55 protein-coding genes, 2 tRNA genes and 1 pseudogene (2 of these 58 only partly in view) are annotated in these 54,974 nt (G+C 64.9%); 37 read left to right on the top strand and 21 right to left on the bottom strand.

What is annotated here, in order from left to right; genetic code table 11:
* Positions 1–83: the end of a phasin family protein gene (locus DES44_RS02705; RefSeq protein WP_058936328.1), read on the top strand. Its footprint begins 475 nt before the window's first position; the window shows 83 of its 558 coding nt (coding positions 476–558); its start codon lies beyond the left edge, outside the window; the stop codon is at positions 81–83.
* Between the two features lie 130 nt (positions 84–213).
* On the opposite strand, the gene DES44_RS02700 is transcribed toward DES44_RS02705, so the two are convergent.
* Positions 214–834 (bottom strand): TetR/AcrR family transcriptional regulator, encoded by a 621-nt coding sequence (locus tag DES44_RS02700; RefSeq protein WP_058936329.1) that lies wholly within the window; start codon positions 832–834, stop codon positions 214–216.
* Positions 835–1,172: 338 nt separating this feature from the next.
* On the opposite strand from DES44_RS02700, the gene DES44_RS02695 reads away from it, so the two are divergent.
* Entirely contained in the window at positions 1,173–1,736 is a 564-nt protein-coding gene (locus DES44_RS02695) for a YdeI/OmpD-associated family protein (protein WP_058936330.1), read from the top strand.
* A 43-nt stretch (positions 1,737–1,779) separates the two neighbouring features.
* On the opposite strand, the gene DES44_RS02690 is transcribed toward DES44_RS02695, so the two are convergent.
* Positions 1,780–2,748, bottom strand: coding sequence for a patatin-like phospholipase family protein (locus DES44_RS02690; protein ID WP_058936331.1), 969 nt, complete (start codon positions 2,746–2,748; stop codon positions 1,780–1,782).
* A gap of 101 nt (positions 2,749–2,849) precedes the next feature.
* On the opposite strand from DES44_RS02690, the gene DES44_RS02685 reads away from it, so the two are divergent.
* Complete coding sequence (locus DES44_RS02685; protein ID WP_058936332.1) at positions 2,850–5,396, top strand: penicillin acylase family protein; 2,547 nt, start codon at positions 2,850–2,852, stop codon at positions 5,394–5,396.
* A 111-nt stretch (positions 5,397–5,507) separates the two neighbouring features.
* Here the strand turns inward: DES44_RS02685 and pncB are convergent, their stop codons facing one another.
* The gene (pncB, locus tag DES44_RS02680; protein ID WP_058936333.1) at positions 5,508–6,704 is read right to left on the bottom strand and encodes a nicotinate phosphoribosyltransferase; all 1,197 of its coding nucleotides are present in this window, start codon (positions 6,702–6,704) and stop codon (positions 5,508–5,510) included.
* Between the two features lie 201 nt (positions 6,705–6,905).
* On the opposite strand from pncB, the gene DES44_RS02675 reads away from it, so the two are divergent.
* A complete protein-coding gene (locus tag DES44_RS02675) occupies positions 6,906–7,805 on the top strand; it encodes a hypothetical protein (RefSeq protein WP_147306922.1) in 900 nt (299 codons plus the stop codon).
* 15 nt (positions 7,806–7,820) lie between these two features.
* Here DES44_RS02675 and DES44_RS02670 read toward each other — a convergent pair whose 3' ends face one another.
* Positions 7,821–8,246 carry an Lrp/AsnC family transcriptional regulator gene (locus tag DES44_RS02670; RefSeq protein WP_058936335.1) on the bottom strand — a complete coding sequence of 142 codons (426 nt, stop codon included), beginning with the start codon at positions 8,244–8,246 and terminating at the stop codon, positions 7,821–7,823.
* A 186-nt stretch (positions 8,247–8,432) separates the two neighbouring features.
* Here DES44_RS02670 and ocd point away from each other — a divergent pair, with 186 nt between their 5' ends.
* The 11 genes from ocd to DES44_RS02615 all read left to right on the top strand — a co-directional run bounded on the left by ocd (position 8,433) and on the right by DES44_RS02615 (position 20,511).
* Complete coding sequence (gene ocd, locus DES44_RS02665; RefSeq protein ID WP_083525802.1) at positions 8,433–9,548, top strand: ornithine cyclodeaminase; 1,116 nt, start codon at positions 8,433–8,435, stop codon at positions 9,546–9,548.
* Positions 9,549–9,758: 210 nt separating this feature from the next.
* The gene (locus tag DES44_RS02660; protein ID WP_083525803.1) at positions 9,759–11,606 is read left to right on the top strand and encodes a putative bifunctional diguanylate cyclase/phosphodiesterase; all 1,848 of its coding nucleotides are present in this window, start codon (positions 9,759–9,761) and stop codon (positions 11,604–11,606) included.
* 10 nt (positions 11,607–11,616) lie between these two features.
* Positions 11,617–12,537, top strand: a complete 921-nt coding sequence (gene ybiB, locus DES44_RS02655; RefSeq protein ID WP_058936337.1) for a DNA-binding protein YbiB — start codon at positions 11,617–11,619, stop codon at positions 12,535–12,537.
* 174 nt (positions 12,538–12,711) lie between these two features.
* Positions 12,712–14,400, top strand: a complete 1,689-nt coding sequence (locus tag DES44_RS02650) for a nitrite/sulfite reductase (protein WP_058936338.1) — start codon at positions 12,712–12,714, stop codon at positions 14,398–14,400.
* Between the two features lie 14 nt (positions 14,401–14,414).
* Entirely contained in the window at positions 14,415–14,903 is a 489-nt protein-coding gene (locus tag DES44_RS02645) for a DUF934 domain-containing protein (RefSeq protein WP_058936339.1), read from the top strand.
* Between the two features lie 14 nt (positions 14,904–14,917).
* A complete protein-coding gene (locus DES44_RS02640; protein WP_083526103.1) occupies positions 14,918–15,811 on the top strand; it encodes a phosphoadenylyl-sulfate reductase in 894 nt (297 codons plus the stop codon).
* Positions 15,808–16,794 (top strand): sulfate adenylyltransferase subunit CysD, encoded by a 987-nt coding sequence (cysD, locus tag DES44_RS02635; protein WP_058936340.1) that lies wholly within the window; start codon positions 15,808–15,810, stop codon positions 16,792–16,794. Before DES44_RS02640 ends, cysD begins: the two co-directional genes overlap by 4 nt.
* A gap of 38 nt (positions 16,795–16,832) precedes the next feature.
* Positions 16,833–18,131: a sulfate adenylyltransferase subunit 1 gene (locus DES44_RS02630; protein ID WP_058936341.1), complete on the top strand. Its 1,299-nt coding sequence runs from the start codon at positions 16,833–16,835 to the stop codon at positions 18,129–18,131.
* A 32-nt stretch (positions 18,132–18,163) separates the two neighbouring features.
* Positions 18,164–18,964: a uroporphyrinogen-III C-methyltransferase gene (cobA, locus tag DES44_RS02625; RefSeq protein WP_083525804.1), complete on the top strand. Its 801-nt coding sequence runs from the start codon at positions 18,164–18,166 to the stop codon at positions 18,962–18,964.
* Positions 18,965–19,029: 65 nt separating this feature from the next.
* Positions 19,030–19,353 carry a ferredoxin FdxA gene (gene fdxA / locus DES44_RS02620; protein WP_058936342.1) on the top strand — a complete coding sequence of 108 codons (324 nt, stop codon included), beginning with the start codon at positions 19,030–19,032 and terminating at the stop codon, positions 19,351–19,353.
* A gap of 66 nt (positions 19,354–19,419) precedes the next feature.
* Positions 19,420–20,511 (top strand): NAD(P)/FAD-dependent oxidoreductase, encoded by a 1,092-nt coding sequence (locus DES44_RS02615; RefSeq protein WP_375137499.1) that lies wholly within the window; start codon positions 19,420–19,422, stop codon positions 20,509–20,511.
* Positions 20,512–20,598: 87 nt separating this feature from the next.
* On the opposite strand, the gene DES44_RS02610 is transcribed toward DES44_RS02615, so the two are convergent.
* Together DES44_RS02610 and DES44_RS02605 are read right to left on the bottom strand one after the other, a co-directional pair.
* Positions 20,599–21,963 (bottom strand): TAXI family TRAP transporter solute-binding subunit, encoded by a 1,365-nt coding sequence (locus DES44_RS02610; protein WP_058936344.1) that lies wholly within the window; start codon positions 21,961–21,963, stop codon positions 20,599–20,601.
* Between the two features lie 109 nt (positions 21,964–22,072).
* Positions 22,073–22,357, bottom strand: coding sequence for a helix-hairpin-helix domain-containing protein (locus DES44_RS02605; protein WP_058936345.1), 285 nt, complete (start codon positions 22,355–22,357; stop codon positions 22,073–22,075).
* A gap of 256 nt (positions 22,358–22,613) precedes the next feature.
* On the opposite strand from DES44_RS02605, the gene DES44_RS02600 reads away from it, so the two are divergent.
* Entirely contained in the window at positions 22,614–25,973 is a 3,360-nt protein-coding gene (locus DES44_RS02600; protein ID WP_083525805.1) for a S41 family peptidase, read from the top strand.
* A gap of 166 nt (positions 25,974–26,139) precedes the next feature.
* Here DES44_RS02600 and DES44_RS24925 read toward each other — a convergent pair whose 3' ends face one another.
* Entirely contained in the window at positions 26,140–26,292 is a 153-nt protein-coding gene (locus DES44_RS24925; RefSeq protein ID WP_170156580.1) for a hypothetical protein, read from the bottom strand.
* Between the two features lie 370 nt (positions 26,293–26,662).
* On the opposite strand from DES44_RS24925, the gene DES44_RS02595 reads away from it, so the two are divergent.
* The 6 genes from DES44_RS02595 to DES44_RS02570 all read left to right on the top strand — a co-directional run bounded on the left by DES44_RS02595 (position 26,663) and on the right by DES44_RS02570 (position 31,556).
* A complete protein-coding gene (locus DES44_RS02595) occupies positions 26,663–28,939 on the top strand; it encodes a TonB-dependent siderophore receptor (protein WP_232309829.1) in 2,277 nt (758 codons plus the stop codon).
* Between the two features lie 36 nt (positions 28,940–28,975).
* Positions 28,976–29,051, top strand: a tRNA-Asn gene (locus DES44_RS02590).
* A gap of 77 nt (positions 29,052–29,128) precedes the next feature.
* Positions 29,129–29,204 (top strand) — tRNA-Asn (locus DES44_RS02585).
* Between the two features lie 156 nt (positions 29,205–29,360).
* Positions 29,361–30,122 (top strand): NYN domain-containing protein, encoded by a 762-nt coding sequence (locus tag DES44_RS02580; protein WP_058936347.1) that lies wholly within the window; start codon positions 29,361–29,363, stop codon positions 30,120–30,122.
* 271 nt (positions 30,123–30,393) lie between these two features.
* Complete coding sequence (locus DES44_RS02575; RefSeq protein ID WP_058936348.1) at positions 30,394–31,134, top strand: LysM peptidoglycan-binding domain-containing protein; 741 nt, start codon at positions 30,394–30,396, stop codon at positions 31,132–31,134.
* Positions 31,122–31,556 carry a lysozyme inhibitor LprI family protein gene (locus DES44_RS02570; RefSeq protein ID WP_083525806.1) on the top strand — a complete coding sequence of 145 codons (435 nt, stop codon included), beginning with the start codon at positions 31,122–31,124 and terminating at the stop codon, positions 31,554–31,556. The genes DES44_RS02575 and DES44_RS02570 overlap by 13 nt, the downstream gene beginning before the upstream one ends.
* A gap of 49 nt (positions 31,557–31,605) precedes the next feature.
* Here DES44_RS02570 and DES44_RS02565 read toward each other — a convergent pair whose 3' ends face one another.
* Both DES44_RS02565 and DES44_RS02560 read right to left on the bottom strand, forming a co-directional pair.
* On the bottom strand, positions 31,606–31,827 hold the full coding sequence (locus DES44_RS02565; protein ID WP_257720745.1) for an integrase core domain-containing protein: 222 nt from the start codon (positions 31,825–31,827) through the stop codon (positions 31,606–31,608).
* A gap of 198 nt (positions 31,828–32,025) precedes the next feature.
* Positions 32,026–32,580, bottom strand: a complete 555-nt coding sequence (locus tag DES44_RS02560) for an STY0301 family protein (protein WP_147306921.1) — start codon at positions 32,578–32,580, stop codon at positions 32,026–32,028.
* A 255-nt stretch (positions 32,581–32,835) separates the two neighbouring features.
* On the opposite strand from DES44_RS02560, the gene DES44_RS02555 reads away from it, so the two are divergent.
* Entirely contained in the window at positions 32,836–33,411 is a 576-nt protein-coding gene (locus DES44_RS02555) for a hypothetical protein (protein WP_058936351.1), read from the top strand.
* Between the two features lie 156 nt (positions 33,412–33,567).
* Here DES44_RS02555 and DES44_RS02550 read toward each other — a convergent pair whose 3' ends face one another.
* Positions 33,568–33,819, bottom strand: coding sequence for a hypothetical protein (locus DES44_RS02550; protein WP_058936352.1), 252 nt, complete (start codon positions 33,817–33,819; stop codon positions 33,568–33,570).
* Positions 33,820–34,000: 181 nt separating this feature from the next.
* Between DES44_RS02550 and DES44_RS02545 the strand changes: the two are divergent.
* The 3 genes and pseudogenes from DES44_RS02545 to DES44_RS02530 form a co-directional block, all read left to right on the top strand.
* Positions 34,001–34,233, top strand: a pseudogene (locus DES44_RS02545) (NYN domain-containing protein); the annotation flags it as partial.
* A gap of 82 nt (positions 34,234–34,315) precedes the next feature.
* Complete coding sequence (locus DES44_RS26135) at positions 34,316–34,459, top strand: T6SS effector amidase Tae4 family protein (RefSeq protein WP_116001274.1); 144 nt, start codon at positions 34,316–34,318, stop codon at positions 34,457–34,459.
* A 616-nt stretch (positions 34,460–35,075) separates the two neighbouring features.
* Positions 35,076–35,390: a hypothetical protein gene (locus DES44_RS02530; protein ID WP_058936354.1), complete on the top strand. Its 315-nt coding sequence runs from the start codon at positions 35,076–35,078 to the stop codon at positions 35,388–35,390.
* A 174-nt stretch (positions 35,391–35,564) separates the two neighbouring features.
* On the opposite strand, the gene DES44_RS02525 is transcribed toward DES44_RS02530, so the two are convergent.
* On the bottom strand, positions 35,565–36,002 hold the full coding sequence (locus DES44_RS02525) for a hypothetical protein (protein WP_147306920.1): 438 nt from the start codon (positions 36,000–36,002) through the stop codon (positions 35,565–35,567).
* 137 nt (positions 36,003–36,139) lie between these two features.
* On the opposite strand from DES44_RS02525, the gene DES44_RS02520 reads away from it, so the two are divergent.
* The 6 genes from DES44_RS02520 (at position 36,140) to DES44_RS02495 (ending at position 41,936) form a co-directional block, all read left to right on the top strand.
* Positions 36,140–36,688: a hypothetical protein gene (locus DES44_RS02520; protein WP_058936356.1), complete on the top strand. Its 549-nt coding sequence runs from the start codon at positions 36,140–36,142 to the stop codon at positions 36,686–36,688.
* A 95-nt stretch (positions 36,689–36,783) separates the two neighbouring features.
* Positions 36,784–37,203 (top strand): FlxA-like family protein, encoded by a 420-nt coding sequence (locus DES44_RS02515; RefSeq protein ID WP_058936357.1) that lies wholly within the window; start codon positions 36,784–36,786, stop codon positions 37,201–37,203.
* Positions 37,204–37,455: 252 nt separating this feature from the next.
* Positions 37,456–38,466 carry an ABC transporter substrate-binding protein gene (locus DES44_RS02510; protein ID WP_058936358.1) on the top strand — a complete coding sequence of 337 codons (1,011 nt, stop codon included), beginning with the start codon at positions 37,456–37,458 and terminating at the stop codon, positions 38,464–38,466.
* Complete coding sequence (locus tag DES44_RS02505; protein ID WP_058936359.1) at positions 38,463–39,917, top strand: sensor histidine kinase; 1,455 nt, start codon at positions 38,463–38,465, stop codon at positions 39,915–39,917. The genes DES44_RS02510 and DES44_RS02505 overlap by 4 nt, the downstream gene beginning before the upstream one ends.
* Positions 39,901–40,356: a response regulator gene (locus DES44_RS02500; protein ID WP_058936360.1), complete on the top strand. Its 456-nt coding sequence runs from the start codon at positions 39,901–39,903 to the stop codon at positions 40,354–40,356. The genes DES44_RS02505 and DES44_RS02500 overlap by 17 nt, the downstream gene beginning before the upstream one ends.
* Positions 40,353–41,936 carry a hybrid sensor histidine kinase/response regulator gene (locus DES44_RS02495; protein ID WP_058936361.1) on the top strand — a complete coding sequence of 528 codons (1,584 nt, stop codon included), beginning with the start codon at positions 40,353–40,355 and terminating at the stop codon, positions 41,934–41,936. Before DES44_RS02500 ends, DES44_RS02495 begins: the two co-directional genes overlap by 4 nt.
* Before the next feature lie 81 nt (positions 41,937–42,017).
* Here the strand turns inward: DES44_RS02495 and DES44_RS02490 are convergent, their stop codons facing one another.
* Entirely contained in the window at positions 42,018–42,563 is a 546-nt protein-coding gene (locus tag DES44_RS02490) for a nuclear transport factor 2 family protein (RefSeq protein ID WP_083525807.1), read from the bottom strand.
* A complete protein-coding gene (locus DES44_RS02485) occupies positions 42,560–43,021 on the bottom strand; it encodes a hypothetical protein (RefSeq protein WP_058936363.1) in 462 nt (153 codons plus the stop codon). The genes DES44_RS02490 and DES44_RS02485 overlap by 4 nt, the downstream gene beginning before the upstream one ends.
* Before the next feature lie 129 nt (positions 43,022–43,150).
* Here DES44_RS02485 and DES44_RS02480 point away from each other — a divergent pair, with 129 nt between their 5' ends.
* Positions 43,151–44,455, top strand: a complete 1,305-nt coding sequence (locus DES44_RS02480; RefSeq protein WP_058936364.1) for a leucine-rich repeat-containing protein kinase family protein — start codon at positions 43,151–43,153, stop codon at positions 44,453–44,455.
* A 100-nt stretch (positions 44,456–44,555) separates the two neighbouring features.
* Here the strand turns inward: DES44_RS02480 and DES44_RS25420 are convergent, their stop codons facing one another.
* Positions 44,556–45,746: a nucleotide pyrophosphohydrolase gene (locus DES44_RS25420; protein WP_058936365.1), complete on the bottom strand. Its 1,191-nt coding sequence runs from the start codon at positions 45,744–45,746 to the stop codon at positions 44,556–44,558.
* 128 nt (positions 45,747–45,874) lie between these two features.
* On the opposite strand from DES44_RS25420, the gene DES44_RS02470 reads away from it, so the two are divergent.
* Positions 45,875–46,222: a zinc ribbon domain-containing protein YjdM gene (locus DES44_RS02470; RefSeq protein ID WP_058936366.1), complete on the top strand. Its 348-nt coding sequence runs from the start codon at positions 45,875–45,877 to the stop codon at positions 46,220–46,222.
* Between the two features lie 35 nt (positions 46,223–46,257).
* Here DES44_RS02470 and DES44_RS02465 read toward each other — a convergent pair whose 3' ends face one another.
* Positions 46,258–46,605, bottom strand: a complete 348-nt coding sequence (locus tag DES44_RS02465) for a nuclear transport factor 2 family protein (protein ID WP_058936367.1) — start codon at positions 46,603–46,605, stop codon at positions 46,258–46,260.
* Positions 46,606–46,977: 372 nt separating this feature from the next.
* Between DES44_RS02465 and DES44_RS24435 the strand changes: the two genes are divergently transcribed.
* Both DES44_RS24435 and DES44_RS02455 read left to right on the top strand, forming a co-directional pair.
* Entirely contained in the window at positions 46,978–47,592 is a 615-nt protein-coding gene (locus DES44_RS24435) for a UCP032817 domain-containing protein (protein ID WP_147306918.1), read from the top strand.
* Positions 47,593–47,614: 22 nt separating this feature from the next.
* Complete coding sequence (locus DES44_RS02455; protein WP_147306917.1) at positions 47,615–48,073, top strand: hypothetical protein; 459 nt, start codon at positions 47,615–47,617, stop codon at positions 48,071–48,073.
* A gap of 2 nt (positions 48,074–48,075) precedes the next feature.
* Here DES44_RS02455 and DES44_RS02450 read toward each other — a convergent pair whose 3' ends face one another.
* The gene (locus tag DES44_RS02450) at positions 48,076–48,516 is read right to left on the bottom strand and encodes a hypothetical protein (protein ID WP_058936370.1); all 441 of its coding nucleotides are present in this window, start codon (positions 48,514–48,516) and stop codon (positions 48,076–48,078) included.
* Positions 48,513–48,977: a hypothetical protein gene (locus tag DES44_RS02445; RefSeq protein ID WP_147306916.1), complete on the bottom strand. Its 465-nt coding sequence runs from the start codon at positions 48,975–48,977 to the stop codon at positions 48,513–48,515. The genes DES44_RS02450 and DES44_RS02445 overlap by 4 nt, the downstream gene beginning before the upstream one ends.
* A 236-nt stretch (positions 48,978–49,213) precedes the next feature.
* On the opposite strand from DES44_RS02445, the gene DES44_RS02440 reads away from it, so the two are divergent.
* The gene (locus DES44_RS02440; RefSeq protein WP_116001272.1) at positions 49,214–49,813 is read left to right on the top strand and encodes a hypothetical protein; all 600 of its coding nucleotides are present in this window, start codon (positions 49,214–49,216) and stop codon (positions 49,811–49,813) included.
* Between the two features lie 24 nt (positions 49,814–49,837).
* Here the strand turns inward: DES44_RS02440 and DES44_RS02435 are convergent, their stop codons facing one another.
* The 4 genes from DES44_RS02435 to DES44_RS02420 all read right to left on the bottom strand — a co-directional run.
* A complete protein-coding gene (locus tag DES44_RS02435; RefSeq protein ID WP_083525808.1) occupies positions 49,838–51,874 on the bottom strand; it encodes an oleate hydratase in 2,037 nt (678 codons plus the stop codon).
* A 144-nt stretch (positions 51,875–52,018) separates the two neighbouring features.
* Positions 52,019–54,013, bottom strand: a complete 1,995-nt coding sequence (locus tag DES44_RS02430; protein WP_058936373.1) for a methyl-accepting chemotaxis protein — start codon at positions 54,011–54,013, stop codon at positions 52,019–52,021.
* 139 nt (positions 54,014–54,152) lie between these two features.
* Positions 54,153–54,479, bottom strand: a complete 327-nt coding sequence (locus tag DES44_RS02425; RefSeq protein WP_058936374.1) for a hypothetical protein — start codon at positions 54,477–54,479, stop codon at positions 54,153–54,155.
* A 96-nt stretch (positions 54,480–54,575) separates the two neighbouring features.
* Positions 54,576–54,974, bottom strand: the 3' portion of a protein-coding gene (locus DES44_RS02420; RefSeq protein WP_058936375.1) for a hypothetical protein. It continues 219 nt past the right edge of the window; only the last 399 of its 618 coding nucleotides appear in the window; the start codon falls outside the window, past its right edge; its stop codon occupies positions 54,576–54,578.

The raw sequence follows: 54,974 nt of genomic DNA, 5'->3' as shown, positions 1-54,974 counted from the left end.
AGAACAACGTCAACACCGTGACCAACACGGCGTTGAAGACCGGTCAGGTCGCGGCCCGCGCTCCGAAGCGCGCCACCGCCTGAGGTCCGTACCCTTTGTCTCCTCGGTACCCAAGGAAGCTAGGCTTCCCAAGTGCCCTTCAAGCCCAGCGTCGCCGCTGGGCTTTTTTTTCTCTGCCCAGCGTCGCCGCTGGGCTTTTCTTTTGGGCCCGGGTCAGTTCGTCGGGCTCAGTTGGGCCTCGGTCCGGCTGGATGACGCGGCGCCTGCGCTCAGCCCCTCCACCGCATCCCGCACCACCTCCTGCACGATCTGCTCGCGCAACGCCTCACGATCGTGCAGCGGATAGCGCTGCAATCCAATGGTGAGCACCAGGTAGCCCATCAGCTTGGTGGTCAGCAAGTCGCATTGGCGGCGAATAAGGGTTTCATCCGCTTCCACGCCGTCCGGCGCGCACGCAGCCACCCGCTCACGCACCAGCCCCAGCAACCGGTTGTAGACCGGCTTCTGCGCCTCGCCAATCTCCGACAGGGAGGCGCTGCTCTGGGACAGATAGATCATCCGGAACTGCTCCGGATGCCGCTCCCAGAAATCCATCGACCGCCTGACGTGGGCTTCCAGCACCTTGCGCGGACCGCGCTGGTCGCTGGAGGCATCGAGCAGCTCCGCCGTGAGGGCCTCGAAAATCTCGATCCACAAGCCGTCCAGCAGGGCCTGCTTGTTGGCGAAGTAGCTGTAGATGGCCATGGTGGAAATGCCCAGCTCATGCGCCAGACGGCGCATGCTTAAGGCCTCCACGCCTTCTTCGCGATAGATCTTGCGCGCACGCTCCATCATTTCGCGCTTGAGGGCCGCCATCTCGGCCGGGCCGCGGCGCAGACGCGTGGTCGTGCGCTCTTCGTGTTGTTTCGTGTCCAGAATCTTCTCCCTTGACTCGTACCAATGTCCTGCCAACAGGATGACAACGTTGGTGTCGCTGTACGTTAAACCGGTTTACCGTGAGGTTTGAATCCTCTTGAACCCTCAGTTGTGCGGGTGTCGGCGTCCGGTCGTTGGTGTTCGTACGTGTACGACATTGCAGGCAAGCGGCATGCCTGAGTCACGCATGCGCCACTTCAGCGGGGCAATCGGTGATCCAGGCCCGACGGTTCCGAAGCAGCGCATACTTGCGGCCCATGGCGACCCGCACCCCCGTATTTTTTCCGACTGCAGAGGACTTCCGTCAATGGCTGGACCTGCATGCGTCGACCGCCACCGATGTGGTGGTGGGTTTCTACAAGCGCGGCACCGGCCTGCCCAGCATGGACTGGCCGGAATCGGTGGACGAAGCCTTGTGCCATGGCTGGATTGATGGCGTGCGGACCCGGATCGACGACAAGTCCTACAAGATCCGCTTCACGCCCCGCAAGGCCGGCTCGATCTGGAGCGCGGTGAATGTGGCGAAGATAGAAGCGCTGATGGCGGAGGGCCGGGTGAAACCGGCCGGCCTGGCGGCCTTCGAGCGGCGCACCGATGCGCGCACCAAGGTCTATGCGCATGAGCAGGAAGAGATCGAACTGACGCCCACGCAGGAGGTGACGTTCCGCCATCATCCGGCGGCATGGGCCTTCTTCCGGGCGCAGGCGCCGAGTTATCAGCGCAGCAGCATCTGGCATGTGCTGAGCGCGAAGAAGGCCGAGACGCAGGCCGCGCGGCTGCAGCGGCTGATCGAGGCGTCGGAGCGGGGCGAGCGGCTCTGAGCGGCTTTACGCCGCCGTCATTGAGCCAGCGGCCTTCGCCGCTTCAGCGCGTCTTGGCCGCAATCGTCCGGCGGATCTGCGGCAACATCGCGGTGGCGGCCTCGCGGCCCACCTGGATGGCACGGCGCCGAACGGTGAAGTCCGAGCCACTGAAACCATCCAGACGCGGACGCAGCACCACGTCCGCCTCCTTGAGCTCATACTGGCTGATCGACCGGCCCATGATGGAGAAGGTCTGCAGCAGCATGCGCATCGCATCCCCTGGCACCTTGGGGTCGGGCGGCTCGCTGATGTCCACCGCAATCACAACGTCCGCGCCCATCTGCCGGGCGTAGCGCACGGGCACCGGGGCGACGAGGCCGCCGTCGACATACTCACGGGTGCCGATCTTGACCGGCTGGAAGACCGCCGGCACGGCGCTGGACGCGCGCACGGCCGTGCCCACATCGCCCTGGCGGAACATGATGGGCGTGCCGTCGCCCAGGTCGGTGGCGACGATGCCCAGCGGGACGGGCAGTTGCTCGATGGAGCGGTTGCCGGTCTTGTCGCGGATGAATCGGGCGAGCGCTTCACCCCGGATCAGGCCGCGCATGGGGAAGGTCCAGTCGGTGATGGCACCTTCGTCCATGGTCTCGGCCAGGGTGGCCAGCTCGCGGCCATTGCGGCCGGAGGCGTAAAGCGCGCCGACGAGGCTGCCGGCCGAGGTGCCGGCCACGAGGTCGACCTTGATGCCCTGCTCTTCCAGCACCTGGATGACCCCCACATGCGCGAACCCGCGGGCGGCACCGCCGCCAAGCGCCAGCCCGACGCGGGGGGGCTTGGGCGCGGGTTTGGGCGTGATGGGGGCGGGCAGTTCGGTTTCGACCGGGGTCTGCACGACCGGGGGGACGGTGGGGGGCGGCGTCGTCGTCGTCGGCAGGACGGCGCAGGCGGAGAGGACCAGCACGCAGAGCGCAGCCACCGCGCGCTGGAGCCACGGGCGCGGACCGGGAGAGACAGGGGCACAGGACATGGCGGGCGATTCTATGGGAGCGGTGTGAAGGCGCTGTGAGGCAGCCGGACGCTGAGGTCGAGCAACAATGCGGCATCCATTCGATTCAGGAAAACAAGTCCATGAATGAACCGTCTAAGCGCCCGTGGGGACGTTGGGCGCTGCGTAGTTTGGCCGGGGTGCTGGCGCTGGTGTTGCTGGCCGGGGTGGCGGTGTGGCTGCTGATCCGGGGCAGCTTGCCGCAGTTGGATGGCACGCTTGAGCTGCCAGGGGTACGGCAGTCGCTGGAGATCTCTCGGGATGAGCGGGGGACAGTGACCCTGGCCGGGGACAATCGGCTGGACCTGGCCCGCGGGCTGGGATGGGTGCATGCGCAGGAACGCTTCTTCGAGATGGACCTCACGCGGCGGTCCGCCGCTGGGGAACTGTCCGCGCTGTTCGGAGAGAAGGCGCTGGAGCGGGATCGTCAGCGGCGGGTCCATCGGCTGCGGGCGCGGTTGACGGAGCGCTTTCAGTCCCTGCCTCCGCACGAGCAAGCCCTCCTTCAAGCCTACACCGACGGGGTCAACGCCGGGCTCCACGCCCTGCCCGTGCGGGGGTGGCAATACCTGTTGCTCCGAGCCACGCCGCAAGACTGGACGCCCGTGGATTCGCTGCTGGTCATCTCCGAGATGTACTTCATGCTGCAGTCCAATAGCTTCGAAGCGGGGTTGGAGCGGGTGCTGGTGCGGGAGAAAGCCGGAGATGTGATGTACCAATGGCTCTATCCGCGCGGGGGGCGGTGGGATGCTCCGCTGGATGGAAGCCAAGTGGCGGCGCCCGTCTTGCCAAGTGCGTCTGATCTGGATCTGAGGGTGGGGAGGAAGAAGTCTCCTGCCACTGATCTGGCGACCGGGGGACAGGTGGTGCGGGGGGATGCGCCCCCTTTGGTGGCCAGCGCGGAAAGGGGTGACCCGGGGCCTGTTTGCTCCATGTCATTCCTGTCCGGCTTCGCCGGCCATTCCCTTCTTAACTTCCGCAAACAGGCCCCGGGTCACCCCTTTCCAAATAGCCAGGACTGCTGTGGGTGTGATGCGCGCACTTCTGAGGTGGCTGCGCTTGATGAGCCGCAAGTGGTGGGGAGTAATAACTGGGCCGTGGCAGGTAGTCGCACGGTTCATGGGGGGGCCATCCTGGCCGATGACATGCATCTCGGACTCGGGGTGCCCAGCATCTGGTTTCGGGCACAGTTTCAGTTCGGGAAAGGGGATGGTGCGGTTCGTGCCGCTGGCGTGACACTGCCCGGTCTCCCCGCTTTGATCGTCGGGAGCAACGGGCATGTGGCCTGGGGCTTCACCAATGCCTATGGACAGTGGTTTGATTGGGTGGAGGTGCCCGCCGACGCAAAGCTCACTCGGCATGACGAAGTGCTTCAGGTCCATAAAGGGGCCGCGCAGTCATTTGTGGTGGAAGAGCTCGAGGGCGCGCCCGTGGTGGTCACCGAGGACAAGCGCCGCTTCGCGCTGCATTGGGTCGCCCATGAAGGCGAGGCCTATTCCCTGGTGCTGGACGACATGCTGAAGGCTCGCCATGTCAGCGATGCGCTGTCCGTGGCGCAGCGTGCCGGCATGCCCCATCAAAATCTGATGGCGGCCGATCGGGAAGGTCAGATCGGCTGGACCATCGCCGGGCGACTTTGGTCGCAGCGGGGCATCGAGGCCACGCAAGGCCGGCTGGCAGAGGTCGCGCAGATGCGTCACACCTGGCTCAAGCCCGAGGAATATCCGCAGGTCCTGTCGCCCGCACAGGGTCAGCTCTGGACCGCCAACAGCCGTCAACTCGGTGGTGAACTTGCCGAGCGGCTCGGGGACGGCGGCTTTGATCTCGGGGCCCGCGCCCAGCAGATTCGGGATCGGCTGTCGGAGCGGCCCCGGCACGACGAAAACAGCATCGGTGAGATCCATCTGGACGATGAGGCCCGCTTCATGCGGACCTGGTCGAACCGGTTCCAGACGCTGCTGAAGAACCATCCGGACCGCGCGGCCCTGGCACAGCTGCTGGCCCAGTGGAATGGGCGGGCAGATGCGGATCAGGTGGCCTACCGGCTGGTGCGAACGGCACGCCTCAATACGCTCAACGTACTGTGGCTGTCGTGGACGAGGCCCTTCCTGGGCGAGCGGCAGGACGACGAGAAGCAACGCATTCGGTGGCGCAATCAGTTCGAATATTCAGCCGTCCAGGCCCTGGAGCAGCAGCCCGCCCATCTGCTGCCCGTCGACTATGCGAGCTGGGACGCGCTGCTGCTGGCACAGCTGGATGCCGCCGCCAAGGAGATGTCCGCGGACGGGCCGATGGCGCAAGCCACCTGGGGGCGCCAGAACTCGAGCCGCATCCAGCATGTGCTGGCCAAGGCCATTCCGCCGCTGTCGCGTTGGCTGGACATGCCGTCTGCCCCGCAAAGCGGCGATACCAACATGCCACACGTGGCCGGTCCCGCCTTCGGACAGTCGCAGCGCCTGGTCGTGTCGCCAGGCCGGGAGGAGAACGGCTGGTTGTCGATGCCCGGCGGTCAGAGCGGGCATCCGCTGTCGCCCTACTACGGAGCCGGGCATGACGACTGGGTTCATACCCGCCACACGCCCCTGCTGGCCGGGCCCGCGCAGCATCGGATGACGGCAGTGGCACCCTGACTAACCCCAGGGTGCTCTTGCGAGTCGTCTGAAGGAAACGCTGAGGGACAGTCCGGTGAGCCGATGGCCGCCGGGCGCGTCCGTTTGTGCAGGGGGCCGCGCGGCGTCGGCTTAGACGGGCGTGACGTTGAACACCTGTCGCAGGTAGGCCAGGAAGGTCTGGTCCTCGCACATGGTCTTGCCCGGGCTGTCCGAGAGCTTGGCCACCGGCTGGCCGTTGACATGGGTCAGCTTGACCACGATGTTCAAGGTCTGCAGGCCCATGTCGTTGCTCAGCTTGGTGCCAATGCCAAAGCCCAGCTGGACGCGGTCAGCGAAGTGGCGGTAGAGCGAGAGCGCCTTGGGCATGTCCAGGGCATCGGAGAACACCAGGCGCTTGGTGTGCGCGTCGATGCGCAGCTTCTCGTAGTGGGCCAGGGCCTTTTCGCCCCAGACGACCGGATCGCCCGAGTCGTGTCGAAGGCCGTCGAAGAGCTTGGCGAAGTACAGGTCGAAGTCGGCCAGGAAAGCATCCATGCCGATGACGTCGGTCAGCGCAATGCCCAGGTCCCCCCGGTATTCCTGCACCCAGTCCTCCAGCGCGGCCTTCTGGTGGTCCCGCAGGCGCACGCCGGTGGCCTGGTAACTCTGCAGGTATTCGTGGGCCATCGTGCCGATGGGCACCAGTCCCAGTTCCTTGGCCAGCAGCACGTTGGAGGTGCCGCGGAACAGCGTGGGCAGCTCAGTCTTGAGCGTCGTGAGCACTTCGCGGTGCCAGTCGCCCGAGAAGCGGCGGCGCAGGCCAAAGTCGAAGAATTGGAACGGGTGGCGGCGCGGAGGCTCGTCACGCTCGAAGGCGCGCAGCAGTTCAATCTTGTCGTGCAGGCGGCGGCGGCCCTCGGCCAGCGCCGGCACCGGGTCGAAACGGCGGAAGTACAGCTCGTTGACCATCGCCAGCAGGAAAATCTCGAAGCCCATCACATGGACCTGCGGGCCCCGCACCACGATCTCCAACCGGTCACCGTCCGGCTGAATGGAAACGAAGTCGCGCTGGAAGCGGAAGATGCGCAGGAAGTCGATGAAGTCCGACTTCATGAAACGCAGCGTGCGCAGATACGCCAGTTCGTCCGCCGCAAAGCTCAGCGAGCACAGATGGTCCAGCTCCCGGGACAAATCCCCCACCAGATCCGCCAGCGGGTACTGCGGCGTGTTGCGGCATGCAAACCGGTATTCGGCCTGTGCCTCCGAATGCCGATGCAGCATGGCCTGCCACATGGTGAACTTGTAGAGGTCGGTCTCGAGCAGGCTGCGGATCACTGGGGCCGTCATGCGGTCGTCTCCAGGGCCGCATGACGGCCCCACGGGTCTTGAAGGTGGCTGCCACTGTACCCGCGATGCCGTCCCCCCGCAGGCATCACAGGTCATGCCCAATGTCATACCCGATGTCATGCCCGATGTCCTACCCGATGCCCTGCCCATTGTCATACCCGATACTGCCCTCCCGTGAGCCCACCGCCCAACGCCCGATCCATGCCCGCCCCGCTGCACCACTCGCCCATTCCGGCGAGAACCCAGGACTCGCAGCACAGGCCATGGCCCCCCACCACGCAGGCCCAGCTGACGCTGCTCGCGCTACTGTGGGCACTGCTATGGGTGCTGCTGTGGACGCCGCTGTCGGCCCGCGCCCAGATCCCGGTGCCCGTGGATCCGCCCCCCGACATGGCCACCGCACGCAAGATGGTCTACGGCGGCCCCGTCTGGCAGGACCGACGTGTGAATGACTTCTTCGGCGGAGGCTCCCGCGTGACCGTGCGCGCCACCGTGACCGAAGTCTGGCGTCAACGCTACAAGGAACAGAGCACCGACCAGCTGATGGTGGTCTACCAGCTCACCCCCGGCCCGCGTGAACAGTTCCAGTGCCAGGCCTGCGTGCCGGCGCTGGGCGCCGCGCTCTTCGCCGCCGATGAGCGGGGGCGCTGGCAACTGCGGGCCCGCGGCCGACTGCTGATGGAGGGCGCACCCGGCGCTGGCGCCGAGGACCTGCAGATGGTGCAGCTCACCGACGATCAGTGGGCGCTGCGCAGCCGCCGCCTGGATGTGTCCGCCGGACTGGAAACCCGCAGCGAGCGACTGGTGGTGGATCCGGGCGTGTCCCCGACCCGTGACGCGGGACCTCGCGAGCTGCGCGTGGCCTTGAATGAAGGCTTCAAGGACAAGGCCGGCCCCCTGGCCTGCGGCTCCGGCGCGGCGCCCCAGGCGACCGGACTGAGCGTGCTGAGCCCCGGCACCGGCCCCCGGGTGGAAGTGGTGCTGCGCTTCAACGAAGGCCCCTGCCCTCGGCCGGAACCGCGCATCGTGCGACAGCGTCTGGTGCTGCGGGATGGGCAGTTTGTCCCCGACGACGAGGCTGCCTCCGCGCCCCAGCCCTGAGCGGACGCTCCCCGCTCACGGCAGCTTGTAGGTCTGCAAATGGATGCTGGTCTCGGTCGCGCCAATGCCCTTGATGAGCCGCACCCGCTCCAGGATGTCCGCCAGCTCATTGAGCGTGTCAGCCCGCAGCTCCGCCAGCAGGTCCCAGCGGCCGTTGGTGTCGAACAGACCCACCACCCCCGGCTCCCCCAGCAGGATGCCCACCACCTCCCGCGTGCGGTTGCCCTCCACGGCAATGCTCATCCACGCCGTGATCTGCTTGGGCGCCACATCCGCCCGCAGCCGCACCGTGTAGCCCACGATCTGGCCGCTGGACTCCAGCTTGTCCAGACGGTTGGTCACGGTGCCCCGCGACACCTTGAGCTTGTGCGCCAGCGCGGCAATGCTCTCCCGCGCGTTCTGCCTCAGCAAGGCAATGAGTTGGTGATCCAGCGTGTCCATGTGGCTGTAGTCCCAAGTTGGGGCGTCCGCGCGGCAGACGCCCGGGATAACCCCTAGTTCCCTTCAAAACGCCAATTCTCTCTGACGAATTGCGCAATCTCTTCGCATTCTTGCGCAGGATTCTGCCTTCCGGTTGGCATCCCGGGTCTTCAAGATTCAACCCATCGCCACTTCCCGTGTTTGCCCATGACCCGATTGCTCACACCCCGAGACGTTGCCCGCATCGTCCACCACCACAGCCTGGCCACCACGCTTGGCCAGCTGGCGCAGGCCATCGCCCAGGACTACAGCCGCTGGGCCGCCTTCGACAAGAGCGCCCGCGTGGCGCATCACTCCACCGACGGAGTGATCGAGCTGATGCCCATCTCGGATGGCCAGCTCTACAGCTTCAAATACGTCAACGGCCACCCCAAAAACCACCAGGTGGGTCTGCCCACCGTGATGGCTTTCGGCGTGCTCGCCGACGTGGCCACCGGCACGCCGGACCTGCTCTCCGAACTCACCCTCAGCACCGCCCTGCGGACCGCCGCCACCTCGGCCCTGGCCGCCCAGCACATGGCACGCAAAGATGCCCGCGTGATGGCACTGATCGGCAACGGCGCCCAAAGCGAGTTCCAGGCCATGGCCTTCCACCACCTGCTGGGCATCCAGGAAATCCGTCTCTACGACATCGATCCCGCCGCCACCGACAAGCTGGAACGCAATCTGCGTGCCATCCCCGGCCTGCGCCTGGTCCGTTGCCAGAGCACCGCCGAAGCGGTCCGCGGCGCCGACATCGTCACCACCGTCACCGCCGACAAGCGCAACGCCACCATCCTCACGCCCGACATGCTGGAACCGGGCATGCACATCAACGGCGTGGGTGGTGACTGCCCCGGCAAGACCGAGCTGCATGCCGACGTGCTGGCCCAGGCGCGTGTGGTGGTCGAATTCGAACCGCAGACCCGCATCGAAGGCGATCTGCAGCAGATGCCGGCCGACTTCCAGGTCACCGAGCTGCACCGCGTGCTCAGCGGCGAAGTGCCGGGCCGGACCTCGCAGGAAGAGGTCACCGTGTTCGACTCGGTCGGCTTCGCGCTGGAAGACTTCTCGACCCTGCGCTGGCTGAACGAACAGTCGCTGGCGCTGGGCATCGGCCAGCCGCTGTCGCTGATCCCCGCCATGGACGATCCGCGCGACCTGTTTGGCCAACTGGCACAGGGCCGCTCGACCAGTGCGGGCAGCAGCGCCGAGGCGCCCTCCTCGCCCACCTCGCCCGCCTCGCCGGCCATCAAGGCCGCGCTGGAGAGCCTGGCTGTTTGACGCTCCTCGACTGGGGGCGCCGCCAGGCGCCTCCATCGACCCGCCTGAGCCAGCTGCCTGAGCCAGTGGCCCGAACCGGGTAACAGTCAAACTTTTCGTGAATTGCTCGCACGGCGCTCCCGGCCCCTGACGAAGGCCCGTTGCGGAGCCCCCCAGCGCCGCCGATGATGCGGAATACGTGCCGATGTCCGGCGCGCGCACCGCTCATCCATGCCGACCAACGCAACGGGTGTGCCCTCCACGGAGAAGGGCCACTGGCTCCAGTTCTCCGTCACCACGGCCGTCGCCGGCCTGCTGCTGTGCCTGATCAACCTGCACTTCGGCATGGTGGAGCTCAGCCGTCAGGCCGAGGGCATTGGTCATGCGCTGCTCGAGCGAGTCACCCCGGTGGCCGAATCCGAGCGTCCCGGCAGCCTGCGGGACGCCCTCGCCCATTACGACACCCTCTCCACCCTCACCCTCTGCCGCGGCGTGACCTGCAGCCGGGAAACCGGCCAGGTCGTACCCCGGCCCAGTTGCACCAGCAGCCCCTGGGACAGCTGCGTGGAAGTGCGCTCGACCACCGAGGCGGACGTGTCCCTGCAACTGCGCCTGAACGCCGCCAGCGTCTATGAAGACCTGGGCCGCGATCTCAGCGTGCTGCTGGGCGCCCAACTGGTCGGCATGATGGTCTGGCTGCTCAGCTCCCGGCGCCAGCGCCACCAGCTGCGCGAGACCGAGCAGCGCCTGCGCCGTGCCGCCAGCAGCGACCCGCTGACCGGCCTGCTCAACCGCGGCGCCTTCGACGAGATCATCGAAGAAGCGCTGCAACAACAGCCGCGGGATGGCTGGATCCTCTATCTCGACCTCGACGGCTTCAAGAGCATCAACGACCAGCACGGCCATCCGGTCGGCGACGCGGTGATCGTGGCCGTCGGCGGACGCCTGCGCAATGCCTTCCGCAACGACGGCCAGGTGGCCCGGCTGGGTGGCGATGAATTCGGCATCCTCGTCACCGGCTCGCCGCTGCGCAGTTTCGATGCGGTGGTGAAGTCGGTGTTTGATGCGCTGGAAGCGCCGGTCGCCGCCCATCGCTTGTTCCTGAAGGTGGGCGGCAGCGTCGGCGTGGCGAGGCTGGATGCGGAGGTCGTGTCCGCCTCGGAAGCCCAGCGCCGTGCCGACATCGCCATGTATGAGGCCAAGCGGCGCGGGCGCCATCAGGCGGCCGCCTTCGACACCAGCCTCGACCAGGCCCGCCAGCAGGACTACCGCCTGCGCATGGACCTGCGCAGCGCCCTGGCGCGGGACGAGCTGCATGTGGCCTATCAACCGCTGGTGACCGCCAGCGGCCAGTTGCACAGCCTGGAAGCGCTGGCCCGCTGGACCCATCCGACGCTGGGCCCGATTCCGCCCGATGTCTTCATTCCGCTGGCCGAATCGTCCGGCCTCATCGGCGCCCTGGGCCTGTCGGTGATGGCGCATGCCTGCCGCGACCTGGTGGCCCTGCGCCGCCAGGGCATTGCGGTGCCGACGGTCGCGATCAACCTGTCCGCCCAGCAACTGGCCGATCCGCTGCTCACCCAGCATCTGCTGACCCATGTGCGTGCGGCCGGACTGACCCCCGCCGACCTGGAACTGGAGATCACCGAATCCGCCATCATGAACACCGACAGCCATGCGCCGGATCAGGTGGAGCGGCTGTCGGCCGAAGGCTTCGAGATGGCCATCGATGATTTCGGGACGGGTTATTCCTCCTTCGCCCGCCTGCAGACCTTGCCCGCCCGCACCCTGAAACTGGACCGCAGCTTCATCCGCGGTCTGGACAGCCCGCATGGCCAGTTGCTGGCCCGCACCATGCTGGACCTGGGCCGGCAACTGGGCATGATCTGCGTGGCCGAAGGCGTCGAGACCCAGGCCCAGGCCCAGTGGCTGCTGGGCCATCGCTGCGAGGTGCTGCAGGGGTATCTGATCGGCAAACCGATGCCGATGGCGGCGCTGGCGCAGTGGGCTCGCGAGCGGCGTGCGCCACCGCCACCGAGCGCGACGTCAACGGCGGTCTCGCCCGTAGCGGTGGACTAGACTCCAGCGCATGGATTTTGCGCCACTCCTGAAAGAGATTGGCCGCGGTACTCGCGGCGCCCGAGACCTCACCCGCGACCAGGCGCAGGACCTGTTCGGACGCATGCTCGACGGCCAGGTGCCGGACCTGGAGCTGGGTGCCCTGCTGATCGCCATGCGCATCAAGGGCGAGAGCCTGGATGAGCTGCTGGGCTTCGAAGCCGCCATGCAGGCCCGCACGGCCCGGCTGGACGTGCCGCCCGGCCCCCGCCTGGTGCTGCTGCCAGCCTTCAATGGCGCCCGCAAGCAGGCCAACCTGATGCCGCTGGTGGCGCTGCTGCTGGTGCAGTCCGGCATTCCGGTGCTCATCCACGGCCGTCACGACTTCGACAGCCGCATCAGCCCCTTCGAGCTGCTGGACGCCCTGGACCTGAGCGCCGCGGATTCGCTGGCGGCTGCCCAGGCCCAACTGGCCGCCCGGCGGCCGGCGGTACTGCCGCTCGCCCGGCTGAATCCCGGCCTGGACGCCCTGATGGCGCTGCGCCCCCGCATGGGCCTGCGCAACAGCAGCCACAGCCTGGGCAAGCTGCTCGACCCGGCGCCGGGCCGCAGCGTCCGGGTGGTGGCCGTCACCCATCCCGAATATGTGGACAGCATGGCGCAAGCGCTGCCGCTGCTGTGCCAGGGCGGCAGCCGCGCGCTGCTGATGCGGGCCAGCGAAGGCGAGGCCTATTTGCATCTGCGCCGCAAGGCCCACCTGCAAGGCTTCGCGGATGGACAAGTGTGGGATCTCCAGCCCGATCCCAACGAGGACCTGGACGTGCCCCTGTCCAGCGCCTGCGAGCCGGCGGAGAACGCTGCGCTCATCCGCGCCATGCTGGCGGGAGAGGTCCCAGTCCCCGAGCGCATCCAGTCGCAGGTGCAGGCACTGACCCGCCTGGCCACGGACTGAGGACGCCTTTGCAGAATCCTTCATATGCTTATTCAAGAATAAGCAATCTACGATTTTGTAGTTCCCATATATATAAACCGTTCATAGAGTCTCTACTCCCGGCCAGCCCTGGGCCAGCCGCGGTGTCAGTACGACGCGGCGGGCTGAACCCAGGCCGGCGCTGACATCGCTGCCATGTACGCCTATACCGATTTCGACCGCCAGTTCGTCCGCGCCCGTGCGGCCCAGTTTCGTGACCAGCTCGAACGCCATCTGGCGGGCCAGCTGCCTGACGACGACTTCCGTGCGCTGCGTCTGCAAAACGGCTGGTACATCCAGCGGCATGCACCGATGCTGCGCATCGCCGTGCCCTATGGGGTGATGGACAGCCGCCAGATGCGGCAACTGGCCCGCATCGCCCGCGAGTACGACCGCGGCTATGGCCACTTCACCACCCGCCAGAACCTGCAGTTCAACTGGATTCCGCTCGCCCAGGGCGCGGACGTGATGGACCTGCTGGCCGACGTGGACATGCACGGCATCCAGACCAGCGGCAACTGCATCCGCAACATCACCAGCGACGTGACCGCCGGGGTGGCCGCCGACGAGCTGGTGGACCCGCGCCCCTACGCCGAAGTGCTGCGCCAGTGGAGCACGCTGCATCCGGAATTCGCCTTCCTGCCGCGCAAGTTCAAGATCGCCATCTCCGGCGCCGCCGAAGACCGTGCCGCCATTGCCTGGCATGACATCGGCCTGCAGTTGCGCAAGAACGACGCCGGCGAGGTGGGCTTCCAGGTGCTGGTGGGCGGCGGCATGGGCCGCACGCCGGTCATCGGCCAGGAGATCAATGCCTTCGTGCCGTGGAATCACATCCTCGTGTACCTCGAAGCCATCGTGCGGGTCTACAACCGCTTTGGCCGCCGGGACAACATGTACAAGGCGCGCATCAAGATTCTGGTCAAGGCCGAGGGCCAGGCCTTCTTCGATGCGGTGAATGCCGAATACCAGCAGATCCTGGACACCGACGAGGGCGGTCACGAGCAGATCATTCCCGATGCGGAACTGGCCCGCGTGGCCGCCAGCTTCGTGACGCCGGCAGGCGTGTCGCCCGCCCCGTCCACCGACATCTTCGCCGGCGCCGATGCCGCCTACCGCCGCTGGCTGGAGCGCAACGTGCTGCCCCACCGGGTGAGCGGCTACCGGTCGGTGACGCTCTCGCTCAAGCGCGTGGGCCTGCCGCCGGGCGATGCGACTGACGCCCAGATGGACGCCGCCGCCGACCTGTCCGACCAGTTCAGCCACGGCGAACTGCGCGTCAGCCACGACCAGAACCTGCTGCTGCCCTGGGTCCGCGAAAGCGACCTGCCCGCGCTGTATGCCGCCGCCAAGGCCCACGGTTTTGCCACCCCCAACATCGGCCTGCTGACCGACATGATCACCTGCCCGGGGGGCGACTTCTGCGCCCTGGCCAATGCCCGCTCGATTCCGCTGGCGCAGGAGATCACCGAGCGCTTCCAGGATCTGGACGAACTTTGGGACATCGGCGACATCGACCTGCACATCAGCGGCTGCATCAACAGCTGCGGCCACCACCACAGCGGCCACATCGGCGTGCTGGGCGTGGACAAGGACGGTACCGAGTGGTACCAGATCACCCTGGGCGGCTCGGACGGCTCGACGCTGTCGGGTCCGTCGGTCGCCGGCAAGGTCATCGGCCCGTCCTTCGCGGCCGATGAGGCGGCCGATGCCGTCGAAGCCGTGATCGCCACCTACCGCCGCGAACGCCAGGCTGGCGAACGCTTCATCGCCACGGTGCGCCGCATCGGCCTGGACGCCTTCAAGCAGGCCGCCAACGCCATCCGCCGCACCACCGCCGCCCACTGACCGCCGCCACCGCCATGAAGTTCGTTTCCAAAGCCCAAGACCCCTGGCACCTGTGCGCCGGTGAGGACGGTCCCCAGCCGCATCCGGCGGCTGCCGATCACAAGCTGCTGACGCTGGAGCAGTGGCACGCCGTGCGCGACACCTGGCCCGCGGGCCTGGCCACCGGCGTGCTGCTGCCCAACGATGCGGACGTGGCCGATCTGGCCGCCGACCTGCCGCGCCTGGCGCTGGTGGTGGTGCAGTTCCCCAAGTGGGTGGACGGCCGCGCCTACACCCAGGCCCGCCTGCTGCGGGTGCGCCATCGCTTCACCGGCGAGATCCGCGCCATCGGCGAAGTGCTGGTGGACATGATGCCGCTGCTGCAACGCTGCGGCGTCGATGCGGTGCAGTTGCGCGCGGACCAGAACCAGGCCGCCGCTGAACGCGCGCTGGGGTTTTTCCCGGGCCACTACCAGGGCGACGTGGTGGACCACCGCCCGGCGTTTGCCCGCACGGACGCCTGAGCCGCACCATGACGATGAACACGGCTTCCTCGCTGCCCGAGTCCTCGGCTCTGCCGGGTACTGCATCGGCCTTGCCGGGCGCCGCCCCGGCAGGCCCGGCACAGCCCAACGGCAGCGCCATCAGCCTCTACGCCCGTGCCACCGACGGCTTCGAGGAACGCCTGGCCCGCACGATCGAGGTGCTGCGACAGGTCGCCGAAGAATTCGGACCCGCGGCGGTGCAGTCCACCTCGCTGGGCGTGGAAGACATGGTCATCACCGACCTGATCGCCCGCCATGATTTGCCGATCGCCCTGTCCACGCTGGACACCGGCCGGCTGCATGCCGAAACCCTGGCCCTGATCCCGGCCATCGAGCAGCGCTACGGCCGCCAGGTCGAGGTCTTCCGCCCGCCGCAGGAGCAGGTGCTGCACTTCGTACGCACCCACGGCGAAGACCCCATGTACCGCAGCATCGAGCTGCGCAAGGCCTGCTGCGGCCTGCGCAAGCTCGAGCCGCTGTCCCGCATGCTGGCGGGCAAGCAGGCCTGGATCACCGGCCTGCGCCGCGAGCAGAGCCACAACCGCGCGGACGTGCCGTTCCAGGAGCCGGACGGCCAGGGCCGCACCAAGATCAACCCGCTGGCGGAATGGAGCTGGGCGGATGTCTGGCACTACGTGCAGCAGCATGCCGTGCCCTACAACCCGCTGCATGACCACTTCATGCCCAGCATCGGCTGCGCGCCCTGCACCCGTGCCATCTCGGTGGGTGAGGACTTCCGCGCTGGCCGCTGGTGGTGGGAATCGGATGACGCCAAGGAATGCGGGCTGCACAAGTCCCACGGCGAACCGGCCCCTGCCACTGGCACAGACGCTTCCGCGTCCTCGTCCTTCCCGTCTTCCTCCCCTCGCACCGGAGCCCCGGCATGAACGCCCCCGTGAACCTGGAACAACTGCTGCCGCTGGCGGACCATCGTCATCTGGATCATCTGGAAGAAGAGGCCATCTTCATCCTGCGTGAAGTGGCGGCCGCTTTCGAGCGCCCCGCCCTGCTGTTCTCCGGCGGCAAGGACTCCTGCGTGGTGCTGCGCCTGGCGGAAAAAGCCTTCAAACAGCGCGTGTCGCCCGACCCGCGCGGCGGCTCCGGTCCCAGCCAGGAATTCAAGGGCAAGCTGCCCTTCCCGCTGGTGCATGTGGACACCGGCCACAACTTCCCCGAAGTGATCGAGTTCCGCGACCGCCGCGTCGCCGAAATGGGCGAGCGCCTGGTGGTGGGCCATCTGGAAGACTCCATCCGCAAGGGCACCATCCGCCTGTCGCATCCGCTGGAGTCGCGCAACGGCCACCAGACGGTCACCCTGCTGGAGACCATCGAGGAACACCGCTTCGACGTGCTGATCGGCGGCGCCCGTCGCGATGAAGAGAAGGCCCGCGCCAAGGAGCGCATCTTCAGCCACCGCGACAGCTTCGGCCAGTGGCAACCCAAGGAGCAGCGCCCCGAGCTGTGGAATCTCTTCAACACCCGCATCCGTCCGGGCGAGCACTTCCGTGCCTTCCCCATCAGCAACTGGACCGAGCTGGATGTGTGGCTCTACATCGCCCGCGAAGGCATTCCGCTGCCGTCGCTCTATTACGCCCATGACCGCCAGGTCATCCGCCGCAAGGGCCTGCTGGTGCCGGTGACCGAGGTCACCCCGCCGGAAGCCGGCGAGCAGGTCGAAACCGCCCAGGTGCGCTTCCGCACGGTCGGCGACATGACCTGCACCTGCCCGGTGGAAAGCCCGGCCGCCAATGCCACCGACATCGTGGCCGAGACGCTGACCGTGACCGTGAGCGAGCGCGGCGCCACCCGCATGGACGACCGGACTTCGGACGCCTCCATGGAACGCCGCAAGAAGGAAGGCTATTTCTGAGCCCGGCTGTTGCCGCGTTCCGCCAGTTTGGACCCGCTATGACCACTTCCACCGCACACAAGATCCATCAGTCGGATGTCGACACCACGCACCGGGCGCTGCGTTTTCTCACCGCCGGCAGCGTGGACGACGGCAAGAGCACGCTGATCGGCCGCCTGCTGTTTGACAGCCGCGCCATCCTGGCCGACCAGCTGGACACGCTGGCCAAGCGCGCCGCCGGCCAGCCGATCGACCTGAGCCTGCTGACCGACGGCCTGGAGGCCGAGCGTGAGCAGGGCATCACCATCGACGTGGCCTACCGCTACTTCGCGACCAAGCAGCGCAAGTTCATCATTGCCGATGCACCGGGCCACGAGCAGTACACGCGCAACATGGTGACCGCCGCCGCCGGCAGCGATGCCGCCGTGGTGCTGGTGGACGTGACCAAGCTGGACCTGTCCGCCGACACGGTGGCGCTGCTGCCGCAGACCCGTCGCCACAGCCTGCTGGCCCATCTGCTGCGCCTGCCCAGCATCGTGTTTGCGATCAACAAGATCGATGCGGCGGCCGACCCGGGCGTGGCCTTCCGCAAGGTCAGCGCTGCGCTGACGGCGTTTGCCGAAGCCGCCGGCATCCAGGTCACGGCCATCGTGCCGGTCTCGGCCCTGCGCGGCGACAACGTGACCCAGCCGCTGGAAGCCGACTGGTATGACGGCCCGTCCCTGCTGCAGGTGCTGGAAGGTCTGCCGACGGTGCAGGAAACCGTGGAAGCCCAGCTGATGCTGCCGGTGCAGTACGTGGCCCGTGAAGGCGAAGGCACCGGCAACCAGCCGCGCACGCTGTGGGGTCGCATTGCCCAGGGCCAGGTGCAGCCCGGGGACACGGTGCAGATCCTGCCCAGTGGCGAGACCGCCGTGGTGGCCGCGCTGCGCCATGCCGGCGAGACCGTCACGGCCTGCGTGGCCGGCGAATCGGCCGGTGTGGTGCTGGACCGCCAGATCGATGTGTCCCGCGGCGACTGGATCGTGGCGCCCGGCGCGGCTCAGCCCACTCGCAGCTTCCAGGCCACGCTGGCCTGGCTGGACACCGAAGCCGCCGTGGTCGGCCGCAAGTACTGGGTGCGGCACGGCAACCGCTGGGTGCAGGCACGCCTGACGGCCATCGAGCACCGCCTGGATGTGCAGACCCTGGCCGAGACCGAAGCCCACGAACTCAACGTCAACGAGATCGGCCATGTGACGGTGGAACTGCAGGCCGAGCTGCCGCTGCAGCCCTATGCACAGAACCGGGTGGGCGGCGCCCTGATCGTGGTGGACCCCACCAGCAACCGCACCAGCGGCGCGCTGCTGGTCCGCTGAGGCGGCCCCCGCACCGACGAGCAAGGACCGACATGGGCAAGGTGATTTTTGTGAGTGCAGGCCCCGGGGCCGCCGACCTCATCACGCTGCGCGGGGCCCGTGCCCTGGCGCAGGCGGACGTGGTGCTGTTCGACGCGCTGACCGACCCGGCCCTGCGCGAACTGGCGCCGCAGGCCCGCTGGCTGGACGTGGGCAAGCGGGGTTTTTGCCACTCCACCAAGCAGACCGCGATCAATGCGGTGCTGGTGCGCGAGGCACGCCAGGCGTCGGTCGTGGTGCGGCTCAAGGGCGGCGACGCCAGCGTCTTCGGACGGCTGGAGGAAGAGCTGCAGGCGTTGTCGGCAGCCGACATCGCCTGGGAGATCGTCCCCGGCGTCACGGCGGCCCTGGCCGCCGCGGCCCAGACCAGCCGGCCCCTGACCCGACGCGGCCAGGGCCGCAGCGTCAGCCTGACCACCGCCATGACCCAGGAGGGCGAACTGCGCGCCTCCCGCACCGCGGACACCGAGGTGTTCTACATGGCCGGACGCCAGCTGGCGGGCCTCTCCCGGCAGTTGCTGCGGGCCGGATGGCCGGCGGACACGCCGGTGAGCGTCGTCTCCCGGGCCGGCTGCCCGGACGCCCTGTCCAGCGACCATCAGGTGCAGGACCTGGCCGCCGCCGGCATGCTGCACCGGGGTCGCCCGACGGTGGTGGTGGTGGGCGCCGGCGCTGCGGCGGTCCCGGATTTCCAGGAGGGCGCAGGGGCTGACACCCCTATGACCAGTCAAGGAACCACGCAAATCCCCGCAAACATCGCCCCCGAGACGCTGGCACAAACCCTGAACGATTAAAATCCGCCGTTTTAGGTCGTCCCCTCAGGCCCGTCTGAAGGGCCCAGCCACTACAAGAGCCGCTCATGACCCACGTTGTCACCGAAGCCTGCATCCGCTGCAAATACACCGACTGCGTCGATGTTTGTCCCGTCGATTGCTTCCGCGAAGGCCCGAACTTCCTGGCCATCGACCCCGACGAGTGCATCGACTGCGCCGTCTGCATTCCGGAGTGCCCGGTCAACGCGATCATGCCGGAGGAAGACGTCCCCGGCGATCAGCAGATGATGATCAAGCTGAATGCGGACCTGGCCAAGAAGTGGCCCAGCATCACCAAGCGCAAGGCCTCCCTCCCCGACGCCGAGGAGTGGAAGGACAAGACCGGCAAGCTCGATCAGCTGGTCCGCTGACCGACGCATCTGGCGTCCTTCCGCCGCCCGCAGGCCGGCACCCCCTCTCATTGAATGGAAAAGCAAGTGACTGAAGCGACCTCGGCCCCGCACGCGGGCGTGATCGAAACCGATGCCGTCATCGTCGGCGCCGGCCCGGTGGGCCTGTTCCAGGTGTTCGAGCTGGGCCTGCTGGAAATCAAGGCCCACATCATCGACTCCCTGGCCTACCCCGGTGGCCAGTGCATCGAGCTCTATCCGGACAAGCCCATCTATGACATTCCGGCCCTGCCGGTGGTCACCGGCAAGGAGCTGACGGACAACCTGATGAAGCAGATCGAGCCGTTCGGCGCGACCTTCCATCTGGGCCAGGAAGTCACGACGGTCGAGAAGCAGGAAGACGGTCGCTTCTTCGTGGCCACCAGCAAGGGCACGCAGTTCCTGACCAAGACCATCTTCATTGCCGGCGGTGTGGGCTCGTTCCAGCCGCGCACGCTGAAGGTCGAGGGCATCGACAAGTACGAGGGCTCGCAGGTGCACTACCGGGTGCGCAACCCGTCGCAATTCGCCGGCAAGAACCTGGTGATCGTCGGCGGTGGCGACTCGGCGCTGGACTGGGCGCTGAACTTCTGTGGCGGCAATGACGACGGCAATCCGCACAAGGCGGAAAGCGTGATCCTGGTGCACCGCCGCGACGGCTTCCGCGCCGCGCCGGCCTCGGTGGCCAAGATGAAGGAACTGTGCGACGCCTACGAGATGCAGTTCATCGTGGGCCAGGTCAGCGACATCGACGAAGGCGACGACATGCTCAAGGGCGTGAAGGTCACCGGCGGCGACGGCGTCACCCGTGTGGTGCCGGCGGACCAGGTGCTGGTGTTCTTCGGCCTGTCGCCCAAGCTCGGCCCGATCGCCGAATGGGGCCTGGCGCTGGAGCGCAAGCAGATCCTGGTGGACACCGAGAAGTTCCAGACCAGCGTGCCCGGCATCTTCGCGGTGGGGGACATCAACACCTATCCCGGCAAGAAGAAGCTGATTTTGTCGGGCTTCCATGAAGCCGCGCTGGCGGCCTTCGGCGCGATGCCCATCATCAATCCGGACAAGCGCGTCCACCTGCAATACACGACCACCAGCCCGAAGCTGCACAAGGTGCTGGGCGTGGAAACGCCGGTATTCGACTAAACGCAGCGCGGGGGTTGTCTCCGCGCCAGGCAGCGAATCCCGCTGCAGATCTGAAACCCGCCCCGGCGCCAGCCTCGGCGGGTTTTTTCATCTCCCGCGCGGAGCTTGCGCCAGCAGCCGCTTGCGCACCGCGTGGATGTTGTTGCGCAGGGCGTAGAGCTCCTCCGCATAGGACAGCGGCACGGCAATGCGGTGCGTGACGCGGTCCAGTTCGTCCAGCTCATCCAGCAGGGTCTCGCGTTCGCCCTCGCCGGTTTCCAGCTTCGCTTCCACCTCGCGCAGCCGCGCATACCAGCGGAACACGCGCGAGCGCACGCGGAAGGTGTAGAGCGGCGGCACCACGCGCGACAGCGGCAGCATCAGCACCAGCAAACCGCCGACCACCAGCCACATCCGCTCCAGCAGATTGCCGGCCCAGAACGGCAGGTAACGCGCCCAGGCGGGCGGCGTGCCGTTGATGGCGCGGTCGCCCTCCGGGCTGACCGGGAGCTCGCTGGTGCGGGTGTTGGGAAAGTCGCGGGCGGCATTGAACCAGCCCGCGGCGCTGTGCTGGCTTTGGGCGGCCTGGGCGAAGAGCTGGCGCAAGGCGGGGTGCGTCTGCTCGCGCGACAGCAGCGATGTGGTGGTGGCCAGCAGCGGGACGTCATGCGCGGGCAGGTTGGACGCCAGGTCCACCACGCCGCGTGGCAAGGTCACGGTGGAGAGAAATGGCAGGTGGCGAGAGTAGGCCTCGTTCTGATCGAAGGACATGAGCGCAATGGCCGGGTCGCGGAGCAGCGAGCGGATCACCTCCGCCTGCGGTGCCGAGATCAGCACCGCCGCATCCAGCCGGCCCTGGCGCAGCGCGGCGCCTGCGGCATCGGGCGGCAGATCGGACAGGCGCAGGTCGGCCGGCTTGAGTTGATTGAGGGCCAGCAACTTCTCCACGATCTGCGGCACGCCACTGCCGTCCTGGTCCACATTCACCCGCAGGCCACGGAGTTGGGTCAGGTGTTCCAGTTCGCCGCCGGGTTGCCGGCGGGCCAGGGGAAGGTCGCGGCGGTAGAAGACCCAGATCGGCTCGTAGAACAGACTGCCCAGCGAGACGATGCCGGCCTCGGTATCGGCGACCGGGTCGGCCATGCCGCCGCGCACGAAACCGACGTCAGCCGTGCCTGCGCGCAGATGCGCCAGATCGTCCTGCGCGCCTTCGCTGGGGATCAGCTTCACTTGAATGCGGTCACGGGCCAGGGTCTTTGCGTAGCCCTCGCCAAAGGCGGCATAAGCGCTGCCGGCAGGGCCTGTGGCCATCCGCACCTCCCGGGGCGGTTGCGGGTCCAGCCACCAGTACGCGGCCACGAGCAGGCCCCCGCCCAGCAGCAGCAGTGGGCCCATGGAGACCAGCATGTCGCGGACGGTCTGGACAAAAAGGCGCAGGCGGCGGGTGGAGTTCCAGTGTTGGATGGGGGTCATGCGAAGAGGGCTGCGTTGGAAGCTGTCTTGGTGCTGCGCCCACCCGCGACGATGCGCGTGAAGGCCTGGCGGCCGGTTCGATCGGAGAGCCAGCAAGGCATGTTAAGGGTCAGCCCATCAGTCGTTTCCGATGCGCCGTGAATTCCCACCAGGCCCGCGCCGGTCCGCCATTCATGAATTCAACCGCCGACAGGAAGACATCCAGGGTGCAGGGGTCGTGGCGCACGCCAGTCACCTCGCACAGCTGCTGAAACAGCGCCACTGGATCCGCCCCGGCCAATTGCGCGGGCGACTGGATGCCCAGACGCTGGAAGTCCTTCGCGGTCGCGGGTCCGACATTGGGTAAATCGGTCAATGCCCGCACGCGCTCTCGATCGACCTTGTCAGGGCTCATTGGGGAATCTCCTCGCAGCGTCCATTGGCCGCAGTCGCCGATGGTAGAGGCAGCCGCACCCGGGTGGCGTGGTGCACGCACGCTGTATCTGGCTCGTGTCTGCGAGGTTTCCCCTATGTCCGCCCGCCACACCCGTCTCCACGCCCTCGCCCCGCCCATTCATCCTCCGCCCTGATGCCCAATCCGAGGGGTGCCTAAGGACACCCGGGAACAACGCTTCTAGACTCAGCGTTTTTCCACCCGTCCGGTTCATCTCATGAGATTCAAACTCGCAGGCGCCGCGCTGGCGTTGATGATGGCTTTCCCCGCGGTCCAGGCTCAAGGCCCGGTTCCGACTCTGGGCCCGGTCACCCAGCCGCTGTGGCTGCGTCAGTCCAGCATTTCCCCGGATGGGCGACAGATCGCCTTCACCTTCCAGGGCAATCTCTACCTGGTCCCCACCGCCGGCGGCACTGCCCGGCTGCTGGTCTCCAACGGCAAGCACAATGCCGCGCCGGTCTGGTCGCCGGATGGCAAGCTGCTGGCGTATGCGGCCAACGTCTACGGCAATGACGACGTCTTTGTGGTGTCCGCAGACGGCGGACCCTCGCGTCGCCTGACTTTCAATTCGGTGCCCGAGGTGCCGATCGCTTTCTCGCCCGATGGCAAGTCGGTCGTGTTCTCGGCCCAGCGCCAGGACGGCCGCCTGAACCTGGGCTTCCCCTCCCCCGCCCTGAGCGAGACCTATCAGGTCAGCATCGACGGCGGCCGCCGCCCGACGCAGCTCTTCAGCGAGCCCGCCCTGGCCGGCCGCTACAACAAGGCCGGCAGCCTGCTGGTGTATGAAGACTGGAAGGGCTATGAAAACGCCTTCCGCAAGCATCACATCTCGCCGGTCGCGCGGGACATCTGGGTCTGGGATGCCAAGACCGGCCAGCACCGCAAGCTCACCAGCAGCGGCGGCGAGAACCGCAATCCGGTCTGGTCCGCCGACGAGACCAGCATCTACTACCTCAGCGAGCAAAGCGGCTCGATGAACGTCTGGAAGATGCCGCTGGACAATCCGTCCGCCACCCGCCAGATCACCCGTTTCACCAAGAACCCGGTGCGCTTCCTGTCGGTGGCAGCGGACGGCACGCTGTCCTATGGCTACGACGGCGAGCTCTACACCCAGGCCGGCGACGATGCCCAGCCGCGCAAGGTCGGCGTGACCATTGCGGCCGATGCCTTGGTGCCGACCGTTGAGAACGTCAAGCTGACCGAAGGCGCCACCGACATGGCGGTGAGCCCCGATGGCAGCGAGGTGGCGGTGGTCGTGCGGGGCCAGGTGTTCGTGACCTCCGCGGAATTCGGCAACACCCGCCGCATCACCGACGGCCCCGGCCAGAAGCGCTCGGTGAGCTTCAGCCCCGACGGCCGCAAGCTGCTGTATGCGTGCGAGCAAAACGGCCAGTGGAGCCTGTGCGAGGCCGCGCTGGTCGGCGACAAGAAGGTAGTGCCCAACTTCTTCAATGCGCCCCGCGTGACGACCAAGGTGCTGCTGAAGAATGACCACCAGAATTTCCAGCCGCGTTATTCGCCGGACGGCAAGCAGGTGGCCTATCTGCAGGACCGCGCCGCCCTGCATGTGCTGGACATCGCCACCGGCAAGACCCGTGAGGTGATGGATGCGGAGAACACCTATTCCTACGAGGACGGCGATCAGTGGTTCGACTGGGCGCCGGACGGCAAGAGCCTGCTGGTGCAATTCGTGGACCGCAACCGCTGGGGCCAGGAAGTGGGCGTGGTGCCGGCGGACGGCTCCGGCAAGCTGGTGAACCTGACGAACAGCGGCTACGACGATGTGCATCCGCTCTTCGCTCGCCAGGGCCAGATGATGGTGTGGCTCACTGACCGACAGGGCCTGCATGGCAACGGCGGCGGCGCCCGCCTGGATGCGGACATCTTCGGCATGTTCCTGACCCGCGCCGCCTTCGACCGCTACAACCTGGACAAGGCCGAGTTCGCGCAGCTCAAGAAGCGCGAGGACGAGGACAAGAAGTCCGACGACAAGGACGACGAGGGCCAGGGCAAGGACGGCAAGGCCGCGGACAAGAAGGAAGCCAAGAAGGACGAGAAGAAAGACGACAAGAAGGCTGAGGGCAAGCAGCCGCCCGCCAAGCCGGTCGTCATCGAGATGGAAGGCCTGGAAGACCGCGTGGCACGCCTGACCACCGCGTCCGGCGACATCCGCGACTTCGCCGTCACGCCCGACGGCGAGCAGCTCTTCTACGTCATCAAGGAGGGCGACGGCTACGAGCTGTGGCACACCCGGCTGCGCGACAAGGAAAGCCAGCGCGTGGGTGAACTGCCAGGCGGGCGCATCGAGTCCGTGGCGCTGTGGCTGGACGCCAAGGGCGCCAACGGCTTCGTGATGGCCGGTGGCCGTGTGCAGAAGTTCAAGGTGCCCGAAGGCTCCGGCAAGGGGGAGATCCGAACCGAGCCGGTGAAGTTCACCGCCGAGCTGCGCATCGACCGCGGCGCCGAGCGGGCCCAGATGTTCGACCACGCCTGGCGCCAGACGCAGGAAAAGCTCTATGTCTCCGACATGGGCGGTGTGGACTGGGGCTACTACCGCAAGGTCTATGAGCGGCAACTGCCGTACGTGGCCGATGGCACCGACTTCGCCGAGCTGCTCAGCGAAATGCTCGGCGAGCTGAACGTGTCCCACACCGGCAGCGGCTACCGTCCTGCGCCGAGCGGAGATGCCACCGCCTCACTGGGTCTGTTCTACGACCAGGCCTGGCAGGGGGCCGGTGTCAAGGTCACCGAAGTGATGGAAGGCGGACCGCTGGACACGGCCAGCAACAAGCTCAAGGCGGGCATGGTGATCGAGGCCATCGACGGCGAGACCATTGCCGCCAATGCCGAGTTTGATTCCCTGCTGAACCTGAAGGCAGGCAAGCAGGTGGTGCTGTCGGTGCTGGACCCGGCGACCGGTCAGCGCTTCGAGCAGACGCTCAAGGCCATCAGCATCGGCGCCGAGCGCGAACTGCTCTACAAGCGCTGGGTGCGGCGTGAGCGCGCACTGGTGGACAAGCTCTCCGGCGGTCGCCTGGGCTATGTGCATGTGCGCGGCATGAATGACGGCAGCTTCCGCCAGACCTATGCCGACGCCCTGGGACGCGCCAGCGGCAAGGAAGCGCTGATTGTGGACACCCGCTTCAACGGCGGCGGCAACCTGCATGACGAGCTGGCCACGCTGCTGTCGGGCAAGAAGTACCTGGAGTTCATGCCGCGCGGCCAGAGCCTGGGCTGGGAGCCGACCTCCAAGTGGGTCAAGCCTTCGGCCGTGCTGATCAGCGAAAGCAACTACTCCGACGCGCACCTGTTCCCCTGGACCTACAAGCACCTGGGCATCGGCAAGCTGGTCGGCATGCCGGTGGCGGGCACGGGCACGGCGGTGTGGTGGGAAACCATGCAGGACGGCGCCACCTACTTCGGCATTCCGCAGGTCGGTTTCCGGGCGCAGAACGGCGACTTCATGGAGCGCGCGCTGGTGACGCCGGACATCGTGGTGCCCAATGACAAGGCCCGCCTGGACAAGGGCGAGGACCAGCAGCTGGAAGCGGCGGTCAAGTCGCTGCTGGGCAAGTGATGCTGGGCTGAGCGTCAGGCCTGCGCGGGTCTTTCACAGGACCTGCGCAGGCCCGGCGCCGGCCACCTCATGGTGGCTTGAAATGAACAAGGGGTCGGCCCGTCTGGGTCCGACCCCTTGTCTTTTGGGAAGCGCCAGGCGCTTCCGGCCGCTTCAACAGGCTGCGTCAGCCGGCCTTGTTCTTCAGCTTGCCCTTGGGCAGCACGGACGTCATGGGAGCGATCGGGCGGTCGGAGACCGACGAGGACTCCTTCACCGGCCCGGTGTCCTTCTTGGGCTTTTTGCTGGACTTGTCATTGCGTTGTACGCCTTTGGGCATGGTGGCTCCTTCTCGATCAGCCAAATCTGTGGGGTGGACTCTACTACCACTGAGCACCGTCGTTGGCGGACAACGGGCGGTTTGCACCGGCCAGTAGAATGCGCTGAGTCGGTGGCGCTGTCACCGACGTTCGCTAGGGGTGCTGGCCCGGGAAACCGCGGTCGGCTGAGAAAGTCCCTTTGAACCTGATTGGCGGCTTTGGCTGCCAGGCCGCGGAGCAATCCGCAGTCCGAGTTAATCCTCGCGCAGGGAAGCAAGCCTACCGACCTTCGGGTCTTGTGCATTCTCGGGGCCGCTCAGCCCCGGCCGCCTCCAGGGGCGCCGACGAATGCGCGCGGTCTGCCGACCTGCCATCGCATGTGTCCTCACGATGGCATCTCCAGTTTTCTCCCTCTCTCCTTGTGCGGCTCGCCCGCTGCTGCGGTCGGCGCGCGCGCCTCGCCTGTCCCTGATCGGTGCTGCGCTGATGGGCGCCGGCTTCATGTCCGGTGCCTGGGCGCAGGCATCCGCGGATCAGCCTGCCTCGTCGCCTGCATCATCCACTGCCGTGTCCCGCGCCGCAGAGCCCGGCACCGCCCTGCCTCAGGTGACCGTGCGGGGCAGCAATGCGCAGGCCTCGCTGTCGGTGGGCGGCTTCGGCGAAACGCCGCTGGCCAAGCTGCCGCTACAGGCCAACGTGATCACCAGCGATCAGCTGGCAGACCGCGGGCTGACGTCGCTGGCCGGGCTCACGTCCGTCGATGCCAGCGTCAGTGACAGCTACAACTCGACCGGTTATGTCTCGTATCTGAAGATCCGCGGCTACGACCTGGACAACCGCTTCAACTACCGCCGCGACGGACTGCCGATCAATGCGGAAACCGCGCTCAACCTGAGCAACAAGTCCAGCGTGGAGGTGCTCAAAGGCACCAGCGGCATCCAGGCCGGCACCAGCGCACCGGGGGGCTTGGTGAACCTGGTGGTCAAGCGCCCGACGGCAGACCTGACCACCGTCAAGCTGGGCGTCAGTGAGCGCGGCACCACGGAAGCCGCGTTGGACTGGAGCCGCCGCTTCTCGGATGCCTACGGCCATAACAACGCCTTCGGCCTGCGGGTGAACCTGCAAGCGTCGCACCTGGCCCCTGAGCTGCGGGACGCCAAGGGCAACGAATGGCTGATGGCGGTGGCGGGTGACTGGCGCCTCACACCGGACACGCTGGTGGAGGCAGAAGTGGAGCTGAACCGCCACAGCCAGCCCTCCCAGCCGGGTTTCAGCCTGCTGGGCACGACGCTGCCGGATGCGCACAGTATTGATCCGCGCACCAATCTGAACAACCAGCCGTGGAGTCAGCCGGTCGTCTTTGAAGGACGGACGGCCTCGCTGCGGGTGCAGCATCAGGTGACGGCGGATTGGAAGCTGCAGGCGCATGGGGCCGTTCAGCGTCTCGTGACGGATGATCGACTGGCCTACCCCTTCGGCTGCACCGCTGCGGACGGCACCTATTGGGCCAGCAGCTACTGCCCGGATGGCACCTTCGACCAATACGACTTCCGCAGCGACAACGAACACCGCAATAGCGCAGCGCTGGACCTGTCGGCGCAGGGCCAACTGACGCTGGGTGGCATGCGCCACGAGGTGTCGACCGGTGTTCTGTTCAGCCGCTTCTACAGCCGGCTGCAGGGCCAGGCCTACAACTACGCCGGCACGGGCGACATCACCGGTTCGCTGCCGACCACGGCGGACCCGACGCTGGGCGGCGCCAACACCAACCGCGACGAGCACAGCACCGAGCTGTATCTGCGTGACGCCGTTCAATTCAACGCGCAGTGGCAAGGATGGGTGGGCTTGCGCCACACGCGACTGAGCCGTGGCAGCTACCAGGTGAATGTGGCGGCCGGGGAAGAAGCGCGGACCCAATACCGCCAATCGGTAACCACCCCGTGGCTGGGCGTCAGCTACGCGATTGATCCGCAGCTGATGGCCTACGCAAGCTGGGGCGAAGGCATTGAATCCGATGTGACGCCCAACCGCACGGACTACGTCAACCAGGGCCAGGCTTTGCCGGCTCTGCGAAGCCGTCAATGGGAACTGGGCTTGAAGGCCGGTAACCGGACGGTGGACTGGTCGGTCAACTACTTCGAGATCCGCAAACCAACCAGCCGTGACGTGACCGATGACGCGACCGGCAACCTGGTGCGCCGACCCGACGGCACGCAGGACCATCGCGGCGTGGAAGCGCAAGCCGACTTCAAGTGGACGGGCGGCGGCCTGCAAGCCAGCGTGATGCGCCTGCATGCGCGGCGTCACGGCAGCAGCGACAACAGCCTGAACGGCCTCAAGCCGGTGAACGTGCCGGAGTCCTCGGCCAAGTTGCTGGGGCGGCAGGCGGTCTGGCTGCCGGGACTGGAGCTGCAGGCCGGGCTGGTGTTTGAAGGGCGCCGCATGGTGCTGCCGGACAACAGCCTGAGCATCCCGAGCTGGACACGGCTGGACCTGGGCGCCCGGTATGAGCAGATGGTGGGCCGCCAGACGCTGGTGTGGCGGGCCGGCGTGGACAACGTCACGGACCGCCGAGCCTGGCGTGAGTCGCCCTACCAGTATCAGCATGTGTATCTCTACCCGCTCGCAGGCCGCACGTGGCGTGCGTCGGTGGAGTGGATCTTGTGATGCGCTAAATTTTCTGTGTATACTCTTGGTCTCCCTTCCCCGATAGCTCAGTCGGTAGAGCGCCGGACTGTTAATCCGTAGGTCCCTGGTTCGAGCCCAGGTCGGGGAGCCAGAGGGAGCCCAATCAAGCCGTTGCCCGACCGAAGGCAGCGGCACCAGAATCAGGTCGATAGGACTTGAAAAGACTTTTCCTCGATAGCTCAGTCGGTAGAGCGCCGGACTGTTAATCCGTAGGTCCCTGGTTCGAGCCCAGGTCGAGGAGCCAAATCTGAAGCCCCGTCATCGCGAGATGTCGGGGCTTTTTCTTTGGCCGGGGCGAAGGCGTTGCTTCCAGCCCGCTGACGTCGTTCCGCACTTTGGCGAGGTAGGCACGCCGGCCACCAATGCGCGTTTTGTATCATCGACGCAAAAAGGGAGCGTCATGACAACAAGCGAACAAGGCACCGACTCAAGGGTCGCGGTTCTGGTGGACTGCGACAACACGTCCCCCGAAATCCTGGGACACGCGTTACGCGTGGTCGCACAGTTTGGACGAGTGGTTCTGAGACGGGGTTACGGGAACCACACGGCACTGGCAAACAAGTGGCAGGAGGCACTGGTCCGCTTGGCTTTCACGCCGTGCCTTCAGTACCAGTACGCAGCAGGCAAAAACACCTCGGACATAGCCTTAGCGTTGGACGCCCTCGAGGCGCTCTTCGATGGACGAGCAGACACCTTCTGCCTCGTCACCAGCGACTCCGATTTTGCCTACCTGTGCCGAAAGCTGCGCGAGCGCGGTGCGACGGTACACATCATTGGTGAAGCCAAGACTCCGGACGCTTTGCGAAACGCCAGCGACCAATTTTTCGAATGGATGCCTTCCGAGGCACCGCAACCGGTTGAAGCCGGGACCTTGAGTAAAGCTCCCCCGACGGCCAAGCCGAAGATGCGGCCGAAGTCGGTTGTCAGTGCCGTCAAGCTGCTTGCCGCCGACTCGCCTGACGGGCGTGTCCATGTGGGGCTGTTGGGGTCTTACCTACGGCGCACAGACCCCGCTTTCTCGCCTCAGACGCATGGCCACTCAGGACTGGTAAGCATGCTGAAGACTTACGATCTACTCAGTGTTCGTCAGGAAATGGGAGGTCATTGGACAGTGACCCTTTCGTCGCGCAATGAGGTTCCGGAAGCCGCCACCGCTCAGTAACACCCCACATCAGAAGAATGCTGAATGATGACAGGGGAGCTTACGCCTTCAGCCTTGCTCCTCCGCTCCGGGCACGATGTTCCGGTCCAGGAAGTCCATCCACATCATGTTGAAGCTGCGGATGTTGACGACCAGCGCTCGCTCTGGTGCAGAAAAGTGACCAAGGTGACTTGGTCCGGATCCCGGAGTGAAGGACAGTCCTGATCTTTCATCCGCATGAACGGGTCGGCACGCAGGCTGATGTCACAGTCTCGGCCCTACCCCGCCCACCATGGCCCGACACAACCCTTCCGCCGACGCATTCAAAAAATGGCAAGATGGATTCGCTGATGCCCCGACTGATCCGAAGTGGCAGAAGTGGGACTGCGAAATCCAGCTGGCGGTGGGTGAGTACAACCGTCACCTTGCAGCGACTCCCGGCTATCTGCCGCTGGACTGGCTGACCATCAAGGGAATGATCTGGGTCGAATCCGGCGCTGCCCACAGCGAATGGAATCGCCGGGTCATGCAGATTGGGGTGGAAGGCGATCCTGGCCTGGCGTCACTGCTCTCCGGCAGCGAAGGGGGAGAACTCATCATGCCCCCCAATCTGAAAAGCCGCCTGACGGTCGGCTCGGTGCGGACCATTCCCGCAGACAACATCCGCGCTGGCATCGGCTTCCTGCTGATGCGCCATGCGCGCTTCGAATTCCGCAATACGCCGTCGGCGGACCGCCAGACCTACACTGTGCCGGTGAAGCCCGGTGACAGCCTGAACAAGATCGCCCGGAACAACGGCACCACCGTTGAGACATTGAAACGCCTCAATCCGGGGGCGACTGTGCTGCGACCGGGTCAAACGCTGAGCTACGAAAAGGCTTCAATCCAGAAGACGATCGCGGGCTGGAAGTCGATGAACTCGATCTCCATTGCCGACCTCTACAACGGGGGTGGTGACGCGACTTACGCCAGGAAACTCGACTTCGTGGCCGGCCTCATTCGAAACACCGGAGCGGTTGCATGCGCACAGTGATGTTGGTGGCACTCCTGGCCCTTGGGACCTCGGCCTTCGCACAGGACACATCGGACGAGATTCCCACCGAACGTGAGCTTCGGGAGGCCTGTGCCTTCGAATCGTCCGGCGTGCGCGAGTGCCTGGACAAAAAGGCCAAAGAGAGTGAAGTGACGTTGAAGGCCGCTGAGACTGCCTTCGCCACCGCTGTGGACCGCTGGGACGCGGACGCGAAGTACGTGACGCAGACACGCAAGAAGCTGTCCGACGCGGCTGCTGCGTTCGTCAAGTACCGTGCAGCGCAATGCGCCTGGGCCACCTCCCTGGGCGGCGGCGCCATCGGCAACGCCCTTGAAATGCGCCGGCTGGCTTGCGTGGCCGAGCTCAATCTCCGCAGGGCGGATTCATTGCAGTCATCAGCGAAAGAACTGCGGCCACGCTGATTCTGACTTTGTGCGCTTGAATGTATTGGCCCAGCGAAACCTGCTCAGGTCAGGCCGCTAATGCATACGCCTGAGCGGGAGTTCTAATATTCAGCGCCTGGTGTGGACGCCGGTGGTTGTAGAAGTGGATCCAGTCACCGATCAGGCGGCTGGCGTGCTGCAAGGATTCGAAGCGGTGGCGATGCACGTACTGCTCCTTGAGCGTGCGGATCCCCCGATCGACCAGGCCGTTCTGCTCGGGACTGTGCGGCGTGATGAACTCCTGGCGCAGGCCGTAGCTCCTGACCAGAACGGTGAAGTTGCGAATGGTGAAGACCTCGAACTTTTATTCCGTAAGTCCCTAGTTCGAGCCCAGGTCGGGGAGTCAAAATCGAAGCCTCATTCGCGAAAGCGGGTGAGGCTTTTTTCTTTTTGGCTCTGTCCAGCTATTCACGCGCCCTGAAGACGATGGGATCGCGGAAGGAGCGGATCATTTGCAGGCAGCGCTTTCCATCCGCAACTGCATGCCCGGGGCTGCTCTGGAAACGACGGTGCACTCTTGGTACCCCGTCAGTGGGCGAACGAGTGCCTGGGTCGTCGCACGGTAAAGGCATACCGCATAGGGGTCCTCAAGCACGGCGACCTTCCAGGTCAAGGTTTCCGTCGTCCAGCCCTTTGCGTCACGCGTCGTTGAGTCCTTGTCGTAGATCGCGCCGTCGGACTTGGTAGGAGGACCGAAATTGACTCGGAAACCTGTCAGTTCGTGCACCGGGTAAGGATCCGCTGTGATCGCAGAGAACCCTTCCGGAACCTCCTTGAGCGACTGCTCGGTTCTGGGCAGTGCCAATGGGCAGGAGAAGGGCTCTGGCGCTGCGATGCCCATGGATGCGGCCATGCCAGTCGATACAAGAGCGAGTGCCCGCAGATGACGTGTGACGATGGCGCACGGCTTCAAGATGAGAGATTTGTGCTCCAACATGCTCACATCCGGGACGCCACCAAGGTGCTCGGCATAGGCGCGAGTGGAAATTGCCTGGGCCTTCATGGGTTGGGTCGCCATCACACAAGCAGAAGCTAGAGGTTCTGAGCGTATGCAGTGCTCGGACGCGACGCATGTGACTTCGGTCATCACCCGCAGCACATGCGTCGCACCTACCATACGATTCCGTTCCCGGCTCAGCACGAGCGGTCAGCGTGATCTCCACGCCAGCCGAGATACCTGGCTGTAAAAATCCAAGCCGATCTTCAGAGGTCACCCGGAGACGGCGTTAATTCCAGCTCACCAGCAAAGAGGACGTCGATGACTGCCCGAACCCCTCTCACCCAGCAGCACGAACCGCTGCTGTGGGAACTCTCGGATCGTTATTTTGCGGATGAGCATCTGCGCTACCACGCCGCTCCCCAACAGCAGATCGATGCCATTCGATCGGTCCTTTCCGACTTTGATGCAATCGAAGCCATGCATCTGCCGGACCAGCTCTACACCCACAAGCGGCTGAATCTGCTGGACGCGGCGCTGGAGATCCTTCTCGAGTCGCCCGAGACGGTGAACCAATCCTCTTCATACGCCGTGGCTTTCGCCATTGATGGCTTGGCGAGAATTCCCAAGCGGTTTGCGAAGAACTCCCCCTACGGCTCCGCATGCACGACCTTCTATGCCCGCGCGCACGAAGCGATCTACCGACACCACCCCCAACGTGACGAGAGTTGGGACGCGCCGTTTCAAGACTTCAAGGCGGCGGTGCAGCGCGTGAATGAGGCGCCACGTACGCACGCCGAGGGGTCTCTGATTTCAGCCGGGCGGCATGTTGAGCTGTTCAAGCTGGGCCCGACCATGCCTTGGATGTCTGTGAGCGGCGGGGCCGTGTCTGTTTAGCGCGCGCGTGGCATCGGCGCACCCTAAGCAGTGACCTTGCGCTTCACCCACCATCGCGCCAGTCGCATCGGACTGTCAATCAAGTGCGAGCTGAACATCGGAGAGCAGCGACATGCTGATTGAAGGTGGCAAATACCGCGCTGCTAAAAGCCCGGGTTAGTCGCGGCCCGAAGGCACAGCTTCAACCCAGATCGTTTGGCCGGGGTGATGCTCTTCAATGGTTCCGACCGCATCACTGACAGAGTCCGGGTCGTCGATGGAGTACACAAATCGACTGAGGTTCGGATGCCCCGCCTGCAGATAGTCGGCTTCAGTGATTGCGTCGGCCCCACACCACACGGCATCGTCAGACTTGGCTGCTCGCAGCGCTGAGACCAGGCCGGCACTGGTGATTGCAAGGAAGATCATTCAAAGAGCCAATCAACTTTTCCGTTCGCGGTTGGGCCTTGACCGCCACGCAGGGCATGACCAGCACAGAACCAACACAAAAGCCCAAATGGCGTGCACCAGATCAGCGAAAAACCGTAGCTGACTCGCACACGCCTGGACGCTGCCTGCTTTGTATTATCCAGATGGGCGAGGGAGCAACATGACAACAGGCGAGCAAGGCAACGAAACAAGGGTCGCGGTTCTGGTGGACTGCGACAACACTTCCCCAGAGGTCCTAGAAGACGCTCTGCGTGTAGTCGCCCAGACGCCCTTGAAGCCCTCTTCGACCGGCGAGCAGACACTTTTTGCCTTGTCACCAGCGATTCGGACTTCGCGTTTCTGTGTCGGAAGCTGAGAGAACGTGGCGCCACCGTTTACATCGTCGGTGACGCTCTCCTCGCGCAATGACGTGCCAGAAGGGTCCACACATCAGTGAGCCATCGGAGGCGAAGTCCCAGGAAGTCTGCACAGCAAGATGGTCTACGGGAACCAGTGCGCGATCAATATGTCCTCCTCGCTCATGCGCTCGGGCATCGACATGAAGACCTTCGCGGGCGCTCGGTCCTGCGAGACGGAAAACAGAAAGGCCGAACCCATCTGGTTCTGGCAAGTGCCATGAAAATTATCCTGCTGAGCGTCCTAGGGCTCCTCATTGGCGCCGCCGTTTTCGGTGTCGCTTCGTACGGCCTGGTGGATCTATTCGCCTCTTGGTACGGCCCCAGGTACATCAGATCTGATCAGGACATCGGGCAGGCCTACGTGTGGTCCTTGGGCTTCATGCTGATTTGTCTGATTGCAGGAGCGATCACTGGTTTCCGAGCCGCAAGGAAATGGACCGGCCGCACTTGAGCATGGCATCCGGGTACAGAGGGTTGACCGCTGCGAAAACCGTTCAAGATCTTCGGCTTACCAGCCTCCTTGGCGCTCGTCACCTCGGACTGTTAATCCGGAGCTCCCTGGTTCGAGCCCAGGTCTGGGAGCCAAAATCGAAGCCCTGCTTGCGAAAGCGTGTGGGGCTTTCCTTTTTCCCTGCGAGTTCTTAAAAGTTCGGTCACACGCTACAAAAATGGTGTAAGGATTCCGCGCCGGCTTTGCGAGCAAAGCGCGAGCCATTGAGCCAGCGACAAACATAATTCGAGGCGATTGCCACCTGGCCCCTCCCCCCCATTCAAAGCTTTCAGCCCCCGCCATCTGCCTCTACGCTGGCGCATCCACACGACTAAATGGATTGCACAATGGCTGAAACCGCTTCCCAAGGCGAGCTGATCATTGACCTGGAAGCCTTGTTCGAAGGGGACCCGACGGGCATGGAACTTCGCAGGCGTATCGAAGACCTCTTGCCCCACGACTTCCCGCCCGCACTCGCAGCGCAATTGCTGCTGAACATCATGGACACGTTCTCGACCCCAAGCCAGCACCTACGGGAAGCCTTGAGGACAGAAGCTGCCGGGATGTCGATAACAAGCCTGCACTTAGAGAACGCAACCGAAGCCGAGGAGTACAGCCGGATTTTCCAGGGACGTCTCGAAGGGAAGTCTGTGGCGCACTGACCGCTGATCACCACGCTCCTGCGCCCTTGGGGCTGCGGACTCATCGGGATCTCCGCCAAGTTCCTGGCGGGCAACCGCGAGACCTTTCGTACGTTGTCGTGGTGCGTCCAACTAGCCGTAGCGGCGGCCGTCCTTCGCGATGCAAAGCAGCCGCTTCAATGTGGGAGCCGATGTTCAGCGATCGCTCGCCACGCGTTGAGCGTCATCCCCGGATGCGTCACTGAATGCAAACTCGACGTCGCGCTCCCCACGGATGGTGGGAATGGCCACCAAGGTGCAGGGAACGGAGACCGAAGCTTCCGGCCCCATGACCCAATTCCCGTCTTCCCAGAACGCGATCGCTTCGAGTCGGTCCTTTTGAGGAATGAAAGAAGCCGAGCCATGCACGTCGGTGTCCTTCACCTTGAACAGGATGATGGCCTCGGTGAATGCGTCGGTCACGTCCGCCGTATTTAATACGGGGCATTGGTCGGTTTCGTCAGACGCTTCGTCTTCCGCGCCCGCCTCCCATGCCCACACCCACACGGGGTGCTGCAACGCCACGCGCAACGTGATCTCATCCAGCGGAACGGGAGGCCCAAACTGCAGTGACATCATCGAAGAAGTGGGCATAGTCTCAATCCATTTGATCAAGCAACAGCTTCGCATTGTCGCCATAAAACTCGGCAGAACCGTTGTTGCTGACAACGCTCGAACCGAGCCGCGGGGCCTTCCCTGAGAATCGTCCCACCCACCCCAATGATCTGATCATGCTCATCAAGCATTACATTGCCGCAGCCGCGCTGGCCTGCACCAGCGCCGTGTGCCAGTCGGCGCCCTATCCCGAATTCGCCATCACGCAGGTGAGTGACGAAGGGCGCCTCCTGCTCATTACCGCAACAAAGCTCGACCCGAACAGTGTCGTTCAACTGCAGTATTCAGCGCCCAAGTCCGGCGTGGCATGCTGCCAGCGACTGAAGGCCAGCCAGTTCAAGCCCAGCAAAGCGGAGGTCGTCACCGGTAACGAGCTGACAGATGGGGAGGGCTTTGTGTATGAAGCTCGCGTTCCGTCACACTGGTTCCGAGATCCGTTCATCGGCATGGCGGCTGTCGGAGCGTTCAAACACGCTCGAAGTCAAGACGATCTGCTGGAGGGCACTGCCATGGACAACAAGCCCGTCAGAGCCGCCCTGTGCACCAGCTCGGAAGGCGTTCACCTCCAGGCCACGCGCGGACACCAGGTCCAAACGCATCTGTATCTGTGGCTGGGCTATGACATTGCCGACCCCACCTGCAAGCTCGCGCCAAAGACGAAGTGAAGGCATCCGCCCACGGAGACCCAGGGAATTTCTGAAGCCAGCCCTACAGTCCGTCGCCCCATGGCCGATATTGAGGCAAGCCTTGATCACTCGCCATGCAAGTCACCCGCGCCGTCACCGTCGATTCCTCCAGTAGCCAAACGGCTTCGTCGGGCTCGGGGACCGATGCGCAGATCGCGCGCTTGCAAGCGCAGCTGAAGCAATTGCAGAAGCAGGCGAAAGACCTGGCCAGCGACAACACCTTGCGCGCCGCCGACAAGGACAAGCGCCAAAAGCTGCTCCAGGCGCAGATGCAAATGGTGATGGCGCAAATCGCGGAAGTTCAGAAGGCCGCTGCTGAAGCCGCCCAAGTCAAGACCGACGCGAAGCCTCAACCCATCACTCAACCCATCACTCAACGCATCCCTCAAGCCAATCCGGCCGCTCGCACGGACGCACAGCCGGACACTCGCACTCAGAGCACCGCCACTCAGCGACTGGATCCGCGGGGGCAGTATCTCGACGCCTACGCTTGATCCCAGCCCTCGCTGAGCGCGTCGACCAGCACACTCAAAAGCCTGCGGCCCGAAACCGGCCTTTCGCCCTCGCATTCAATGCATCCCGCGCAATGGGATGACACACGCCTGCAAGCCCTTTCCTTGCAAGACCGTAGCGCCCCACGTACTATCCATCGCAGCTAATAGAGCCAACCACTTCACTCCTGATGAGAGGGCTGTACGGCCTCGACGAGTAGAGTGCGGGAGGACCCTTTGAGTGCGACATCGCCCATGGGCCGGAATGTGCTGCGCCGTCGCGTGACAGGCGTTGCTGCGCTCGCCATCGCCTTGGGAGGGCTGGCACTGAGTCGGCGATCCACCGCCCCTGCCCTCATTCCGCAAAAGCTCTCCATTGCCTTGCCTCAGGCGCCGCATGCCGCGCTCATTCATCTTGCGGATGCCACCGGGCTGTTTGCAACGTATGGTTTGACGGTTTCCGTCTTGCCGCAAATTCATGGCAAAGCAGCATTGGCAGAGGTCGTGCGGGGTAGTGCGGACCTGGCGGCCGCAGCGGACGTTCCGCTCGTGGTGGAGGTGCTGAAAGGATCCCCTCTAAGCATCGTGGCGGCGGTGGCCAATGCATCCAATGAGTTGGCGGTGATTGGCCGACGCGATCGCGGCATCACCTCCCCGGCGGACCTCCGGCAACGGCGAGTGGGAGTGACGCTGGGCACCAGCGCTGAGTATTTTCTCTGGGCCTTCATGGTGCGTTATCGCCTACCGCCGCAGTCACTTGCGCTGATCGATCTCCCACCGAGTCTTTTGGTTGAAGCTCTGCGAGACGGCACCGTGGACGCCATCGCAGCCTGGCAGCCAGTGAGGAACGAAGCGGAGCAAAGCCTGAGCGGAGCCGCGACCTTATTCACCGCGCCGGACGCCTACCCGCAGAAGTATTCGGTGGTGGCTCACAAAGACTTGCTCTCCAGCCGTCCCGAATCATTACGCCGACTGCTGCTGGCACTGCTGGAGGCCGAGGCTTTTGCGGAAGAATTTCCCGTGCGCGCCAAGACACTCCTGGCGGAGCGCCTGCGTTTGACCCCAGCCGCGATGGACCCCGCCTGGCAAGCACTGGACCTCGGAGTCAGCCAGCAACAGGACCAAATGGTCACGCTGGAAGACATCGCCACCTGGGCGATGTCCCGCGGCTACGCCCCCAAACAGTCGATGCCGAATTTCCTCACTCATGTCGGCCTCGATCCCCTGCTGGCCGTTCGTGCGGATCGGGTGACGGTGGCACGATGAAGATCAGCCACAAGGCGCAAATCGCTGCTGCGCTCATGTTCGGCGCCATGCTGCTCATTGCCGCCAGCATTGCCTGGGCCAACGCCCAGGTGAGCGCCGCGGTCGAACAGCGGCGCCACAGTGCCAGAATTGCCAGCGCCTTGAACGATTTGCGCATGGTGTCCTTCGAATACCTGCTCAATCACCGTGAGAGAGCCCGGTTGCAGGAGAAGGCCGTCTGGGATCGCCTGAACATCCTGGTGTCCCAATACGGCGCTGGCGACGACATCTCCACGAAAACGCTCGCGTCATTGCGTGAGAACCTGCAGGCTAGCCACCAACTGTTTCTCGAGGTTGAATCCGTTCATTCGCAGGGGGTACCGGATGACGAGATTCAGCGTCGCTTCGAAGCGCAACTGTCCAGCCGGCTCCTGGTGCTTCAGCAGCGCAGCCTTGTGGACGCCGCGGAGATGATCGAGGATGCCGGCATGCGGATCGACGCGACTCAGCATCAAGTCGTGATCGTGACCGCTTCGGGGTTGGGGCTGATGGCGGTGATCACGGGGGCGTCCATGTGGATTTTCCGGCGTGATGTGCTAGGCCCTATCGCCCGCCTGGAGCAGGCGACCCGGGAGCTGACCGCCGGCAACTGGGCAGTTGAACTCAACGCCAACACCAACGATGAACTGGGTGAAATGGCACGGCGATTCGACGCGATGACCCGCGCGCTCCGCGATTCATTCACCCGCCTCGAACTGGCCAATCGTGAACTGGTTTCCCTAAATAGTGAGCTCGAGTCCTTCAGCTATTCGGTGTCTCACGATCTCCGAAGTCCGCTTCGCAGCATGGATGGGTTCTCCCTGGCGCTCCTGGAGGACCACGGCGACAAACTCGACGATGAAGCCCGCGACAGCCTTCAGCGTATACGAGGCGCCAGCCAGCGCATGGGCCGCCTGATTGACGAACTGCTGGGGCTGGCCCGGGTCACAAGGGCGGAGCTGAGGATTCAGGAGGTGGATATCAGCGCCATGGCTCGGGAGGTTGCCGCCGACCTGACGCGCACCCAACCCGACAGGCAGGTGCGCTGGGAGATCGAGGACGGCATCCGGGTGCAGGCCGACCGCGCGCTGATCCAGATCGCCATGCAGAACCTGCTCGACAACGCCTGGAAGTTCACCGGCAACACGGCGGACGCGGTGATTCGTGTCGGCCAACGCTTTGAGAACGGCGAGCGGATCTGTTTTGTCTCGGACAACGGCGCCGGGTTTGACATGGCGTATGCCGATCGATTGTTTGGCGCCTTCCAGCGACTCCATCACGAGAGCGAATTCCCGGGCACCGGGGTCGGCCTGGCGATCGTGCAACGCGTCCTGCGGCGTCATGGCTGGCCCCTCTGGGCCAAGGCGGCGCTGGGCGCCGGGGCCACCTTTTCCTTCCGTCTCCAGGAGCGCACCCATGAACGAGGACAGTAAAGTCATCTTGCTGGTGGAAGACAACCCGGATGACGTCGCGTTGACGCTGCGTGCATTCAAAAGAAGCCATTTGATGAATCCGGTGGTGGTGGCGCGCGACGGGGTGGAGGCGCTGGACTACCTCTTTGCGCGAGGCCCCCACGCGGGACGGGCCGGGACCGATCTTCCAACGCTGGCCATCCTCGATCTCAAATTGCCGCGGCTCGATGGACTGGGAGTGCTCAAGGCGCTTCGGGCAGACCCTCGCACGGCTCTGCTGCCAACGGTCATCCTGACTTCTTCGAAAGAAGAGCAGGATGTGGTCTCAGGCTACAAGCTGGGCGCCAACAGCTATGTGCGCAAGCCGGTGGACTTTTCGGAGTTTGTCGAAGCAGTGAAGGTGCTGGGCATCTACTGGCTGGCACTGAACCAAATGCCACCGTCCTCGGGATCGCCATGAATGAACTGACTCGGGTTCGGATCCTGGTCATCGAGGATTCGGAGAACGACGCTCGCCTGGCCATGCGCCTGCTGCGGCGTGCCGGATTCGAGCCGGACTACCATCGCGTCCAGGATCTCCATGGCGTGCAGGCGGCACTGGCCCAGGGCCACTGGGATGCGGTGATTTCCGATTTCAGCATGCCCGGGTTCAGCGGCATGGATGCGCTGGAAGCGTTTCGGGGTGCCGGGCTGGACATGCCCTTCATCTTCGTCTCCGGCACGATTGGCGAAGAGACGGCAGTGCGTGCCATCAAGGCCGGTGCCAGCGACTATGTGATGAAGGACAACATGAGCCGCCTGGCGCCGGTGCTGGAGCGTGAGTTGGTGCAAGCGGCTCGTCGCGCCGCCCATCGGGACGCGGAGGCCGAGTTGAGACGCTTCGAGCAACAGCTGGCCGAGGCGCAGAAGATGGAGTCCCTCGGCACGCTGGCGGGAGGCATTGCCCACGACTTCAACAACATCCTCAGCGCGATCCTGGGCAATGTGGAGCTGGCCCGTGGGGAACTCCCCGGTGATCATCCGGTCGTGGCGCTGCTGGGTGAGATCCAGAAGTCGGGACTCCGCGCGCGCGACATGGTCCGCCAGATTCTGACCTTCAGTCGCCGCGAGTCCCACCAGCTCCGGCATGTGGCCGTGCAGCCGGTCATCCACGAGACCTACGGCCTGCTTCGCGTGACCCTGCCGGCCGGCGTGGACCTCGAATTGGACTTGATGGATGAGGTCCTTCACGTCAATGGTGACGGCACCCAGCTTCAGCAGGTGCTGATGAATCTGGGCACCAATGCATGGCATGCGCTGCCCGGTGAAGTAGGAAGAATTGTGCTCGGCCTTGAACGCGTGGATCTGGATGCCTGCGCGGCAAGATCGCTGTCCGGCTTGAGCGCCGGCCCTCATGCGCATCTGTGGGTGAGCGACACCGGCATCGGCATGGACGAGGCTACGCGCAAACGGATCTTTGAACCCTTCTTCACCACCAAACCCACGGGCAAGGGGACGGGTCTCGGGCTCTCCGTGGTACACGGCATTGTGGTGGCGCATCAAGGCAGCATTGCGGTGGAGAGCACGCCGCACCAGGGCAGCACCTTTCATCTGTATCTACCGATCGTGCCGCCCGCATCGCTGACCGAGACGATGGGACCCGGAGAGGCCGACTCCATTCAAGGGCATTGCGAGCACATCCTGTATCTGGACGACGACGAAACGGTGTCCCTGGTCGTTGTCGGTCTGCTGGAGAGGGCCGGCTACCGCTGCAGTAGTTTTCTCGACTCTGCTGCAGCGGTCGCCGCCATTGCCGCCGCGCCTGAGGACGTGGATCTTCTGGTCACGGACTACAACATGCCCGGCCGTACCGGTCTGGACGTCGCGCGCGAGGTGGCGCGGATTCGTCCGTCCTTGCCCATTGTCATCAGCTCCGGCCTGATTACGGACGAATTGCGGGAGAGTGCCGAACAAGCCGGCGTCTGCGCAGTGCTCGAGAAGGAGGACACCTTTCTCAAGCTGCCTCAGTTGGTGAGACGGGTACTGGCCGGAAGGCGGTGACGGCATCCCATCGGTCGCCCCCGTTATCGATGGCACTCGGCAACCTCATCGAAGCCCCCCAATGCCGCACAGGGGCAGCCGTCAGGGCAACTTGCCGAGGTTCAGCATCCAGAGGCGCCAATGGCCGTCCACCTTCTTCAGCGTCGTACTGATGGACATTGCCGTTTGCTGAGCGTTCATGCCGACCCTGGTGATCTCAGTGGTCACTGCCGCGTCGCAAGTGACCGCGGCAGCCCCCTGACCGCCCACGGGGTTGAACTGATATCCCGGCGCCACGACCTTCTCCGCAAAAAAGGCGCGAATCTGTTCAGGCGTCCTGGCAGCTTCAGACACCAGCCCTGCCGCCTGCACATCCGGCCCGACCACCAGGGCGCTGTCGTCGAACAGTGAGAGCGCCTTATCCACTTGACCCGCATTGACGGCCGCCCAGAACTGCCGTCGCACGCTCACCACCTGCTTCACATCTTCAGCGCCCGCAACACATGCGGATGACGGTGACACCGGCGCCTGCTGCTGCTGCGGTGGCGGCGCAGCGCAGCCGACCATGGCCAGCGCAGCGATGACAACGACGAGAGAAGCGCGTGGCCATCCAGCCCCTAGAGAAACGAGCTGCACCTTGGACCTCATTCCATCTGCTCACGCAGTTGCTTCGCCTTGTCCCGATAGAACTTGGCGGACGCTTTGTTCCCCGCGCGCTCGAAGCGGTCCGCCGCTGCCGTCGCGGCTTTGGCTGCTTCTTCAAACGACTTGATGATCAGGCTGCGGTCTTCGGTGCCGATCAGCTTCCCGCCACGAAACTCGCCCGCGCCAAACCCTTGGCCGGGCTCGTCCAGTACACCCAAGGCCAGCTCGCCCTTGACGACGCGGCCGAAGAACATGCGCTTGACGGTGGCGCCGTCCTGCTCTTTCAGCACGCCCAGGCCGTTGGCGGCGTCACCCGTGCAATCGCCGTCCCAACGCATCGAGGAAGCGGCCCAGCCTTCAGGCGCAGTCGCCACACGGCAACTCGCCACGGCAGGCAAGCTCGTGGCCGCAAGGGCAGCAGTCACGATGACAGAGCGGAGATAAAGGTCAAACTTCAGCATGATGAAGGACGGTTTTGATTGCCAGCAGTATGGCATCCCGCCACCCTCTACACTCACGTCCCATCCCCCTGACCGGCCCCTTTCTTACCCCCGCACCGCCCGCCGGATGCGGCATAGGACACCTTCCCCTTGCACACTCTGGAGCAACTGCGCGCTGGCGCCCTCAAGGGCGTGCGACGCCTCACCCTCACCAATGCCGGCCTCACCGCGTTCCCCGACGAGATCTACGACCTGGCCGACTCGCTGGAGGTCTTGGATCTCAGTGGCAATGCGCTGCAGTCGCTGCCGGACGATCTGCCTCGCCTGTTGAAGCTGAAGGTCCTGTTCTGCTCCAACAACCCGTTCACGGAACTGCCGACCGTGCTGGGGCGCTGCGCCCATTTGGAGATGATCGGTTTCAAGGCCAATCAGCTCCGCCATGTGCCTGAGGAAGCCCTGCCACCGCAGCTGCGCTGGCTGATCCTCACAGACAACCAGATCGGCGCCCTGCCAGAGACCATCGGTGAATGCCGTCATCTGCAAAAGCTCGCGCTTGCAGGCAACCAATTGCGCGCATTGCCGGACAGCCTCGCGCAATGCGAGCGACTCGAGTTGCTGCGTATTTCGGCCAACCAGCTTAGCGCCCTGCCCGAATGGTTGTGCACGATGCCGCGGCTGACGTGGCTTGCTTTCGGCGGCAATCCCTTCAGCCTGAGTCACGAAGCGGCGGCGCTGGCACAGGCGCCGATTCCGGCTGTCCCGTGGGATCAATTGACGCTGGACCACTTGCTCGGTGAGGGCGCATCCGGTCACATTTATCGCGCCCACCTGCCCGACGGCGCTCCGGTCGCACTCAAGCTGTTCAAGGGTGGACTGACCAGCGACGGCCTGCCCGACAGCGAATTGGCCGCTTGCCTGCAGGCGGGTGCCCATCCGCAGTTGATCTCGGTGCAGGGTCGTCTTACCGGTCATCCGACCCAGACGCAGGGTTTGCTGATGCCGCTGATCGGCCCGTCATTTCGCACGCTGGCGGGGCCGCCCAGCCTTGCATCCTGCACGCGTGATGTCTACGCCAGCGATGGCAGGCTGCCCGCACGGACGGTGATGCAACTGGCCGCCGGGCTGGCTTCCGCCCTGCAACACCTGCATGCGCGCGGCCTGCTGCATGGCGACCTGTATGGCCACAACATCCTGCACGATGGCGAGGGTCGAGGCCTGCTCGGCGACTTCGGTGCAGCGTCATTCCTGCCGGCTGCACCCGCCCATCAGGTGGAACGCCTGAAGCGGCTGGATATCCGCGCGATGGGCTGTCTCTTCGAGGAACTGCTGGAACACGGCGACCCACTGGCGCCCGATGACCATGCTTGGCTGAGCGCCCTGCGGGACGCCTGCCTACTCCCGGATCCTGCCCAGCGTCCGAGTGCCGGCGATCTGGTCGCAGCATTTCAGTCCTGAGGAAACACAGTCGATTCGCCGTCACGCGAGACGACTCCGACTGGCCCGCACGCTGTTCGGCGCATGCCCTTTGTCGGATCCGTCGTTGCACCGCCGATATTCAGGCAAACATCGGATACGACGCCCCCTTGACCGAATCTACCCTTACCACACCTGACTCGATCAAGCGGGCCAATGCCACCTCTGTCGCTTCCTCAGTGGCATTCGCCCCAAGGAACGACTTCAGTGACCGCCACAATGATGTTGGCTTGACCGGCCGCTTGTCACCCATCTTGCGCAGGCTGTCAGTCAGCTTCTTGAGTGTGGCCGCAGACACCTGAACCTGGCCTTTTGGCATGGCAGCCACCTTCTTGACCGCAAGCGACGCCTCGGCCCCATCGCCAGCGGGTGCTATGTCCGGAGACTTCTTTGCCGGCGCAGGTTTCTCCCCCTGGGTCAACTTTTTGGCCGGCACGGCCTTCTTCGCGGTCACCGAGGTCGGAGCTGCCTTCGCGTCCGCCGGCTTCTTCGCTGCTACTACCTTCACCACCGCCTTCTTCGCAGCCGGCGCATTGACGGCCACGTTCTTCACTGAAGCCTTCTTCGCGGGTGGCTTCACCTTCCCATGCGGCTGTCGGCGAACCGAGAACCCCAACGCTCTCGCATGCGCCAGCATCGGCTCGTAGCCCTTGTCATTGGCAACCACAACCATCTTCGAGTCTGCATTCCTCGATGCTATGTAACCCATGTAAAACGATAGATGGAAGTCCAGCGCGTTCTTTCCAGTCTTTGCAATCGGCACTGACGTAGCAGCGGCTCCGAACGACGCGAAGCGCTGCTCGACCCCAACTTGGTGCGGCCCGTGGAATACCCAAACCTGCGCCGCATCCGGCACCAGCGCTCGCAGTTCGGCATCGCTCGGCTGCACATTCTCGTAATCCAGCAAGACATGCGTACCGCGCAGCAGTGCACGTGTCGGTGACTTCCGAGCGATGGTGTGCCTTGCCGGGTGCTTGATCGCGTTCTTGGATAACTTGTCCCACACCGCCTGCCAGACATCAATCTGACAGTGATCCGCCACCTGCAGCAGGTGGAGAAGGACATCGGCGACCCCTTCGCCAATGCGTTGCTTGGCTGCTGCGTTCAGGTGCGCATGCCGAGACTCCTCAGGCGTCTGCCACTGGAAGATTGCTGCCAGCTCTGCCGCCTCGACCATTAGCGCCGTGCTCAGGTTTTTGGGGGTGTGAAACTGCTGCCAGTCCCGTTCTGCCGCAAAGTGCCGTAATTCGGCCTGTACCTCACCAAGATTCATCCCAGCCTCCCGTCTTTAGGCGAATCTTGCCATCCCCGGGCCTTCGGGTTAAGCCAGACGGTCTCGGCTTGGAAGTGGCGACAGGCCATTGCCGCCAGTGGTCGGAGATATCCCCTACGATTCGGCTTATGTCTACCCTGCCCCCTTGCCCAAAGTGCCAATCCGCCTACACCTACGAGGACGGTGAACAGTACGTCTGTCCTGAATGCGGGCATGAATGGTCCGCGTCTGAGGCGCCCGTCGCAGCAGTCGGCGATGACGTCCGGGTCATCAAGGACGCCGTGGGCAACGTGCTCCAGGACGGCGATTCCGTCACCGTCATCAAGGACCTCAAGATCAAGGGCTCTTCCCTGGTGGTCAAGGTCGGCACCAAGGTGAAGAACATTCGACTGACCGATGGGGATCACGACATCGATTGCAAGATCGACGGCATCGGCGCCATGGGGCTCAAGTCGGAATTCGTCAAGAAGCTCTGACGCACTTCCCTCGCGTCTTCCGCTTCACGGGCGCACTATCCCCGCAGAAACCAGACCTTCGCAATGCCCCGCTCGGTCACCTCGTAAATGGCTGCCGCCTGCACCGGTGCGTCCGGAATGCCGGTGATCAGTTCCTGGTCAATCACCTTGTTGCCAAACACCATCCGGTTCACCAGCTTGGCATGCAGCTCCGGCAGGTTGAAGCGGTTGTCCCGGTAGTGTTTCCTCAACGCCTCCCGCCCGACAAGCGTCGGTTGCGGATTCGGCAGCGAATAGACCTCCACGTCGTCCGTATATTCGGCGACGAATCGTTCCAGGTCTCGCGCGTTGTAGGCGTCGAGCTGACGTTGGGCAAAGCCCTCGGGATCGAATGTGAGCGACATGCCCAGGATGATAGGGCAGGCATCCCCTCCACCCCGTCATAGAACTGTCATGAATGGGACACATACTGCCCGGCATAACAACAACAAGAAGAGGCAAACATCCAAGAACACCACACCCCCAAGAGCGGCACGCCCTCAGCGAACGCAAGCCGCCACCCTGAACGCGAAGACGTTCTTCCCCGATTGCTCCGGCGCTTGCGCCAACTCCGATGGGCCCGGCAAGTCCGGCGCCACGAGGGCCGACTGCGCTGGCTGGCCCGCCAGAGCCAGTCCTCCCCGCCCCCACCCCTTCCAGACGCGCTCAGGACCGCTTGGCTCGATCAGGTCGCCGCGGACCATCCTGAATGGCGCCCAGGACCCGAAGGCTGGCAGTTGGCCGCTCACGCCCTCGTCCAGTTCTTTGACGCCAGCGCCGCCACCGACAAGCCCTGTGCACTGCCGTCGCGCGCCGCGGACCTCGTCTGGCATCTCTGGCTGGAGATCGACGCTGCCGGACTCGCAGCCTGGCAGCGCGCCCGCTACGGGCGGCTCCTGCCGCATCGTGAGCACGTGCCCGGTGAAGACACAAAGACATCTCTGGCGCGATGCCTGGTCCGGGCCTGCCGGGTGGAGCGACGCTCGCCCGTCAAGGGCCAGTTGCCGCTTCTGTTCCGCGTGGACAGCTTGCTGAACACACCGGAAGGATGGGCTTACCAGCGGCGCAAGGACGGGGTGCTGGTGCACCATGACCTGGACTCACTCGGACAAGCGCATCCCCACCCCTGGCGCCACGATGAGCTGCGCCCGGCCGCGCTGCTCGGGTTCGGACTGATCGGGATGACGGAGGCGCAGCTCAGGCCCAAGCGCCCGGAAGACCGCGACGGCGGCGGTGGCGGCAGCAGCTGTGGGAGCAGTTGTGGGACCAGTGGCGGAGCTGGAGGTTGTGACGGCGACGGCGGATGCGGAAGCAGCTGCGGCAGCAGTTGCGGGAGTGGCTGTGGCAGCTGAGCACCGCTACCGGATCATTGCCATGGCGCTGTGGCTGACCTTCGGCATCCTTAGCCTGACGGCCTGCCTGATTCTCCTGGCCGCAGATGTGGCGACCTATCGGACCTTGCAGCAGGTCACTGTCGCCGTGCAAGAGCTCCACATCGCCACACAGACCAGCGCGCTGGAGGATATCGGACCGGCGATCCAGATCGACACAGAGATGACTCTCAGCACCCCGCAAGGACTGCGGATCGTGTCAGAGTCTGTTGTACTCAAGCCCGACAGGGCCCGGCAGAGGGTTGCTGAGCTGGAGGCACTGCGGGGCCGCACGGTGGAGATGTTCCTTTCGGATGAAGCGCCACACAGCTTCGCTTTTACCCGCGACTTCAACCCGCGCGGATTGATCGCACTCGCATTCGTGCTGGTGCTCCTGGTCTTTCCACCGGTGCTCGGGTTCTGGGACCTATCGCGCGCAGCACAAGGCACTCAGGCTGATTGACGCTACGCCCCGCGCGGCGTGCAAAGCAAAATGCCACCGTCGTGATTGACCACCACGGCGCGGCTGCCCGGCACGATGCTGACCAATCCCTCAAGGGGCCAGTCCTGCGGCGTGATTTGGTGGAGGGCGATGCGGTGGATGGCGGGTTTGGAATGCCCGAGGTGGAAGATCACGACGGGCGCGTCCTTGCCGACCCGCATCACCGTAGAGGACAGAAGGCTCCTCACGTCATCCTGCACCTCTTCGTAGCGCGCGCCCGCGCGCTGATGCGGCGTGTCCCACAAGCTCCACGGGTCGATCTTGCGCCAGCTGGCGCTTCGCGCCGCGTCGAACAGCGTGACCCATCTTTCACCCAATTGCTGCGACACGAATGCATCGACAAACGCAGAGAAATGATGCCGCGCCTGCTCATCAACCTCGAGTTTGGGGCCGTGAGACTTCATTGCTTGGCCGCGGGCGCTTCCGGCTTGGTCCCACTCAACGCGTTCCTCACCGCCGCCAGCGTGGCGTCATCCTTCCGCTGCAATCGCACCGTGGCCGAGCACGCGCTGAATTCTGCCGGTCCGTTCCCCTTCGCAAAGACCAGCAAATGCATGCCCGGCGACAGTTCCGCCGGAATGGATGCAATCTGCGGTCCATCCGACTGGTAGTTGTAGTCGCTGAATGGTGACCGGATCACGCTCACCTGCTGTGGCTGCCCTTTGAGCACGGTCTCCACCTCAAAGCTTGCGTCAATCGACGTCTTGTCGTTCAGCAAGGTGGCCACCTTCACTTGGGCCACGAAGATATGGTCGTACTCCGCCACCATCGACGCCAGCGGCTGCCTAGCACAACTCATCCCCCACGCAGGCGCGATCGCTGCGGCCAACACGCCGACACTGAACAGACGAAATGAGTGAAGCATGGCGAAGCTCGATAGCCTTTGATGCCCACAGTCTACGGGCGCCCACGATAGTCAACGTAACCAGCCGCACGTCCCCTGATAGCCGCGCTTGGAGGCCGGGCGCCACTTCCACCGACTAACGTACGCGATTGCTTTGATTTAGCGGTTGAAACCACCCCATTGCTGTTCCTAAACTGACCAAAAGCGCCGTGCGTGTTTCAAACGCCCAGGCGGGTCGTTTCACTGGGAGGTGAACCATGGGCTATGAAGCACAAGTGCTTTGTGAACTCGGGACAGAACGACAAACGGTGCTGGCGCTGCTGGAAGCCCAGGAACTGGTGCTGCGCGGCGCCTTGCGCCGCCGATTCCTGATTGCTTACATGGCCGCCCCACGTGTGGACCGCGGCGCATTGACGTTCGAATCGAAGGACGGCGACACGGTGGCGCTCCACCTTGGCGATGAACTGGCCCGCAAGTGGCTCAAGAAGATCCAGACCCCGCCACCCCCCCTGGCGGCCAAGCTGGGCATCTCGCCCCAGGAACCGGCTGCGGTGCTGGCGCCGGTGACCGATGCGCATCTGGCCCAGGCCCTGCACGGTGCGACGACCGAGGACATGAACCGCGCCACCGTCCTGGTGGCGATGCTGCACTCGATGAGCGACCTGCACGCCGCTGTGGCCCAGCATGCCTCCATGCCCTGTCGCGGCCTATGGCTGGTGCACCGCAAAGGGCCAGACGCCGCCCTGCCCGATGCGCGCATCCGTGAGGCCATGCGCGAGCTGGGCTACAAGGATCACAAGATCACGGGCGTGTCCGACGAGTGGACGGCGACCCGCTATGCCAAACCGCAGCAATGAGGCCGCCCCGATGGCCTTGAGGCTTCAACGCCCTTTGCGCTGCAACCCCTCCCGCGCTCGCTCCAGCCACTGTGCAGCGACCCCCAGCGCCTGACTGCCTTTGCCCAGCAGCGTCGCCAGTTCCGCCTCTGCACGCTCTTTCAGCGTTTCGTCCTTGTCCGGCAGCGGCGGCAGGATGTGGGCAAAGTAGCTCTTGCCCAGCAGTCGATGCAGCAACCGCTCGCCCGGGAACGGCTCATTGTTGTTGAGTGCCCTGGCGCCCTTGAGCAGGTTGCGGATGTCGTATTGGGTCGGGCTGATGTCCGGCACCTGCTTCGGAATGCCCAGCAGGGTGTAGACGCCGATACGTGCCGTGCGCACCGAGCATTCCATGGTGAAGATGATGTCGTTGCGGGTCTCGACGAACTGCCCCATCAGCGCCAGGTTCGTGCACCCCTGCGGCACCACATCCGGCCGATCTCCGGCGGCCCGAGGCATGAACTGCGCGGTGATGTAGGGCATGAGCGAAAGCCGGACCTTGGTCTGCGCCGCCACCGCGTCCACCTGGTCCACGATACCCAGGTGATAACAGAGCTCCGCCAGCACTTCACGCCCGGTGCATTGCGGCATGGGCTTCTTGACGTTATTGCCGTCCTTGTCCATCAGCAACGCGTAGACCCACAGCACCAGCACATCCTTGGGCTGGTCGGGGAAATGCGGCTGCCGATTGCAGGTGAAGCTGAGGACCCAGTTGGAATCGGTGAAGGTAATGATGCCGCCGGTGACGGTCTTGCCGGAATACGGGTCATTCACCGACAGCGCCTTGAGCCGATCCACCAGCGGTGAGGGCCGGCAGGTCAGCGTGGCGGATTCCCACATGGAACCGGCCACATTGCCGTAGAACTTTTTGGGCTTTCCAAACACCGGTGACTTGAGCGAGAGGTTCTTCCAGAGCAGCCAGTCGCTGTCCTCTCCCGGTTCTTCATTGCCCCGCTGCAGCACGGGCACTGTGTCCATGTCGCCATAGGCCGTGCCTTCGGTCATGGAGCCGGTCAGCGCAAACACCACGTCATGAGGGCCCACGGCCAGTCGCTGATCCTGCCCCTGCACCTTGCAGCGGATGCCGGTCACGGTCTTTTGGCTGCCCAGCTCGACCAGGTCCAGGTCATAGGCCCGGGTCGCCCATTGCACCTTCACGCCGTGCGATTGCAAGTGCCGCATCAATGGCACCACGAAACTGTCCCACTGGTTGTACTTGGGGAACACCAGGGCGGACATGTCCGTCAGCCCGTCGATGGCGTCCAGGAAGCGGTGCATGTAGAGCTTCACCTCCAGCAGGCTGTGCCAGTTCTCGAAGGCAAACATCGAGCGCCACAGGAACCAGAAATTGGTCTCCAGGAAACTGCTGCTGAAGAAGTCCTCGATGGTCACGTCATCCAGGTCTTCCTTGCGCTTGAGCAGCAGCTTCACGATTTCCAGCTGATGGGCACGGCTCAGGCCCAATGTGGAGAAGTCGCGAATCTCGCCCTGGCGATGCATCAGCCGGGCCTTGGACCAGTTGGGATCGTGGTCATTCACCTGCCGATATTCGTCCAGCACGCTGTAGCCGGGCGGCAGCTCCAGCGCCTGCACGTCCTGGAACAGGTCCCAGAAGTTGTCGTAGTTCCAGTTCATTTCACGGCCGCCGCGAATCAGGTAGCCCTGCTCCGCATTGCCGCTGCCGTCCAGCGACCCACCGGCGATGTCCAGCGTGTCCAGGAGGGTGATGTCCTCTCCCTTCATGCCGCCGTCGCGGATCAGATAGAAGGCCGCTGCCATGCCGGCAATGCCGCTGCCGATGATCCAGGCCTTGCGGCCGGGCACCGGTGGCACCCGCGGACGATGACGGGAATACGGGCCCAGCATGTCCGGCGGCGGCAGCGTGTCCCGGGGCCCTTTGTGCCAGAACCCCTGCGTGGCGTCGGCTTCGACGCGGAAGGCCTCAGGCGCTGGGGCCTGATGGAGACCGGACGAGGACGGAAAGGAGGACGGAGAGGAAGACAGAGAAGAGGACGGCGGAATGCTCGCGTCGTGCGTCGACATGCAGGGGCCTTTCTGAATTGCCGGAAGGGACCGGACGAAGACCAATGTATCGATCGACGTCCGGTTGTCCCTTGATGTTTGTCAGCCCGCGCGCCGTCGGCGTCGCGGACTGGCCGGCATCCATTCTGTGAAAGGCCTGTGTGCTCAGCGTGAAGTCGCAGGCAGGCGGAACCGGTCCACCTGCGCAGCGAGTTGTTGGGCCTGGTCCCGCATCGACGCCGCCGCCGCTGCGGTCTGCTCCACCATGGCGGCATTTTGTTGCGTCGCCTGGTCCAGGTCCTGGATGGCAGCGCCCACCTGGCTGATGCCGTCGGTCTGGGCCCGCGTGCCGGACGCCACATCGCGCAGCAGTCGGTCGATATGTCCGGCGCCCTCCACGATGCCGGCAATCGCCTGGCGCGCGTCCTGCGTCACCGCCGTGCCGCGCCGCACCGTCTCCATGCTGGTGTTGATGAGCGCCTTGATCTCCCGCGCCGCTTCGGCACTGCGCGCGGCCAGCGTGCGCACTTCGGTGGCCACGACGGCAAAGCCGCGGCCCTGCTCACCTGCGCGGGCCGCTTCCACGGCCGCATTCAGCGCCAGGATATTGGTCTGGAAAGCAATGCTGTCAATGATGGCGGTGATGTCGCCAATGCGATGCGCAGACACGTCAATGGCCTGCATGGTCTGCGCCAGTTCGGCCATGATGGTGCCGCCATTGCTGGCCAGCGTCGCATTGCTGCTGGCCATCCGCGTGGCCTCTTCCGTGCTGTCCGCCGTGGACCGCACGGTGCCGCCGATCTGCTCCATGGCAGAGGTGGACTCCTCCAGATTGGCCGCCGCCTGCTCGGTGCGGGCGGACAGGTCGGTGGAGGCCGCCGCGATCTCGGAGCTGGCCGACACCATGCCCACCGACGATTGCCGCACCTGCACGACCATGGCCCGCAGGCTGTCCTGCATCGTGCCCATCAGCAGCATCAGTTGAGCCGCTTCATCCCGCCCCCAAGGCGAAGGCCGCGTGGTGAGATCCCCTTCCGTCATGGCCTCCAGATGGCGGCCGACCTCGCGCAGCCCGCCGCGCATCACCAGGTAGAACGAGAAGAACAGATAGGCGGCCACCAGCAGGCAGACGGCGGTGATGGCCACGATCAGTTGCCGCGATCCCTGCGTGCCGGCAATCCGCGCCTGCAGCAGCTCTTGCAGCAGCGTGGTGCTGCGGCCGGACAGGGCCCGGAGTTCATCCACGGCGGTCTGCCCCACCGCGTTCAGGCCCTCGACATCCTTCTTGAACTCAGCCCCGAACCAGCGCTGGTCCGCGGCTGCGAAGAAGGCATCGGCCGCCTGGGCCCCCCGCTCCGCCTGGAGCCGCTCGCGCACGTCCGGGTTGAACTGCCCGGCATGACGTGCGGCGTTGCGCACGTCCCCGACGGCTTCGCTGCCGTGATACCAATAGCCGTAGAGCTTGCGCAGGGCCGCCGCAGACGGGTCGGCTGCCAGGCTTCCACTGACCGCGCGGGACCGCGAGATGTCCTCGATGACATCGGAGATCAGCGCGCCCGAGAGCGTCATGAGGTAGTAGGTGTCCTGGTCCGGGTCCAGGGTCAGGCCCGAGGTATCGAGCGCCAGGTCGCGCAGGCCCATCAGCTCAGTGACCAGGCGCTGCAGCCGTTCATCCAAACCCGGGCTGCCGGCCTCCAGGCCGCCCCGCACCAGCGCCGCCCGTGCCGCGTCCACCGCCGCGACGCCCTCATGCAGATCCAGGCCTTCCGGCAGGGTCTTGGCCATCGTCTGGAAGGCCTTGGCGGCCTCGTCGATGGCGGACATCTCCACCTTCGGCGTCATGCCCGACAGCACCTGCCGACGTTCCTTCTGGACCGCGATCAGCCACGGCTCCAGGGACTGGACCACCTGCACCCCCACCAGCTCGCCGCGGGCAAAGTCGATGACGAGCTGGCTGTTGCGGTAATACGCGCCACTGAGCAACAGCAGCGGCACCAGGAAGGACAGCGTGATCAGCCACGCCTTGGCCCCGAAGTGCAGTTGCCGGAAGAGGCGCACGCCCAAGGCCCACGGGCCATGATGTGCAAAGAAGCTGCCCCCGTGAGTCGCGTTGCCTTTGTCTGCAACCAGGCCTGCCGCCAGGCCGGCGTTGACGTCCATCCTCGTCCCCATACACATATTGATACGGGGGCGGAGTGTGCGTGCAATTCGATAAAAATGATCGACCGGCGAGCCGACAAATTGTCAAACTTGTCTAGGAGTTGGCGACGCTTAGGGAAAACCTCAGAGGGGGTGTCCCTCAAAGCAGATGGCGCAGCCCCGCCCAAATGCCGGCGACCGCGACGCCAGACACCAGCCACACCAGCACCCGGCGCACGCCAAGGAAGTAGCGCGCCCGTTCGGCCGGGTCCTTGATCCAGTCGCGTCCGAAGGGGGGCTGCGGGCCGATCACGAAAAAGAAGAGCGGCAGCAGCACAAACACGAGCATGAAGCCGCCCCACAGCAGGTTGGAACTGAGCGACGACAGCGAGGGCTGCGCCGCATGCCACTGCTCGAAGGCCATGCCGCCGAGTGCGGCCCAGATGCCGGCCGCCGCTGCCGTGGCTTGATTGGGCTTGATCGTCATGCCGGGCACTCTAAGCCGGGCTGCGGCCTTGCACCATCGGGAAACGACCGGCCCTGCACTTCGGAAATCCGGGCGCCATTCACCGGCCGGGCGGGGTCAGTGCGTCGTGCGGCTCCTGCGCCATTCCACATAGCTGGCCAGCTCCGGCAGGGGCAGGAAACCCTCGTCCTGCGGGTCGTCCGGCACCTCGCACACCTCCACCACGTCCACATCACTCGCGGCGGATTTCTCGCCCAGGGCGGTGTCCAGGATCACCAGCAGGCCGTTGGCAAACGCCTGTTCCTGTTCGTCCTCGAATCCCGGCATGGCCACGCGCAGGCCCAGCACGTCCGGGGCGTCCTCGTCCACCAGCGGCTGGAACCACATCTTGCGGGGGTCCAGGTCCAGGCCCTCATAGCGGATGCCGAACTCGAATCCCATGGCCGGCTTCAGTGCCACCACGTCCCACCCCTCCAGGTCCGGTGCCACCGAGACCATGGCTTCCACCAGCGGGAA

Source organism: Roseateles depolymerans, assembly GCF_003387155.1.
GTDB lineage: Bacteria > Pseudomonadota > Gammaproteobacteria > Burkholderiales > Burkholderiaceae_C > Roseateles > Roseateles depolymerans.
The sequence above is the reverse complement of the archived record's forward strand: the minus strand, read 5'-3'. Positions and strand labels throughout refer to the sequence as shown.

Bases quoted from the DNA above. Each gene is read 5' to 3' on its own strand.
- DES44_RS02495 (WP_058936361.1), top strand. From the start codon at position 40,353: ATGAATGAACTGACTCGGGTTCGGATCCTGGTCATCGAGGATTCGGAG.
- fdxA (WP_058936342.1), top strand. From the start codon at position 19,030: ATGACCCACGTTGTCACCGAAGCCTGCATCCGCTGCAAATACACCGAC.
- DES44_RS02605 (WP_058936345.1), bottom strand. From the start codon at position 22,357: ATGAGCCCTGACAAGGTCGATCGAGAGCGCGTGCGGGCATTGACCGAT.
- DES44_RS02630 (WP_058936341.1), top strand. From the start codon at position 16,833: ATGACCACTTCCACCGCACACAAGATCCATCAGTCGGATGTCGACACC.
- ybiB (WP_058936337.1), top strand. From the start codon at position 11,617: ATGGATTTTGCGCCACTCCTGAAAGAGATTGGCCGCGGTACTCGCGGC.
- ocd (WP_083525802.1), top strand. From the start codon at position 8,433: ATGACCCGATTGCTCACACCCCGAGACGTTGCCCGCATCGTCCACCAC.
- DES44_RS02675 (WP_147306922.1), top strand. From the start codon at position 6,906: ATGCCCGCCCCGCTGCACCACTCGCCCATTCCGGCGAGAACCCAGGAC.
- DES44_RS02520 (WP_058936356.1), top strand. From the start codon at position 36,140: ATGCTCATCAAGCATTACATTGCCGCAGCCGCGCTGGCCTGCACCAGC.
- DES44_RS02560 (WP_147306921.1), bottom strand. From the start codon at position 32,580: ATGAAGGCCCAGGCAATTTCCACTCGCGCCTATGCCGAGCACCTTGGT.
- DES44_RS02580 (WP_058936347.1), top strand. From the start codon at position 29,361: ATGACAACAAGCGAACAAGGCACCGACTCAAGGGTCGCGGTTCTGGTG.
- DES44_RS02510 (WP_058936358.1), top strand. From the start codon at position 37,456: ATGGGCCGGAATGTGCTGCGCCGTCGCGTGACAGGCGTTGCTGCGCTC.
- DES44_RS02450 (WP_058936370.1), bottom strand. From the start codon at position 48,516: ATGAAGTCTCACGGCCCCAAACTCGAGGTTGATGAGCAGGCGCGGCAT.
- DES44_RS02515 (WP_058936357.1), top strand. From the start codon at position 36,784: ATGCAAGTCACCCGCGCCGTCACCGTCGATTCCTCCAGTAGCCAAACG.
- DES44_RS02445 (WP_147306916.1), bottom strand. From the start codon at position 48,977: ATGCTTCACTCATTTCGTCTGTTCAGTGTCGGCGTGTTGGCCGCAGCG.
- DES44_RS02485 (WP_058936363.1), bottom strand. From the start codon at position 43,021: ATGCTGAAGTTTGACCTTTATCTCCGCTCTGTCATCGTGACTGCTGCC.
- DES44_RS02690 (WP_058936331.1), bottom strand. From the start codon at position 2,748: ATGTCCTGTGCCCCTGTCTCTCCCGGTCCGCGCCCGTGGCTCCAGCGC.
- DES44_RS02595 (WP_232309829.1), top strand. From the start codon at position 26,663: ATGGCATCTCCAGTTTTCTCCCTCTCTCCTTGTGCGGCTCGCCCGCTG.
- DES44_RS02570 (WP_083525806.1), top strand. From the start codon at position 31,122: ATGCGCACAGTGATGTTGGTGGCACTCCTGGCCCTTGGGACCTCGGCC.
- DES44_RS25420 (WP_058936365.1), bottom strand. From the start codon at position 45,746: ATGAATCTTGGTGAGGTACAGGCCGAATTACGGCACTTTGCGGCAGAA.
- DES44_RS02470 (WP_058936366.1), top strand. From the start codon at position 45,875: ATGTCTACCCTGCCCCCTTGCCCAAAGTGCCAATCCGCCTACACCTAC.
- DES44_RS02610 (WP_058936344.1), bottom strand. From the start codon at position 21,963: ATGACCCCCATCCAACACTGGAACTCCACCCGCCGCCTGCGCCTTTTT.
- cobA (WP_083525804.1), top strand. From the start codon at position 18,164: ATGGGCAAGGTGATTTTTGTGAGTGCAGGCCCCGGGGCCGCCGACCTC.
- DES44_RS02435 (WP_083525808.1), bottom strand. From the start codon at position 51,874: ATGTCGACGCACGACGCGAGCATTCCGCCGTCCTCTTCTCTGTCTTCC.
- DES44_RS02645 (WP_058936339.1), top strand. From the start codon at position 14,415: ATGAAGTTCGTTTCCAAAGCCCAAGACCCCTGGCACCTGTGCGCCGGT.
- DES44_RS02640 (WP_083526103.1), top strand. From the start codon at position 14,918: ATGAACACGGCTTCCTCGCTGCCCGAGTCCTCGGCTCTGCCGGGTACT.
- pncB (WP_058936333.1), bottom strand. From the start codon at position 6,704: ATGACGGCCCCAGTGATCCGCAGCCTGCTCGAGACCGACCTCTACAAG.
- DES44_RS02695 (WP_058936330.1), top strand. From the start codon at position 1,173: ATGGCGACCCGCACCCCCGTATTTTTTCCGACTGCAGAGGACTTCCGT.
- DES44_RS02455 (WP_147306917.1), top strand. From the start codon at position 47,615: ATGGCGCTGTGGCTGACCTTCGGCATCCTTAGCCTGACGGCCTGCCTG.
- DES44_RS02490 (WP_083525807.1), bottom strand. From the start codon at position 42,563: ATGAGGTCCAAGGTGCAGCTCGTTTCTCTAGGGGCTGGATGGCCACGC.
- DES44_RS02525 (WP_147306920.1), bottom strand. From the start codon at position 36,002: ATGCCCACTTCTTCGATGATGTCACTGCAGTTTGGGCCTCCCGTTCCG.
- DES44_RS02600 (WP_083525805.1), top strand. From the start codon at position 22,614: ATGAGATTCAAACTCGCAGGCGCCGCGCTGGCGTTGATGATGGCTTTC.
- DES44_RS02685 (WP_058936332.1), top strand. From the start codon at position 2,850: ATGAATGAACCGTCTAAGCGCCCGTGGGGACGTTGGGCGCTGCGTAGT.
- DES44_RS26135 (WP_116001274.1), top strand. From the start codon at position 34,316: ATGGTCTACGGGAACCAGTGCGCGATCAATATGTCCTCCTCGCTCATG.
- DES44_RS02660 (WP_083525803.1), top strand. From the start codon at position 9,759: ATGCCGACCAACGCAACGGGTGTGCCCTCCACGGAGAAGGGCCACTGG.
- DES44_RS02440 (WP_116001272.1), top strand. From the start codon at position 49,214: ATGGGCTATGAAGCACAAGTGCTTTGTGAACTCGGGACAGAACGACAA.
- DES44_RS02505 (WP_058936359.1), top strand. From the start codon at position 38,463: ATGAAGATCAGCCACAAGGCGCAAATCGCTGCTGCGCTCATGTTCGGC.
- DES44_RS02700 (WP_058936329.1), bottom strand. From the start codon at position 834: ATGATGGAGCGTGCGCGCAAGATCTATCGCGAAGAAGGCGTGGAGGCC.
- DES44_RS02555 (WP_058936351.1), top strand. From the start codon at position 32,836: ATGACTGCCCGAACCCCTCTCACCCAGCAGCACGAACCGCTGCTGTGG.
- DES44_RS02650 (WP_058936338.1), top strand. From the start codon at position 12,712: ATGTACGCCTATACCGATTTCGACCGCCAGTTCGTCCGCGCCCGTGCG.
- cysD (WP_058936340.1), top strand. From the start codon at position 15,808: ATGAACGCCCCCGTGAACCTGGAACAACTGCTGCCGCTGGCGGACCAT.
- DES44_RS24925 (WP_170156580.1), bottom strand. From the start codon at position 26,292: ATGCCCAAAGGCGTACAACGCAATGACAAGTCCAGCAAAAAGCCCAAG.
- DES44_RS02430 (WP_058936373.1), bottom strand. From the start codon at position 54,013: ATGGACGTCAACGCCGGCCTGGCGGCAGGCCTGGTTGCAGACAAAGGC.
- DES44_RS02670 (WP_058936335.1), bottom strand. From the start codon at position 8,246: ATGGACACGCTGGATCACCAACTCATTGCCTTGCTGAGGCAGAACGCG.
- DES44_RS02465 (WP_058936367.1), bottom strand. From the start codon at position 46,605: ATGTCGCTCACATTCGATCCCGAGGGCTTTGCCCAACGTCAGCTCGAC.
- DES44_RS02500 (WP_058936360.1), top strand. From the start codon at position 39,901: ATGAACGAGGACAGTAAAGTCATCTTGCTGGTGGAAGACAACCCGGAT.
- DES44_RS02425 (WP_058936374.1), bottom strand. From the start codon at position 54,479: ATGACGATCAAGCCCAATCAAGCCACGGCAGCGGCGGCCGGCATCTGG.
- DES44_RS02530 (WP_058936354.1), top strand. From the start codon at position 35,076: ATGGCTGAAACCGCTTCCCAAGGCGAGCTGATCATTGACCTGGAAGCC.
- DES44_RS02575 (WP_058936348.1), top strand. From the start codon at position 30,394: ATGGCCCGACACAACCCTTCCGCCGACGCATTCAAAAAATGGCAAGAT.
- DES44_RS02550 (WP_058936352.1), bottom strand. From the start codon at position 33,819: ATGATCTTCCTTGCAATCACCAGTGCCGGCCTGGTCTCAGCGCTGCGA.